Genomic DNA, 57,671 nt, shown 5'->3' with positions numbered 1-57,671 from the left:
CATCATCGGCATGTTCGCCACGCCCGAGGTCACAAAGAGGTTGAGCCCCACCGGCGGTGTGATCATCCCGATCTCCATGTTCACCACCATGATGATGCCAAGGTGGATCGGATCCACGCCCAGCTCGATCGCGATCGGGAACACCAGCGGCGCCACGATGACCAACAGGCCAGAGGGTTCCATAAACTGGCCACCGATCAGCAAGATCACGTTGACAATGACCAGGAACATGATCGGCCCAAAGCCAGCATCCAGCATCGCCGCCGAAATTTGCTGTGGGATCTGCTCGTCCGTCAGAACATGTTTGAGGATCAACGCATTGGCGATGATGAACATCAATGTGACCGTCAGTTTGCCCGCTTCAAACAGCGTGTGGCGGGTGTCGCGGTGAAAGAAGGCCGTGAACAGCGCCATCGGCTTTTCGATCAGCGACAGGTTGCGCGGCATTTCGGCCTGATGCAGCGGCCCCATGTCACGATAGACAAAGGAGGCGATGAAAAAAGCATAGACCGCTGCCACCGCCGCCGCTTCGGTCGGGGTGAAGATGCCGCCATAGATACCGCCAAGGATGATCACGATCAGGAACAGGCCCCAACCGGCCTCGCGGCCCGAAGACCAGACCTCGCCCCAGCCCAGCCATTCGCCTTTGGGCAGGTTCTTGATCTTGGCCATGGCGTAGATCGTCACCATCAGCATGGTGCCCGCCATCAGCCCCGGAATGACGCCCGCAAGAAACATCCGGCCTACGGACACATCTGTGGCGGATGCATAGACAACCATCACGATGGAAGGCGGGATCAGGATGCCAAGCGTCCCCGCGTTGGCGATGACGCCTGCGGCAAATTCCTTGGAATAGCCAACCTGCCGCATGCCCGCGATCACGATGGACCCGATGGCAACCACGGTGGCCGGGGATGAACCGCTGAGCGCGGCAAACAGCATACAGGCAAAGACGCCCGCAATTGCCAGACCGCCGGGCAAATGCCCGACCAGCGCGATGGAAAACCGGATGATCCGGCGCGCCACACCGCCTGTGGACATGAACGAAGAGGCAAGGATGAAGAACGGGATCGCCAGCAGGGTGTAATGCCCCGCCATCGCCTGAAAGAACGTCTGGGCGATCGACGCCATCGAAGTATCAGAAAGCGCCAGCAGGAAAATGATCGAGGACAGGCCCAAGGATACGGCAATAGGCACGCCGATCAACATCAGACCGACAACCATTGTAAATAGGATCACAACTTCCATGATCTTATCCTTCCGCGTTCATATGTTTGACGTCTTCGACCGCATCCTCAGCCTCGTGGCTGACAATCAGGCTGGTTTGACGTCCGGTGATGACTTTCAATGTCGCCTGCACAAAGCGCAGCAACAGCAGCGCCGCGCCGAAAGGCAGCATGAAATACGGGATGAAACGGGGCAGCTTTTCATAGGCTTCGCCCTCGTTCATGATCGGCTCGATAAAGCGGAGCCATTCAGGCACGGGGATGTCGATCACCTCGTACCAGGCCTGATCGCGGCTGTTCTCAAACCCTGTCGGGAACCAGCGCCCCGATGTGGCATCCAGCCCGGCAAATGGCGCCCAGTAATCCCATGCGCCTTTCATCAGCAGGCCCGCATAGATCACACAGATCAGCCCGGCAATCACCGCCAGAACCTTGCGCGGCCCTTCGTTAAAGAGGTTGATCACCGCATCTACCCCGAGGTGCGCCGTAACCTTGACCGCATAGCTCATGCCAAACAGCACCAGCCAGGCAAACAGGAATGTCACCGCTTCAAGACCCCAGATGATCCCTGTGTTAAAGCCGTATCGCAGCACCACGTTGATAAAGGTGATGATGGTCATCAATCCCAAGATCAGCGCAATTGCGGTCTCTTCGATTTCACTCACAATGCGGCCTAGGCCGCTTTGGGCTTGCCCGTGCGTTGCCATGTGGTTCCCCCCACTTGCCTTGAATTTCGGTGAAAATGGTAACGTGCAGCCAGCCCTTTGACAAAGGCTGGCTGCGTTTGACGCTTAGTGCTTGGCGTTGATCGCCTGCGCCGCGTCGATGTTTTCCTGACCGACGTCGTCCTTGAACTGCTCCCAAACAGGTTTCATCACGCTCACCCATTCGGCACGCTGTTCATCGCTCAGCTGGCGCACCACACCGCCGGCTTCGATGATCGCGTTTTTCGCGTCTTCGTTCACCTTGGTGGATTCCGCGTTCCGTGCTTCGGTCACTTCCTTGATGATGGTGGCGAGCTGGTCACGGACGTCCGCATCCAGGCTGTCCCACCAGTCAGAAGAAGTCACCAGCATATAGTCGATGATGCCGTGGTTGGTTTCGGTCACACCGTCCTGCACCTCAAAGAACTTCTTGCCGTAGATGTTGGACCATGTGTTTTCCTGACCATCCACAACGCCGGTTTGCAGGGCGCCGTAAACCTCGGAGAACGCCATCGGTTGTGGAGATCCACCAATTGCAGCCATCTGGGCCTTCAGAACGTCAGAGTTCTGCACGCGGAACTTCAGGCCATTGGCATCCGATGGGCTTTCCAGCGGCTTGTTGGCCGACATCTGTTTCATGCCGTTGTGCCAGAACGCGAGGCCCAGCAGACCGCGGCGGGTCATGCTTTCCTTCATTGCCTGACCGGTTTCGGAGTTCTGGAACTCATCCACCGCGTTGATGTTCTTGAACATGAAGGGCAGATCGAAAATGCGGAACTGCTTGGTGAACTGCTCGAACTTGGACAGCGATGGTGCGGCCAGTTGAACGTCACCCTGAAGCAGCGCTTCGAGCACCTGATCATCGTTATAAAGTGTCGAGTTCGGGAACACTTCGATGCAGGCCTTGCCGTTCATCTCTTCGTTCACACGGGTTTCCAGCAGCGACGCGGCGATCCCTTTTGGGTGCTTGTCGGTGTTGGTGACGTGGCTGAACTTGATGACGATTTCGCCATCATCACATGCGGCAGAGACTGCGCCTGCGCTGACAGACATGGTCAGGGCGACGGCGGCGGCGGTGAAAAACTTCATTGGTTTCCTCCCAGAAAACTAGAATCACAGATCGGGCACCCGGGTTGGATGCACTGGGGGCTATCAAACAGATCGCAATGCGGTCTCACAAGATTGTGTTAACCCTGATGGTCTTGAGGTCGTTTTTCCGATGATATTCAAACATCTAGCGGCCAAAGCTACTCATGGCCAACCAAGCCCACAGGGCGGTTTGTGCGAAATCCCGCACAAGCGATCCGGCACTTGTGCGAGAATCCGCACAGATCATTGGCGGAAATCTTCGGGCCGGATGCCATAGCGGGCCAGTTTGTCATAAAAGGTCTTGCGCGGCAGCTTCAGTGCCTCTGCTGCTGCCGAGGCCTGCCCAGCCGCACGGCGCAACGCGGCCTCAAGCAATGACTTTTCCACCAGCGACATTTGCTCATTCAGCCCAAGCGCGGCATCGGGGGCCACATCATCGGGCAATCCCATCACAAAGCGCATCGCCACTGACATGAGCGAACGTGCATTCCCCGGCCAGTCACGCCGCATCAGCCCCGCCACCACCTCTGGCGTGACGTCCGGTTTTTGAAGGCCCGCCTGCTCAGCCGCCTGATCGACATAGCGGCGGAACATCACGGGGATGTCCTCTGGCCGCTCGGCCAAAGACGGAATGCGCACGCTCAGACCTTCCATCCGGTAATAGAGATCGGCGTTGAACCGGCCCGCGTTGACCTCGGCCTTGAGGTCGCGGGTGTTGCCCACCATCAGGCGCACCCCTTCGGACGGGCTGCCGGTTTCGCTGAGTGTGAGTTGCAGTTGCGGGGACAAATGGGTGATTTCGTCCACAAACAGACTGCCGCCATCGGCCTCCTGCACGGCCTGGGCCAGTGTTTCCGCCGTCAGCCCTGCCGCCGCGCGTTTGACAAAGGGCGCTTTGGACCGGGCCGAGCTGAGGTGAATGACCTCGGCCACCTTCGACGTGCCCGACCCCGGCGCACCGTTGACCAGCACATCCTCTTCGGTCTGCGCCACCAGACGCACCCGCTTGCGCAGAGCCTCCGCCATCGCCGAGGTGCCAAACAGCATCCGTGCCGCCGGATCGCCGGTTTCAACCAGCTTCAACAACCGGCGATTTTCCAGCACCAGCGCACGGGTCTTGAGCGCCCGTTCCAGTACGCCCAGCAGATCGGCAGGCGCACAAGGTTTCTCCAGAAATCCGAAGGCACCCTGCCCCATCGCCGCCACGGCCATGGGAATATCGCCCTCGCCGGTCAGCAAGATCACCGGCAGATCGGCGTCCTGCTTCTGCGCGTATTGCAACAGATGAAACCCGTCCCGCCCAGGCATCCGAATGTCCGACAGGATCACTCCGTCAAAATCCGCCGTGATCCGGTCCTTGGCCGCCACAAAGGATCCGGCGGTGATCGCGGTGATCTCAGCCAGCTCAAGCGTTTGGGCCAATGCCTCGCGCACGGCGGCATCGTCATCCACCAAAAGTACCTGCCCTGTCATGCCACCTCTGCCTGCTTCACCTGATCTGCGGCGCGTTCCAGCGTCACGGAGAAAAGCGCCCCGCTGCCCTCACAATTGCTGCCTTTGATTTGTCCGCCAAAGCTTTGCACAATGCCATAGCTGATCGACAGACCCAGCCCCATACCGCCCGTGTCACCCGCCGGTTTGGTTGTGTAGAACGGATCAAACACCTTGTCGGGCATTTCGATCCCCGGCCCGGTGTCGCGGAAATTCACCGTCAGCGCATCGCCATCTGTTACCGAAATGCGCAGCACTTTCAGATCACTGTCACTCATGGCATCCACGGCATTGGTGATCAGATTGACAAACACCTGCCCCAGACGGACCTCGCCGCCGCGCACCCACAATGGGCCATCCCCTGCTGGATCATAGATCAACTCAACCCCCGCATCGGCGATATGATTGGCCGTCAGATCCAGCGCCGATTGCAGCACCGCCCGCAGTTCAACCCGTTCATCGGGGCGGTTTTCCTGCCGGGCAAAGGCCCGCAGGTTCTGGATGATCCGCCCCATGCGCCGTGCCATGTCCGAAATGCGGGTGAGGTTTTCGGTGGCGCGGTCCGGCGCGCCGCGGTCCATGAACTGCACCGCGTTTTCGGCAAAGGACCGGATCGCCATCAAGGGTTGGTTCAATTCATGGCTGATGCCCGCAGACATCTGGCCCAAGGCACTTAATTTGCCCGCTTGCACCAGATCATCCTGCGCCCGCCGCAAGGCCGCCTGCGCCTCCTCGCGCTCTGCCGCCTCGCGGCGCAATTGGGCGTTGGTGTCGCGCAAGGCGGCGGTGCGTTCCGCCACCCGCGCCTCAAGCTGCACATTGGCCTGTGTGAGGGCCCGCCGCCGCTCCGCTGCGAGAAACAGCAACGATCCAAAGGCAAGGCAAAGCGCCGCCACGGCCGCTGCCTGCGCCAGCGCGAACTGCCGGGTCTGCGCCACATCAAGCAAAACCTCGCCGGTGAGCCCGATGACCGGCAGAGCCTGGGTCAGATGCAGACCTTCTTGCGGCAGATACGGACCCCAGCCCAGCTGCCAGATTTCGTGCCCGCCAATGTACCGCGCCGAAAAGTCGGGCGCATCGCCCTGGGGCGGGAGCAATCCGGGGCTGTCTTCGGGCCGCTGCCAGAACAGGATCTCGGATCGGTTGGAGATATAGACCTCCCCCGCCGCATCGGTGAAAAACGCCGGCGGATTGGTGCCGCGCCAATTGTAATCAATGCCATTGAGATCGGTCATGACCACGACCGCGCCCTGCACACGGCCTGAGGGATCAAACACCGGCGCGGCATGGAAAAACGCACGGCGGGTCAAGGGCTCTCCCGGTCCATGACCCCAGCCCAACGCCCCGCGCAGCGCCCGTTTGATATAGCGCTGCTGCGCCAGATCGGCAGGTTCCGCGCCAATGGCAGAGGCCGCAACGCGGCCCTGCGCATCCACGATCAAAACATCCAGTGCCGCCGATTTATCCGCCACCTCCAGCAGCAAATCTGTGCTGCGGGTGACACCAATGCCCGACAATTCCGCCGCGACAGTGGGGTGATCGGCCAGCATCACCGCCAGATCGCGATAGCGCTGCAATTGCCCGACCAAACGGTCCCCGGCCAAGGCCAGATCCGCCTGCCCCCGCGCGGCCAGTTGATCCAGACCTTTGACAAAGGCATAGCGCCAGACCCCGCCCGAAAGCGCGGCCACCACCAGCAGAAAGGCCAGCACATACCCGGCCCGTTGTCGCAGATTGCCACTCATACGCCCATGATTGCACCTTCCCCCTTGCAAAGGCCAGTCCTGCGCGGCTTATCTGCCGCCATGAAAACGCTTTCCCTGTCTCCGCTTGATCCCGACTTTGTGCAAAACCCCTATGCCGCCTATGCCGCGGCGCGGGCAGATGGGCCGGTGATGTATTGGCGGGACTACGCCATGCCCGCCGCCTTTGATGCCGCCACCGTGCAGGCGCTGCTGCGCGACCGGCGGCTGGGCCGCGAGGTGCCGGAGGGCGCACGCCCGCCCTATCCTGTCCATCTGGTCGATTGGGCCGCGATGGAGGGCCACTCCATGCTGGAGCTGGAGCCGCCGCGCCACACTCGTCTGCGCGGCCTGGTTCTGCGTGCCTTTACCTCACGCCGGATCACGGCGCTGTTGCCCGATATCGAGGAGGTTACAGCGGAACTGCTGCAAGGTCTGCCGAAAGATCCCTTTGATCTGATCCCCGCCTATTGCACCGAATTGCCCGTGCGTATCATCGCAAGGCTTCTGGGCGTGCCCGAAACGATGTCAGCGGATTTGCTGCGCTGGTCCAATGCGATGGTGGCGATGTATCAAGCGGGCCGCAGCCGCGCCATCGAAGACGCGGCCAACTCCGCCACCGCCGAATTCGTGGATTTCCTGCGCGGCTATGTCGAAAAGCGCCGCAATGAGCCGCGTGATGATCTGATCACCAGCCTGATCGCGGCCGAGGAAGACGGCGAAAAGCTGACCCCGGATGAACTGATCGGCACCTGCATCCTGCTGCTGAATGCGGGCCATGAGGCGACGGTGCATTCCATGGGCAATGCGGTGAAATGCCTGCTGGAGCATCAAACCGGCCCGGCCGCACTTGCACCGGATCAGATCGGTGCCACGGTGGAAGAACTGCTGCGCTATGACCCGCCGCTGCATATGTTTACGCGTTTTGCCTATGAAGATATTGAATTGGACGGAGTGACCCTGAAATCAGGCGACGAAATCGCCCTGATGCTGGGGGCCGCAGCCCGTGACCCGGCAGTCTTTGAAAATCCTGATGTGTTTGATCCCTACCGGCTCGCAAAGCCCCATGCCGCCTTCGGCGGCGGCCTGCATTTTTGTGTCGGCGCCCCGCTGGCACGAATGGAACTGCAGGTGGCCCTGCCCGCGCTGTTTGAGCACCTGCCGCAGATGTCACTGGCCGAGGTGCCGCGCTATGCCATGAGCTATCATTTCCACAAACTGGACCGGCTGATGATCGCGCCATAGCAGGCGGCACTGCATGACGCAGACACCCGGGGCTTTGCCCCGGACCCCAGAGGTTTAAGGCCAAATGAAGAAAAAGGCGCCCTTCTCTTCATTTGGCCAAAAAACCTCCGGGGGAAGCGCCGCGCAGCGGCGGTGGGGGCTGGCCCCCTATCCGCCGGCGTCAGGCACCACGGCTTGCGTCAGTCATCAAACCCCAGAAATCTTGTGACATTTTCCACCGGGCGGCGGCGTGACACAACATCATTGGCAACAAACCCATCATCCGGCCAGCCCAGTGCGACACAGGTCAGGATAACTTGATCTTCCGGGATCTGCGCCACCTCATGCACCACGGGACTTTGCATGATGCCCTGCCCGTTGATCACCGCGCCAAGCCCGCGGGACCAGGCGGCAAGGACCAATCCATAGGTCATTGCACCCGTGTCAAAATGTGCAATCGTGTTGTTCAGCAAGCTGCGGTCGAAGCACACGACGATGGACACCGGCGCATCAAACTGGCGAAAGCCGCGCATGACCCAATCCTGCCGGCGCTCTGCATCGTGCCGCTCGATCCCCATCGCCTCGAAAAGCTGAATCGCGATCTCGATCTGGCGTTGGCGGTGTTCCCCCTCATAGGCGGCATAATCTTCGATATCGCGGGTCGGGGTCACGCCGCCCAGCATCCGTTCGGTGTTGCCTTTACGGACCTGCTCAAGCGGTTCTCCGGTCAGCACGTGCAAATGCCAGGGCTGGGTGTTCATCGAGGAGGGCGCGCGATTGGCCAGTGCGATCACTTCTTCCAGCAACTCTTGTGAGACCGGTTTGTCCAGAAACCCCCGAATGGAGCGGCGCTCTTGAATCGCCTGATCGATATTCATCATCTTGCCCTGCCTTGCTGTGCGTTTGGCCTCACGCTACGGCGCGGCGGGGCGCGTCCCAACCCCTTATGGCCGCGACGCTGCGTCAGCTGGGGCGCAGTATCCGATCAAAGCGGCAGCATCACCGTTGATTTGATCTCTTCCATCGACAAAAGCGCAGTCACGTTGTGCACACGCACCTCTGAAATCAGCGCCTGATAGAAGGCGTCATAGGCGCGGGCGTTCTTTACACGCACCTTGAGGATATAGTCGATGTCACCGGCCAGGCGGTGCGCCTCTTGCACTTCGGGCCGGTCTTGCAATGCTTTGAGGAAGGCTTTTTGCCAGTCTGCTTCATGTTCCGACGTGCGGATCAGCACAAAGAAACAGGCCTCGAACCCAAGCGCCTCGGCATCCAGCATCACGGTCTGCTGGCCGATCACCCCGCCCTCGCGCAATTTGCGAATCCGGTTCCACACCGGGGTCTTGGAAGAGCCGACATTGCGGGCAATATCATCAAGCGATTGGCTGGCGTCGCGCTGTAGCTCGGCCAGGATTTTCCGGTCAGTCTCATCAATTCGGACAGTCATTCTGTATTTTCCATTTCAGGCGGTTATCTGTTCTTTCTGCGCTGCGGTATGGAACAAATGTCCTTATCTACCGCCGCATCTAGCGGAATATCGGGAATATTTCCTATATTGAGGGTCAAGTCAAACGAAGTCAGGGCCTGTTATGGATCATTTCCCAATCTTTCTTGCCACCAGCGGCCAGCGCATTGTGCTGTCCGGCGGCGGCGATGCGGCATTGGCCAAACTGCGGCTCCTGCTCAAGACCACTGCTGAGATCCACGTTTACTCCCCTGCCCCCGCCGCCGAGATCGACCTTTGGGCCGCGCGGGGCAAACTTCAGTTGCATCGGCGATCGCTCCGTTCCGGAGATGTCGCCGGTGCAGCGCTTTTCTATGCTGCGGATGAGGATGACGCGCTGGACGCCGAAACCGCCGAAATCGCCCGCGCCGAAGGCGCGCTGGTCAATGTGGTGGACAATCTGGAGGCCAGCGCCTTTATCACGCCCGCCATTGTGGACCGTGATCCGGTAACCATCGCAATCGGCACCGAAGGCGCCGCGCCGGTTCTGGCCCGTGCCATCAAGGCCGATCTCGAAGAACGCCTGCCCAGTACGCTTGGCACCCTGGCGCGGATCGGCAAAGGGTTTCGCAAGATGGCCGAGGCGTTGCCCTTTGGCCGTGCCCGCCGCGATTTCTGGCGTGACTATTATTTCAACACCGGCCCCAAGGCGATGACAGCCGGCGAAGCCGAGGTACGTCCGGCGCTGGATGCCCTTTTGGACGATCATCTGACCCGCACCGCGCGCGCGGGGCACATTGCCTTTGTCGGTGGCGGTCCGGGCGATCCTGAATTGCTGACACTCAAGGCCCGCCGCGCCTTGGACGAGGCGGATGTGGTGATCTATGACCGCTTGATCAGCGCCGAAATCCTGGAACTGGCCCGCCGCGAGGCGCTGATGATTGACGTAGGCAAAGAGGGGTTTGGCCCCTCCACATCGCAAGAAACCATCAATGATCTGCTGGTCCAGCACGGATTGGCCGGGGCGCAGGTTGTGCGCCTGAAGTCAGGCGATGCCACTGTCTTTGGCCGTTTGGACGAAGAGATCGAGGCGATTGATGCCCATGGCATCGGCTGGCACATCGTGCCGGGGATCACATCGGCTTCTGCCGCTGTGGCCGCCATTGGTCAAAGCCTGACGCGGCGCGGGCGCAATGCCTCTGTGCGGTTCCTGACGGGCCATGACATGAAAGGCTTTGCCGATCATGACTGGGCCGCGCTGGCCCGGCCGAATGAAGTCGCTGCGATCTACATGGGCAAGAAATCCGCACGCTTTGTGCAAGGCCGCTTGATCATGCACGGCGCAGATCGTGCCACGCCTGTGACCGTGATCGAAAATGCCTCCCGCCCCGAACAATGCATTCTGGAGACCACTCTGAATGCCCTGCCCGATGATCTGATTAAGGCCAATATGACCGGCCCCGCCCTGACCTTTTATGGCCTGGCGCCGCGTGCCGCCGCCATTGCCGCCACTGAAATTCCGTTTGAGGAGATGGCCTGATGCCAAAACCCTTCACCCCCAAAGTTGTCACCGCCAATGCCTTGCTTGAAGGCGATGTGATCTACCAAACCGCCGCTGGCTGGAGCCGCGATCTGAAAGACGCGGAGATCCTCACCGATGAGGCCCACGCCGATCTGCGTATGATCGAAGCCAGCGCCCAGGTGGATCTGGTGGTTGGTGTTTATCTGGCCGATGTCTCGCTGGATGGCGACACCCCGCGCCCCACCCATTTCCGTGAGGATTTCCGTGCCACGGGCCCCTCGAACTATGTCCATGGCAAGCAGGAGCATATCTGATGTACAGCTATACCGAATTTGATCACGCCTTTCTGGCCGAGCGCAACGCGCAGTTCCGGGGACAGGTCGAACGCCGCATTGACGGGTCTCTGACCGAGGATGAATTCAAGCCCCTGCGCCTGATGAACGGTCTTTATCTGCAACTGCATGCCTATATGCTGCGCGTGGCGATCCCTTACGGCACGCTGAACAGCCGCCAGATGGAGAAACTGGCCGAGATTTCAGAGCGTTGGGACAAGGGATATGGCCATTTCACCACCCGCCAGAACATCCAGTATAACTGGCCGCAACTGCGCGATGTGCCTGATATGCTGGATGCATTGGCCGAGGTGAACCTGCATGCGATCCAGACCTCCGGCAACACGATCCGCAACGTGACCGCAGACCATTTCGCCGGTGCCGCGGCAGATGAGGTGGCCGATCCCCGCCCGGTGGCCGAATTGATCCGCCAATGGTCCACCGACCATCCGGAGTTTCAGTTTCTGCCGCGCAAGTTCAAGGTGGCTGTCACTGGAGACACCGCTGACCGTGCGGTGATCAAGGCCCATGACATCGGGCTGCGCATCGTCAAACGCGGCGAAGAGATCGGCTATGAAGTGATTGTTGGTGGTGGCCTTGGCCGGACCCCGATGATTGGCAAGGTTCTGTATGAGTTTGTATCTCAGGAAGACCTGCTGCCGACACTGGAAGCCATTGTCAGCGTCTACAACCTGCTGGGCCGCCGCGATAACAAATACAAGGCGCGGATCAAGATCACCGTGCATGAAAACGGCATCGAGGACATCCGTCAGCGGGTGAACGAGCGCTATGCGCTGATCCGTCCGCAGTTCACCGGCGTTGATCAACAGATGCTGGCGCGGATCGAGGCGGATTTTGGGGCGCCTGAGTTCAAGTCGGCGGATCAGACGCCTTACCTGAACGCCTATGATCAGGATCCCCTGTTCCGCAGCTGGGCCGACACCAACCTGACAGCGCACCGCAATCCGGAATATGCCATCGTGTCTATCTCGTTGAAAGCACACGGCAAAACACCCGGCGACGCGACGGGCCGGCAGATGCGTCTGATGGCGGCATTGGCCAAACGTTATGGCCATGATGAGCTGCGCATCAGCCACGAACAGAACGTGATCCTTCCGCATGTGCATCGCGGTGATCTGCCGTCGGTCTACTATGCGCTCAAGGCCGAAGGTCTGGGCACGGCCAACATCGGTCTGATCTCTGATATCATCGCCTGCCCCGGCATGGACTATTGCGCGCTTGCCACCGCGCGGTCGATCCCGATCGCACAGGAGATTGCCACCCGTTTTGACGAGTTGAAGCTGGAACATGACGTTGGCCCGCTCAAGATCAAGATTTCGGGCTGCATCAACGCCTGCGGGCATCACCATGTCGGCCATATCGGCATTCTGGGTCTCGACCGTGCTGGTGTAGAAAACTACCAGATCACGCTGGGCGGCGATGGCACCGAGGATGCGACCATTGGCGAACGGGCTGGCCCCGGATTTTCTGCAGATGAGATCATCCCGGCGGTGGAACGTGTGGTGCTGGCTTATCTGGATCTGCGCAATGATCCCGCAGAGACATTCTTGCAGACCTATCGCCGCCTCGGTCTCGCGCCGTTCAAGGCCGCGCTTTATCCGCAGGTTGCGGGCAAGGAAAGTCGGGCCAATGCCGCTTGATGACATCGGGACTGTGAGTCCTCACGCGAACCGGCTGCCGCCGGAGGATGCACTGCAGGTGGAGGTGGCCCATCTGAATGCCGCCCTGCGCCATCACAGCGCCACGGACGTGCTGCGCCGCGCGGTCGAGGTGCTGCCGAACCTTGCGCTGGTGTCCAGCTTTGGCGCGGAATCGGTCGCACTGCTGCATCTGGCGTCTATGGTGAAACGGGATTTGCCGGTGCTGTTTATCGACACCCAGATGCTGTTCACCGAAACACTGGTGTACCAGCAGGAACTCAGCGAACGGCTGGGCCTGCACAATGTGCGGATCATCAAGGCGGCGGATCTGGAGACCCATGATCCGGATGGCACCTTGCATCAGCGCGACACCGATGCCTGCTGTGACCTGCGCAAAACGCGACCGCTGGCAGCGGCGCTGGAGGGCTATGACGGCTGGATTTCAGGACGAAAACGGTTTCAATCCGGCACCCGCGCGGCGCTTGAGTTCTTTGAGGTCGAGGCAGGAACAGACAACAACCCGGCCCGCATCAAGGTCAATCCTCTGGCCTATTGGTCCTCGCAGGATGTGGCTGATTACATTGACGAAAACCGCCTGCCCCGGCATCCGCTGGTGGCCAAGGGCTTTCCCTCTATCGGCTGCGCGCCTTGCACATCCAAGGTGGCACCGGGTGAGGATGCCCGCGCGGGGCGCTGGCGCGACCAGGACAAAGAAGAATGCGGCATTCATTTTGTGAACGGCAAAATGGTGCGCACAGGAGATATGACATGACACAGTTGATCAACGACACCGGTTTCGTGGCGGATGACTGGACCAAGGGTTTCTGTGGCGCAGGTGCCGCAAATGATTGCGTGGCGCTGGATCTGGCATCGGACAGTGATCCCAACAGCGTCGAACTGGCCCCCTCGATCGAGATGATCCGCATTGATTTCCCGTCCTCGGCCGATGGGCGCGGCTTTACGATTGCGCGGGCCTTGCGTCTGCGCGGGTATCAGGGCCGCTTGCGGGCCAAGGGGCATCTGCTGGCCGATCAATATGCGATGGCGCGGCGCTCCGGATTTGACGAAGTGGAGGTCAACGACGAGATCGCCGCCCGCCAACCTGCGGATCAATGGTTGTTCCGTGCCGATTGGCAGGCCCATGATTATCAGTCCCGTCTGCGCGGCGCCCCTGCGACCTGACGTGCAATTGCCCTTTGGGGCTTCATCTTCTAAGACAAGGCCGCAAGCGCCGCTTGCGTGATTTTATAATGACAGAGCAGACCCCCGTGAACCAAACCGCCGCCAAACCCGTGCCGACCCTGCCCGATGCGCAGACCGTGACATCCGTCAAACACTGGACCGACCGGTTGTTTTCCTTTCGGGTGACGCGCCCGGCCTCGCTGCGGTTCCGCTCGGGCGAATTTGTGATGATCGGGCTGATGGGCGATCCGCATCCCGAAACCGGCAAACAAAAGCCGCTACTGCGCGCCTATTCCATCGCCTCTCCGGCGTGGGACGAAGAATTGGAGTTCTACTCGATCAAAGTGCAAGACGGCCCGTTGACCTCCAAGTTGCAGCACATCCAGCCCGGTGATGAAATCATTCTGCGCCCCAAACCTGTTGGAACGCTGGTGCATGACGCCCTGTTGCCCGGCAAGCGCATCTGGTTTTTTGCCACCGGCACCGGCTTTGCCCCCTTTGCCTCGCTCCTGCGGGAACCGGAGACCTATGAGAAATTCGAAGAGGTGGTGATCACCCATACCTGCCGCGATGTGGCAGAGCTGGAGTATGGCCGCCGGTTGATCGAAGAGCTGAAGTCAGACGAGCTGATGCAGGAACTGATCGGCGCCGAGAACCTGAACAAGATCCGCTATTACCCCACAACCACGCGGGAGCAGAGCCCAAAGATGGGCCGGATCACAACGCTGTTGCAGGATGGTACGGTCTTTGCCGATCTCGGGATCGACGGGATCAATGCCGAAACCGACCGTGCGATGGTCTGCGGCAGCCTTGATTTCAACAAGGACATCCTTGCGATCCTCGAAGGTTTCGGCCTTGAGGAAGGGGCAAATTCAGATCCCAAACACTTTGTGATCGAAAAGGCGTTTGTGGGGTAAGCCACTAATATAAAGACAAAAAGAAACCGCGCCCTGTTGCCAAGGCGCGGTTTTTTGTTTCCGGTGAAGGGGCTGATTACAGACCCATCGCCTCGCGAACCTTTTCCAATGCAGCTTTGAGCAGTTCAGGATTGTCCTGCGCCTTGCGCACTGTTTCGGTCAGCAGTTTTTTCTGCACCGCGCCCAGTTCGGAGTCCTCGATCATGGTGCTGACCTTCTCGAAGTCAAAGCCATCCACGCTCAACAACTGATCCAACATAGACGTTTCAGCCGCCTCGGCGGTTTCGCTGATAGCCTCAGCAGTGTCAGTGGCAGAATCTGTTGCCGCTTCGGTGGTTTCGGTCACCGCATCGGTCGCTGCCTCTGTGGCCTCGGAGGCCGCCTCTGTTGTTGCTTCCGCCGCCTCGGTTGCGGTCTCTGTTGCGTCTGTCGCAGCGTCGGTTGCCGCGTCGGCCGCTGTATCTGCGGCCTCGCTGGCTGTGTCAGTGGCTGCATCAACAGTGTCCGTTGCAGCCTCGGTGGCGGTGTCGGCTGCATCGCTGACCGCTTCGGCTGTGGCATCCGTCGCTTCACTTACGGTCTCTGTCGCCGCTTCTGCGGCATCGCTGGCCGCTTCGGTAGCGGTTTCAGCGGCTTCTGTCGCGGCATCCACGGCGTCACTTGCCGCTTCGGCTGCGGTATCGACGGCATTGACTGCCGCGTCTGTCGCTGCTTCGGCAGCTTCACTTGCGGCCTCTGCTGCGTCACTTGCAGCGGCGGCGGCATCATCCACTGCGTCGCTGGCAGCGTCCGTCACGGCAGTTGCTGCCTCGGTGGCCGCTTCGATCGCGGCAGGTGCGTTTACGGCATCAGCCGCCTCCGTCGCCACTTCGGTCGGCGACTTGCCGGAGAACAACATATAGCCCCCCAGGCCGATCACGGCTGCAACGATAATCCAAATAGCATTTCTCATGTATGATCCCCATAATTCCTGCGCCTTTCGGGGGCTGATCCCCTTTTGCGGCTGCTGCTTGGTCAATTGCGCCTGTTGCGGCATCTGTTCAAGGGGAATTTCCGGCCGGAAGCGGCCCTCCGCCGCAATTACACGCTTGAAGTAGTGCCGTAGCGGGTTTACTTTACATCCTCGCTAATAGTGAACAATCAAAGGACAATCACCATCGCTCGCAGACCCCATAACGCGCCGCCCCAACGTGACACCGGCCCGCGCGTCAATGACAACATCCGCTCCCCTGAAATTCGCCTGATTGGCGCTGACGGTGAAAACGTCGGCGTTGTGACGCCGGCCCGCGCCATGGAAATGGCAGATGAGGCCGGGCTCGATCTGGTAGAAATCTCGCCCAATGCCAACCCGCCCGTGTGCAAGATCATGGACTTTGGCAAATTCAAGTACGAGACTCAGAAGCGCGAAGCCGAAGCACGCAAAAAGCAAAAGATCATCGAGATCAAAGAGGTCAAGTTCCGCCCGAACACCGACACCAATGATTACGATGTGAAAATGCGCAATGTGTTCAAGTTTTTGGACAATGGCGACAAGGTGAAAATCACCCTGCGTTTCCGGGGCCGCGAGATGGCGCACCAGAACCTGGGCCGCGAGTTGCTTGAGCGGGTCGCGGAGGACACCAAAGAGGTGGGCCGCGTGGAGAACTTCCCCAAGATGGAAGGCCGCCAGATGGTCATGCTGATCGGACCTTTGCCTTCAAAATAGACCAACATGGTCTTCTCATCGCTCCCTCAAGGGGGAGCGACTGCCAGACCTCGGCATCCGCTTCGCGCACGCCTTGGAAGGCCGCCAGATGGTCATGCTGATCGGACCTTTGCCTTCAAAATAGACCAACATGGTCTTCTCATCGCTCCCTCAAGGGGGAGCGACTGCCAGACCTCGGCATCCGCTTCGCGCACGCCTTGGAAGGCCGCCAGATGGTCATGCTGATCGGACCTTTGCCCGCAAAATAGACCAAGACGGTCCTCTCATCGCTCCCTCAAGGGGGAGCATTTCTCAGTAGCGCGACAATCACGTTGCCACTGAACTTCATGAATGCACTCTTCGCAGTAGTGTCTTGAATTCGGCCCAAACATTCGACCTGATGCGCGCCCTTAGGACAATACAACCCAAAGGAGTGCTTCTCATCACATGGCGCTTTCGGTAAGGGTATCTGGGAGGAAATTGATGCCTCGCATGAATGAAGTGAATTGAACTGTTGATCAGTATAGCACAAAAATGGGTGGTCCTGCTTTTCTGCTTGGCCTTTCTCGCATTTACAGTACGCGGTTTCTTTGCGCTTCGTAATCTCGTCCATGGTGACGTCACCGCGTTCCTCGCTTTTCCGCTTTCGGTTATCTTGCCAGGATTGGCTTTCGTCTTTGTGGGGCGGCTGAGAAACATGCGCTCCGAAGAAGGGGCGCTGATGCAGATCGGCGTGATGATCCAACTGATACTTATCCTGTCATTGCCGTCCCTTGCGCTTTTTCTTGCTCTTGGATTTCCCGTTGTCTTCCTGGCCGTCGAACTCTTTGAAACACAGGCGCCGGCAGAGCTACGGAAAAGTATCAAAAGGCAGTTGCTGAAATGATCGGCTTGACCCTTCCTGAGTCATTGATGCTGGCGTTGCGGTGGGCGTTGTTGCTTGGGCCGGTCGGCCTTGTGTTAGCGATGGTTAAGATAAGAGGCACCTCAGAACGCAGGCAAATCGGTGGGCTTTTCGCGTTTCTCTATGGTGTTCCGATGATCTTTGTGACGCATTCTTTTGCCCTGCATTTTGGATGGTGGCGCTATGGGTGGGACACGTTGATGATCAATAACATTCCGGCTGATATCGTAATTGGTGGAGCAATACTTTTTGGTCCGGGGCTCTATTTTTCCTTCCCGAACACGCGCCCCTATATGATCTGTTTGCCGATCGTCCTGGGACTTCATGGCACCGTTTTCAACTCGCTTGAGCCGTTGGTATTCGCTGGACCGTATTGGTACTGGGGTGTAATTCTTGTCTTCATCGTGGCACATTTGCCCGCACTCTATCTCGCCAAATGGACGGAGGAAGATCGATATCTGCCGCTTCGTTGTGCCCTTTTGGCGATCATGACCGGCGGCATGATTTTTGCCATCGTACCCGCACTGATCATGCAGGCTATGGGGGGCAATTGGGATCTGCTAAACCGACCGGATTGGGGCACCGCCACCGCCTGTGTTGCTTTGGTTTTTGTCTCGGTTATTGGTCTAAGCGCCAATCAGTCTCTTTGCCTTCATGGGAATGGCACTCCGATCCCCCTTGATCCGACCAAGCGATTGGTCACAACCGGTATCTACCCCTATGTGTCCAACCCAATGCAACTTTCAGCGGCATTGGCGTTTCTGATTCTTGGACTGTTCTTATGGAACATCTGGATAATGGCTGCGGCGCTCATGGCTTGGATCTTTGTTCAAGGTATGGTCCGGTGGCACCACCGACACGATCTGTTGAAACGATTTCCACAGGAGTGGATAATCTACAAAGAAAACGTGCCTGAATGGGTGCCCCGGTGGAAGCCGTGGATCAAGGTCGAGGCCACCGTTTTTCTGAGGTCTGATCGCCAGTTTTTGCGCTGGCTTCTTTCCTATGCCACGGGCTTGCAGGTCAGGGATGGACCCGGAAAAGCCATTTACAACAATCCGGCCGACCGGCGCGGTTTTCGTGGTGCGCCTGCCGTCATTGCAGCAGTGTCACATATCAATTTTCTCTGGATGGTGATCGCCGCGGCCCTGATGCTTCCAGTGCTTGCGGTTCCGTATCTGGCCGATCTGCGGCGCACGACGGGGGATCTGACCTGATGGAAGGTTCTATTGCCCATTGGGTACAACCATCGTCGGCTCTGCTTGGCCTGAACCACCTTTTGCACATCCGGAGCAATCAACTCCGTTTCTATGAACGCTTGCGCGACACCCACGGAGACGTCGTGCGATTAAGGTTGGGACCGTATCGCAGTCATTTGTTGTTCCATCCGGACCATATCGAGGAATTGCTAACCCGGAAGTGGTCCAATTTCGTCAGATTCAAAAAGTTGATGCAAGTCGTGCGCCAATGGAATGGCGATAGCCTTATCTTAGCCGAAGGTGACGATTGGCGGGAGCGCCGCAGGAAGGTGATGCCCGCCTTTCAGACCAAACGGTTGCCGGGGTACGGAGCGATGGCCGTGAACGAAACCACACGTCTTTGCAATCAGCTTAGTGATTTGGCCGTGGCCGGAAAACTGAGCATCAACACAGATTCCACGATGGCGCGGCTGACCCTGGACATTGCAACCCGCACCCTGTTTGGTGCCGATCCCCGGACCAATGGTGCGGACATCGAACGCGCCATCCAAATCCTTTCCGATACAGCATTTCGAGAATCCACTGCCCCAGTGAACATGCCTGACTGGCTGCCTTTACAGGGCAAATACCGCAAAAAATGGGCGGTGAAAGTCCTGGATGATCTCGTGAGGGGGCTGGTTCGAGAACGGATGGAACGCGGGGACCGGGGCGCTCAGGCCGATTTGCTCATATCGTTGATCCAGCAACACAAGGGTGACTTTGAAAAAATCAGAGACGATGTGATGAGCCTACTGATTGCGGGTCACGAAACATCGGGGGCATTGCTCAGCTGGGTATTTGCCTGCCTTGCGCAAAACCCGGATTGGCTTGCCAAGCTTAGGCAGGAACTTGAGGTGAATTTGAGGGGCAGACCCCCGGTGGCCGCCGACCTCAAGGCGCTCTCGGTATTGGGGGCCGTTATCAATGAGACCCTGCGTCTTTATCCTCCAGCCTATTCGTTGTTCCTGCGTCAAGCGGAGCAAGACACCGATTTGCTTGGACTGAGATTGCGAAAGGGCGATCTGGTTCAAATTGTTCCGTTTATCACGCAGCGTGATCCCCGTTTCTTCGCCAACCCGCGAATTTTTGACCCTAAGCGGTTTTTGAGTGACCCCACTTGGCCGCAATATGCATATCTACCTTTCGGCGCTGGCCCACGCGTATGTATTGGACAAAAATTTGGGTTGATGGAAAGCTGCCTGGTGGTCGCCACGGTGCTGCAACGGATGGTGCCTGAACGGTTGGCGCAATTCCCCACGCTGTCAGCCAAATTCTCGCTGCGGCCCCTGGAAGGTTTGCCAATGACTTGGAGTATGATCTAGCCATCGACAAAAAGCATGTGGACGAGATATCAAAAAGCCCCCGCTCTCGCGGGGGCTTCTCTGTCTCTTCAATACAAAATCTCTTACCGCAGCAAGCCGGTGATGTTGCGGACAACGGCGCGGCGGTTGGCAGGCTCGTCGTCCAGGGACGGCACCTTGAGGTCCGACTCGCCGTAGCCTTGGGTGATCATGTTCTGCGGCGGCACGTCGAAATATTCGGTCATGGCCAGCGCTACAGTTTCCGCCCGCCGATCCGACAACGCCAGATTGTAGGTGGCATTGCCCACAGCATCGGTGTGGCCCTCCACAAGAATCACCGTGCGCGGATCTTTGGCAATCAGATCACTCAGCGTCCGGCCAATCCGGGCAAGGCTGCGTGCCTGTTCAGGGCGGATCGCGGCAGAGCCAGTGGCGAATTGGACCGCATCCAGTTCAAGCTGCGGCGCGAGGGCGCGAACCTGCGGGATCTCACGCACCTGGCGCAGCGAGAAACGCCGCCCCTGGTCCGCCATCATCTCGGCCTGAAGTGCCGCCCGCAAGTCGGCCTCTTCACGTTTGCCAACCTGATTGTCGCTCTGAACCACCTGCGGCAGCTCGTTCACGATCACTTCCTGTTCTTCGACCAGATCATCAACAAGGACAAATTCCCGGCCCTGCGGATCAACCGAGATCCGGCGCAGCACGGTCCCATCGCGGCCTCGTATCGTTACGATCTTGGAATTGTCCGGTTTGGTCACGATTGTGCGGGTGGAACCGTCATCAAAGGTCTCGGTGCGCACTTCGTCACCTGGGCGGCGGATCAGGGCGTCATCGTCCTTGAGCACACGCAGATCGCCATTGGGATCTTCGACCACAACGCGGTCGCCCGAGCGGCTGACCACTTTGTCGCCGTTTTTCAGAACGGATCCCACAACCACAGCGCCAAGGCCAAGCAGAAGGGCTTTTTCAAATTTGCTCAACCCGCCATCGTCTTTGGCTACAGGCTGGTCACTGCCGGTCACGGCGGTGTCAAACTCCTCGTCTGATGAGCGGACCTCATCCTGCTGAACCTCTTGCGTGGTCACTTCCGCCTCGGCATTGCCTTCGGCAGCGGCCTCTGCTGCGGCACGGGCGGCGGCGCGCTCCGCCTCACGTTCTGCGCGGCGCTGTGCACGGCGCTCTTCGCGGCGAGCCTCCTTGGCGGCCTGTTTTTCAGCGTCTTTGGCAGCTTTTGCTTCAGCTTGAGCCTCCTCTTCGGCTGCGGCTTCCGCTGCCGCTTCCGCTTCGGCGGCAGCTTGTGCCGCGGCTTCCGCGTCCGCAGCCGCTTGCGCCTCTGCTTCAGCTTGCGCAGCTGCCGCAGCTTCTGCCGCGGCCTGTGCTTCGGCTGTTGCCTCGGCCTCGGCCTGCGTTTCAGCCGCCGCCTCTGCGGCCGCTTCTGCATCCAGCTTGGCCTGCGCGTCCGCCGCGATCTGCGCCTCGACCTTCGCGGCCTCCGACAGCGCGGATTGTTCGGCGATCAGCTTTTCAAGAGCGGTGCGATCCAGCCCCAGAACCCGGCCGGCGTCATAAGCATCGGCAATCCGGTTGCCGTCGATCTGGCAAGGAATCTCCAGCAGCCCGTCAACGTCACACTGCGGCAAGTCACCCGCAGATTGGGCCAAGGCGGGGGCCGGCATGGCCATCGCCAGACACAGGCCGAGAGTTGTGGTGGATTTCAGAATCTGTTGCATGTGGTGGTCCTCATTACGCTTGGCACCGTGAAACGGCGCTTTCTACTCAACGCAAAGTGAGGGCTCAGGGTTCCGCTATGCAATATCAACGGCAAAAGGCCGCGCATCCAGATCGGGATACGCGGCCTTTTCCTTGCGTCACAGTCTGGCGCGGATCAGCCGATCGCGGCAACGGCCCGTTTGGTCATCACGCCAATCAAATGAGCGCGGTATTCGGCTGTGCCATGCAGGTCACTGATCATGTCGGTGCTGTCCACCGACAATCCGTCCAGTGCGCCGGCAGAGAAATTCGACGACAACGCCGCCTCCGCCTCAGCCCAGCGGAAAACACCGTTGTTGGATGCACCTGTGATCGCCACGCGCACACCATCGCTGAATTTGGCCACGAAGGCTGCAACAAGCGGAAAGCGCGAGGCCGGTTGCAGGAACTTTTCGTAGTGCGCCGCCTGCGGGATCGGGAATTTCACTTCGGTGACGATTTCCCCTTCTTCCAGCGCCGTGGTGAACATGCCTTGGAAGTAATCATCCGCCGCAATTTCGCGGGCATTCGTCACAACTGTCGCGCCGCTGCCCAGCACCCCTGCGGGGTAACAGGCAGAGGGGTCGTTGTTGGCAACAGAGCCACCGATGGTGCCGCGGTTGCGCACCGCCGGATCACCGATCCGCGCGGCGAGCGAGGCCAGCGCAGGATAATGCGCTGCCGCTTCGGCTGCGACAGTGGCGTGGGTGGTGGCCCCGCCAATGCAAAGCTGCCCGTCATCGGACATGCACACGCCTTTCATTTCATCCACAGCGCTCAGCGACACCAAGACCGAGGGCGCCGCAAGCCGCGCCTTTAGGGTCGGGATCAAGGTTTGCCCGCCGCTGAGCGGCTGCGCATCTTCCCGGCTCAGTGCCTGCACCGCATCTGCGATGGACTGAGGACGTTCCACATCAAAATTATACATTGTCTTTCCTTCCGATCAGGAGGCACGGACCATCTTGTCACTGCGCCCCTTCTTCACTTGCCAGATAAACTCCGGGGGGTGCGGGGGGCTGGCCCCCCGTCCGCCCGAAGCTGCATCCTCATCCGTTCATGGCCGCCCAGACTCGCGCCGGTGTCACCGGCATGTCGATATGGCCCACGTCCTTACCACCAGAGCGCATCGCGTCCAGCACCGCATTGACCACCGCGGGCGGCGATCCGATTGCCCCCGCCTCGCCGCAGCCTTTTACGCCCAATGGGTTGTGCGTGCAGGGCGTCTGGCAGGAATGATCCACCTCGTAGAACGGCAGATCGCTGGCCCTTGGCATTGCGTAATCCATGTAAGACCCGCTGAGCAATTGGCCATCGCTGTCATAGGAACAGTTTTCCAACAGCGCCTGACCAATGCCCTGTGCCAGACCGCCATGGACCTGTCCGGTCACGATCATCGGGTTCACCACATTGCCAAAGTCATCGGCCGCGAGGAACCGTTCGATCTTGACCTCGCCGGTGTCGGGGTCCAGCTCCACCTCGCAAGCATAAGCGCCCGACGGATAGGTAAAGTTGGACGGATCATAGAACGCGGTCTCTTCAAGGCCCGGCTCCACGTCTTCCAGCGGGTAGTTGTGCGGCACATAGGCGGCGAGGGTCACGTCGCCCCAGGCGACGGATTTATCCGTACCTGCCACGCTGAATGCACCGTCCTTCAATTCGATATCCGCCTCGGAGGCTTCCATCAGGTGCGCCGCGATCTTTTTCGCCTTGGCGATGATCTTTTCGGTGGCCCGCACCATGGCAGAGCCGCCAACGGCCAGCGAGCGCGAGCCATAGGTGCCCATACCCATCGGCACTTTGGAGGTGTCACCGTGGACAATCTCGACCATGCCTTCGTCGATGCCGATCATATCCGCGACAACCTGCGCAAAGGAGGTTTCGTGCCCCTGCCCGTGGCTGTGCGATCCGGTCATCACCACCAGACCACCCGTGGCGTTGACCCGCACCGTGGCGCTTTCGTATAGGCCGGCACGCGCGCCCAGTTGCCCAACAAGGTTGGACGGCGCGATGCCGCAGGCTTCGATATAGCAGTTCACACCAAAGCCGCGCAGCTTGCCCTTGGCCTCGCTGGCCTTGCGCCGCGCCTCGAACCCGGACAGATCCGCCATCTCTTCCAGCTTGTCCATTGTGGCGTTGTAATCACCGGTGTCATATTCAACCGCCACCGGCGTGGCATAGGGGAACTCGGTGATAAAGTTCTGCCGCCGGAGGGCAATCGGATCGACCTTCAGCTCATGTGCCGCCTTGTCAATCAGGCGTTCCAACTGAAAACTCGCCTCTGGCCGGCCCGCGCCGCGATAGGCGTCCACGGGCACGGTATTTGTAAAGACCGCCTTGACGTTTACATAGATCAGCGGCGTTTTGTAGTTGCCCGCCATCAAGGTGCCATGCAGCCATGTGGGCACCGAAGGCGCAAAGGTGCTCAGGTAGGCGCCCATGTTGGCATAGGTGTCGGTGCGCAGCGCGGTAAAGTTGTTGTCTGCGTCCAGTGCCAATTCGATCTTGGTCACATGGTCTCGGCCATGGGCATCCGACATGAACGCCTCGGTCCGGCTGGAGGTCCATTTGACCGGGCGGTTGCATGCCTTGGCGGCAAAGGTACAAAACGCCTCTTCCTGATAGTGAAAAATCTTGGTGCCAAAGCCGCCGCCCACATCGGGTGAAACAACGCGCAGCTTGTGCTCTGGAATGCCCAGCACGAAGGCGCCCATCAACAGGCGGATCACATGCGGGTTCTGCGAGGTGGTATAAAGGGTGTGCTCATCGCCAGCACGGGAATAGTCACCGATGGCCACGCGCGGCTCCATCGGGTTGGCAACCAGTCGGTTGTTGACCAGCTCAAGCGTGGTGACATGTGCGGCCTCGTCAAAGGCCTTGTTCACCGCGTCCTTGTTTTCTTCGACAAAGCCCCAATCGTAACACAGGTTCGAGGTGAGATCGTCATGAACCTTGGGCGCACCATCCTGCACCGCCTCTTTCATGTTCACAACGGCGGGCAGCTCATCAATATCGACCGAGATCGCCTCGGCCGCGTCGCGGGCCTGTTCCAGCGTTTCGGCCACCACGGCGGCAATCGGTTCGCCGACATGGCGGACCTTGCCATGGGCCAGAACCGGATGCCGGGGCTCCTGCATCACCTCGCCATGCCTGTCTGTGACCTGCCAACCGCAGGGAATGCTGCCGACCTCTTCGAAGTCCGCACCGGTAAAGATCTGCACCACGCCGGGCATATCCGCCGCGGCGGATGTGTCCACATTGGTCAATGTGCCATGGGCCACGTCAGAGCGCAGGAAGAAGACATGCGCCTGCCCCCGTATGTTCATGTCGTCCGTGTAATTGCCCGCGCCGGTCAAAAACCGGACGTCCTCGCGCCGCTTGCTGCTGGCGCCGATACCACCGTCCTTTGGCATAGTCATTCCTCCCTATGGGGTTGATGTGCAGGCACATCCACCGTGTCATCTGAGCCGCGCGCTGGCCTCCCCGCCGCGCATGGCTGTTTGATTTGACGCGCTTTGCACCGCGTTCCGCTTTGGGGTCGGGCTGCTTGCAACCGATCCCGCAGCGGGCTTGTGCACCGTTATTCCGCCGCGATGGCGCTGACGTCCTGGCCCGAAGCCGCCATGATCGCCTTGACGATGTTGTGATAGCCGGTGCAGCGGCAGATATTGCCGTCAAGGTAGTGGCGCACATCTGCCTCTGTCGGCTTTGGGTTCTCTTTCAGCAGCGCCGCTGCCGACATCACCATGCCGGGCGTGCAAAAGCCGCATTGCAGACCGTGGTGATCCTGAAAAGCCTGTTGAATGACGTTGAGCGATCCGTCTGCGTTGGCTTGCCCTTCGATCGTGGCCACCTCTGCGCCTTCGGCCTCGACCGCCAGCATCGTGCAGGATTTCACCGCCTCGCCATTCACATGGACCACGCAGGCCCCGCATTGGCTGGTGTCACAGCCGACGTGGGTGCCGGTCAGCCCCAGATCGTCGCGTAGAAATTGCGAAAGCAGTGTGCGGCCTTCCACGTCGCCGGACGCGGATTTGCCGTTCACGGTCATCTTGACCTGTGTCATGTCTTCCTCCCTTTTGGTTCTTGTTTGGGGGGAGTTAAGCACGGCAAAGCGCTTATGAGAATAGAAAACCTCAGCATCTTTGGGGAGTGGCGGAATAGTGTAGGCCTGCCCTGTGACACTTAACGCAAGGTCAACTTCCCCGTCGCGGCATTGGCCGTGTCGGGATTTCTTTCAGCAATCCGCCCACACCCATCCCGGCAATATCAGCCGAGGACACCGCGATCCCGCATGCCACACGTGACAAAACCCAATCAGCCCCGTTCAGTGCCGGCGCACGGGCACAGCCCGGCAGGCCGATCACGGGACGGCCCGCGAGATCGCCCAGAAACAACAGATTGCCCGGATCAACCGGCATGCCGAAACGGGTGATCTGCCCCCCGGCGCGGCGAAGGGCCGCAGGGGCAACATCATCAATATCCGAGGTGGCAGATCCGGTGAGGACCAGCACCAGATCGCTTCTGGCCTGCGCCACCGCTTCGGCCAATGGGGCGGTTTGATGCGGGATCATCACCGTTTCCGTCAGATCCACCTGCAAGGCCTCCAGCCGCCCGGCAATGGCGGTGCGCCCCTTGTCGCCGACCCCGCCGGGGATCTCCGTGATGATCAGGCTGGCGGTTTTGACCTGCGGCTGCGCCAGATGGATCGCCCCTGCCCCCGCCGCATTTACAGCCGCGTTCAGCGCCTCTTGTGGTACTGCGTAGGAGATCATCTTGATCGTGGCGACCATGCCGCCTTTGGCCATCTGCTGCCATGGCGGGACAGTGGCGATGGTGATCATCGGATGCACAGCGTTGATCGCCTCAAGCGCGGCCACATCCAGCACTGCCACCCCCGGCCCGTCTGAAATCAGGTTAACCCGCCCTGTGAACGGCCGCGTTGCTGTCAATCCGCCTGTTTGGCCCAATATCGCAGACGCAAGGGTCGCGGCTGCGGCGTCTTCGGCGACGTCATCGGCGTCCAGCGTTGCGACGACAACCTCCGTGAGGCCAGCCGCCTGCATCGCCGCCACATCCGCTTGCGAAATCACCCGCCCCTTGCGCAAACGGCCCCTGCCGACAGCCACCGAATGGGCCAACACCGCGCCTTGAGCCGCGTTTAAGGGAACCGGCCCGAACTTCATGATTTCCGCAAGCTCTGGATCACTTCGGCCATGATCGAGACCGCAATTTCCGCCGGACCCGAGGCGCCGATATCTAGGCCAACGGGGCCGTGGATCTGGTCAATCTGATCCGGCTTGAAACCCGCCTCTTCCAGCCGTGCCCGCCGCGCGGCATGGGTGCGGCCGCTGCCCAGAGCGCCGATGTAGAATGGGCCTGCCTCCAAGGCCAAGTGGATCGCCGGATCGTCCAACTTGGGATCATGGGTCAGCAGAACCAGCGCGGTACGGGCATCCACCCCCAAATCGCGCAGCGCATCGTCGGGCCAGTCGTTGATCACCTGTGCGCCGGGAAACCGCGCCGCGGATCCGAAGGCCTCACGCGGGTCAATGATAAAAGTGTCAAACCCCACCGCCCGCGCCATACCCTCCAGATGCTGCGCGATATGCACGCCGCCCACGATGGCCATCCGCAGCGGCGGATTGTGGATCGCGATAAACGTCTGGCCGTCCTCAGACAGGCCGGATCGGTCCGTGCGAAAGCGTTCTGTATGGCCTTCCGTCACAAGACTGCGGGTGCTTCCGTCCAAAGCGACCTCATAGGCCACTGGCCTGCGGGCCGCGCGGGCCGCGACCAGATCGGCCAGCATATCTTCCGGCATTCCGCCTGCACCAATGGGTTCGACCAACACCCGAATGGTGCCGCCGCAGGCCAGCCCAACCGCAAAGGCATCGCCATCACTGACCCCGTATTCCAACAGGCGGCTTTCACCGGTCTCGAGTGCCTCCAGCGCCTCGATCACCACCGCGCCCTCGACACAGCCGCCGGAGACTGAGCCCTCCATCGCGCCGCTGCCCGACACAACCAGTTGCGCGCCAACCCGGCGCGGGGCCGACCCCCATGTTTCGATCACAGTGGCCAGCGCGGCCCCCTCGCCCGCCTGCACCCAGCGGAGCGCCTGTTCCGGTGCTGTCTCACGGTTTTGCATGGGGTCTCCTTTGTGTTGCCTTTACGCTAGCGGCTAACGCGGCGGTGGGAAACCGCATCTTGGCGCATGCGCCAAGATCACCGATCAATTCCGCGCGGATCGCTTGCGCCGGGGCCGCGGCGCGACTACATCTGTCTCAAGCCAAAACCCAAGACCGGAGCCACCCTATGCCCATGCAAGCCAGCGAAATCGAAGACCTGATCCGCGCCGCCTTTCCCGACGCGCAGATCACCGTCGAAGGCAACGACGGCGTGCATATGGCCGCGATGGTGGTGGATGCCTCGTTCAAGGGGATGAACCGGGTGCAACAGCAACGCGCGGTCTATGCCGCCCTCAAAGGCAAGATGGACGGACCAAACGGCGATCTGCATGCGCTGGCCCTGACCACCAAAGCGCCGGACTGATCTGATGTGGTGGTGGATCATAGGTGCAATCGTGGCCGTCGTGGCCGTGATCAGCTATGGTCAATACCGTGCGCAAAAGGGCATTTACCGCCCCCTGTCCAGCCGCCAACCGGCCCGCCGCGCCAATGAAAAGACCCCACTGGGGATGGAGGCGCTGGATATGGGTATCGTGTCCAGCGCCACGCGCCGCAACGAAAGCCTTGAGCGGGGGCAAACCAACTGGACCCGCAAGGGCTTTGGATTTTTTACGACAAGTGCCGATACCGACATCGATCCGCTTGCCGACGATGAAACCTATGCCGCGCGGTTCCATGCCGCGTTTCAAAAAGACAAAACAAAGGATTAATCTGATGAGCGATGCTGCAACACAGATCAAAGAAACCATCACTGCCAACGATGTTGTGCTCTTTATGAAAGGCACCAAGGAAATGCCGCAGTGCGGATTTTCCTCGCGGGTGGCCGGCGTGCTGAACTACATGGGCGTCAATTATTCGGACGTGAATGTGCTGGCCGATGAAGGCGTGCGTCAGGGGATCAAGGATTTCTCTGATTGGCCAACCATACCGCAGCTTTACGTCAAAGGTGAATTTGTGGGTGGCTGCGACATCATCACCGAGATGACCCTGTCGGGCGAGCTGGACACGCTGTTTGACGACAAAGGCGTGACTTACGACAAAGAGGCCGCCGACAAAATTCGCGAAGCGAACGGCTGATCCTTTGGCGGGGCTGTCTGCGACGGGCCACCCCGCCCTTTCCTTTCCGATCTTATCGATCTCTTGCGTTTTGCCGCGGCGAATGTAGGCTCCGGCCAGATTTTAAGATTGGTTTTTGCCTTGGATATATTTGCCTATCTCGCCTCCCCGGCGAGCTTCGTCCATCTTGCCACTTTATGCTATGTTCTGGGGCTCTTGACCCGTAACGAGCTGATCCTCAGGACATTTTTGCTGTCCGGCAGCCTTCTTTATATCCTGTATTACTACAACGTCGGCGACCGTCCCCTGTGGGAAGCCATCGTGGCAAGTGGTCTGATCGCGCTGTCCAATGTGCCGGTGATCTTTCGGATTTTCAAAGAACGGTCCACCTTGGGGATGAGCGAGGAGATGCTGACGCTCTACCGCAGTTTTCCCAACTTCAACCCCGGCCAATTTCGGAAATTGATGCGCAAGGCGCAGTTTGTGGCGGTGGAGCAAAGCACTACGCTGCTGCAACAGGGTGAGCAGCCAACCCATTTATATCTCACAACATCCTACGGGTTTGGCCTGATCCGCGATGACCGCAAAACCGAGCTGGGGCCGGACAATCTGCTGGGCGAAATCTCGTTCCTGTTGGGCGGTCCGGCCACCGCCACCGTAATCGCGGAACCTGGCTGCAGCTATGTCGCGTGGGAGGTGTCGGACCTGCGCGATCTGATGCAAAAGTTCCAGACTATCGAAAACGCCGTCACCGTCTTGCTGAGCCAGGACATCGCCCGCAAGCTGGCGGTCAGCTTTCCTCAGAAATCGGCGCGTCCGCCCTTGATCGTCGATCTGCCAAGGGCGGCGACACCGCCGCTTTAACCTTTTGAAGCGGCAGCTTTTTCTTCGACCGATGCGGCCAGTGCCTCGGCCTGAGCGGCCAGATCGGCCAGCGTTTCAGTGACCTGTTGCGGCACCACGGGCACCTCGATGCGTTCAGGTTCAACCGTGGCGTTGCGCAACCCGGCCAGTTCGGCCTCGCGTTCTGCCAGTTCGGCGCGCACCTCGGCGATGCGGTCCTCAACCGATGCGGTCTTGTCGGCCAGCATCAGGCCCGCCATCAACAACATCCGCGCCTCCGGCATCCGGCCCACCTGATCGCTCAGCACCTGCGCTTCGTCGTCCAGCATTTTGGCGGCAGAATGCAGATAGCTTTCCTCGCCCTCCTGACAGGCCACCTCGAATTGACGTCCACCGATTGTAATCCGCACTTCAGGCATCGGCGTTCTCCTCGTTGTTTGTGCCAGCCGCGCCATTCACCAGCGGGGTCAGTGCCGCCAAGATGGCAGAGGATTCCGCCACATCCGCCGCACGCGCCGCACGCAGCGCCTCAAGCTCTGCCAGCATCGCTTTGTTGATCAGATGGGCATCGCCCACCCCTTCAGAATTGGCCGCACGCAAGGCCGCGCAGGCATTGGTCAATTCCTGATTGGCGCGGCGCACCCGCTGTAGTTCTATGTCCAGCAATGCGATCCGCGAACGGCTTTCCTCGACCTGACTGTGCAGCGCGGCGGCCTCGGTTTCGGATTTGGTCTTGAGCGTGCGAATGCGTTCACTCAGCTGGGCATTGGCCGTGCGTTCCTCTTCAAGCGCCTGTGCGATCGCGGGATCGGGGGCCGGTGCGGCATTGCCTATCTGTTCGACGCCCTGCGCTACGCGATCCATCGCTGTGGCAATCCGGCGCTGTAGTTCCTCAATATTGCTCATAGCCGTTTTTCATCCCCTCATCTGCCGCCCACCGGGGCAGGCCCGCAATTGGCCGCCGATCCACGCGCGAATCGCCCGGTGTGACATATTTTCTCAATCCTACCCAAACTGCCGGGCAATTGCGCCCCCCTTTCAGATCAGCAGCTTGAACGGCGAAGTTCAACCACCTTGCGCCCCGAACGCGCCAATGCGCTTGGCTTTGGCTTGAACTTTGCCATATCGCTGGTATGCACGGGCGCAACACATCCATTGCCTGATAAGGAAGCCCCGTTTTGGATCTCAACGCCCTGCGCACCGCCAACCCCGACCATTGGTCAAAAGCCACCGCCATTCGCGCCCTGACGCTGGATGCCGTGGCCGAAGCAAACTCCGGCCATTCCGGCATGCCAATGGGCATGGCCGATGTGGCCACCGTGTTGTTTGAAAAGCATCTGAAGTTTGACGCGGCCAACCCCACATGGCCTGACCGCGACCGGTTCATCTTGTCTGCGGGTCACGGCTCCATGTTGATCTATTCGCTGCTGCATCTTGTGGGCGACGTGCAGTTCCCGATCGAAGAGATCAAGAACTTCCGACAGATGGGCGCCCGCACCGCAGGCCACCCGGAAAACTTCCTCGCGGATGCGATTGAAACCACCACCGGCCCATTGGGTCAGGGTATTGCCAATTCCGTCGGCTTTGCCATGGCGGAGGAAATCCAGCGCGCCCGCTATGGCAAGAAGGTCGTGGATCACTTCACCTATGTCATCGCCGGTGACGGTTGCCTGATGGAAGGTGTGAGCCAGGAGGCGATCACCCTTGCGGGCCGTCACAAGCTGAGCAAGCTGATCGTGATGTGGGACAACAACAACATCACCATTGATGGCCCGGTGTCCCTGTCCGACAGCACTGATCAAGTTGCGCGTTTCAAGGCCGCAGGCTGGCACACCATTGAAATCGACGGTCACAACCCCGATGAGATTGACGCGGCGCTGACTGAGGCCCGCAAATCCGATCTGCCCAGCATGATCGCATGCAAGACCCACATTGCCCTTGGCCACGCGGCGCAGGACACCTCCAAAGGTCACGGCGCCCTGACCGACCCCGCGCAGATGGCCGCCGCGAAAGAGGCCTATGGCTGGACCACCGGCCCGTTCGAGGTGCCTGCAGATGTGAAATCCGCATGGGAAGAGATCGGCAAGCGCGGCGCGTCCGAGCGTGCTGCGTGGGAGGCCCGTTTTGAGGCCCTGCCCCGCGCCAAACGTGAGAACTTCACCCGTGCATTGGCCTTCGACGCCCCCAAGAAACTGAGCGCGACCGTCAAAGCATTCAAAAAGCAGATGTCAGAATCCGCACCCAAACTGGCCACCCGCGCCTCTTCGGAGAAGGTGCTGGAAGTGCTGAACCCGATCCTGCCGGAAACCGTGGGCGGCTCTGCTGATTTGACAGGCTCCAATAACACCAAAACCGCCGATCTGGGTGTGTTTGACGTGGACAACCGCGGCGGGCGCTATGTCTATTGGGGTATCCGTGAGCATGGCATGGCGGCTGCGATGAACGGGATGGCGCTGCACGGCGGCGTGCGCCCCTATGGCGGCACATTCATGTGTTTCACCGATTATGCGCGTCCTTCCATGCGTCTTGCGGCGCTGATGAAGGTGCCAACAGTGTTTGTGATGACCCATGACAGCATTGGTCTGGGCGAAGATGGGCCAACCCACCAGCCGGTCGAACATCTCGCGATCAGCCGCGCCACACCCAACACCTATGTGTTCCGCCCCGCAGACACCGTGGAAACGGCAGAGGCTTGGGAAATCGCGCTGACCTCAAAAGAAACCCCATCGGTTCTGTCCTTGACCCGTCAGGGGCTGCCGACCGTACGGACCGAGCACAAGAACAACAATCTGTCCTCCAAGGGTGCCTATGTTCTGGCCGATGCTGAAGGCAAACGTCAGGTGATCCTGATCGCGACCGGCTCCGAAGTGTCGGTGGCCATGGCAGCGCGTGACATTCTGCAAGCCGAAGGTATCGGCGTGCGGGTTGTGTCCATGCCGTGTATGGAACTGTTTGCAGAGCAGGACGAAGCCTATCGCAAGCGGATTTTGCCCGGCGGCGCGGTGCGTGTCGGTGTCGAGGCCGGTGTGCGTCAGGGCTGGGATCAATGGCTGCTGGGCGAGCGCGGCAAATTCGGCAAGGCCGATTTTGTTGGAATGGATCGTTTCGGTGCCTCCGCCCCGGCGGAAGAGCTGTTTGAGAAATTCGGCATTACGGCTGCGAATGTTGCCGAAAAGGCCAAGGCGCTGCTCTAAAGCACCCAAAGCAAACGAAAAATCAAAGCCCCGTCTGATCCTTGTCAGGCGGGGCTCTTTCTTGCCAAACCCCGCGCGTGCGACGGCAGGAAACGGCGCAATCTATTGCCGGTTCACAAATCTGTTGCAATGTGCGCCACTTAACTTAGGGTTGTGGCTGTAACGTTAACGAGTTGTTATTCCGGATCGGTTTATTCTGGCTGCAAAACGGATGGGAAAGGACAACAGTGGCGATTGCGTATCTCTTGATTGCAGTGATGTCTGGCCTTGCGTCCGGTATCTACCATTTGGCCAACGGCGGCTCTGCGGCGGGCGCGTTTGGGTTGGCCGTATTGTTCGGTCAACTGGTAATGGTAACTGTGATCTGCCTGGCCTACCTGCGCAATCAGCGCCGGGCGGTTACGCCGCCCCGCGGTGAAAAATCCCACGCCAAAGCGGTGTAATCACCTTTTCCCCGATGGGGATCAGGATCAGCCCCAGCGCCAAACCGAACACCCCGTCCATCACGGCCTTTGATGCCCATTCAACAATGCCGACAAACCGGTCAGGCATGCTGTGCCCGATGGCATAGGCCAGGTCATGCACCCAGTGGCCGAGGGTGCCAAAGCCCAATTCTTCCAGACCGTGAATGATGATGGATCCACCCACCCAGAGCATTGCCGCGGTGCCGATTATCGTAAGCGCCTTGAGAAACCCCGGCATGCCTTTGACCAAACCGCGCCCGATAGACCGGGTCAATCCGAGCCGCCCCTTGTTGGCCATCAGCAGGCCCAGATCGTCCATTTTTACGATCACCGCAACCGATCCATAGACCGCAACCGTGATCATCACCGCCACCGCCGCCAGCGTCGCGGCCTCCATCCAGAAATTGCTGGGCGGAATGGCGGCCAGTGCAATGGTCATGATCTCGGCGGAAAGAATGAAATCGGTCTTGATCGCCCCGGCGGCTTTCTGTTCTTCCAGATGTGCCGGATCATCGGGGATCACATCATGGCCGGGAAAATCCTCATGGCCGTGACTGAGACCCAGCGCATGCGCGACCTTTTCCGCCCCCTCAAAACACAGGTAGGCTCCACCCAGCATCAACAGCGGCGGAATGGCCCAGGGGGCAAAATTTGACAGGGCAAGGCCAACGGGCAGAAGGAACAACAGCTTGTTGCGCAACGATCCCTTGGTGATCCGCCAGATCACCGGCAATTCGCGGCTTGCCTCGAATCCCTGCACATATTTGGGCGTCACAGCCGCGTCATCAATCACCGCGCCTGCGGCCTTGGACCCGGCTTTGGCCGCCTGTCCGATCACATCATCCACCGATGACGCCGCCACTTTGGCAATCGCCGCCACATCGTCCAGCAATGCAATCAAACCACTCATAACCCCATCCTTCTTGTTACCTGCCCAAGCTAGCGCGGAAACCGCCCCCGGCAAAACCTCTGGGTTATCGCTAACACAAAAGTTTATCGCTAACAGTCCCTTATCAGGCCGGATTGCCCCTTTAACCTTTGGGCACGCCCCAGATATAGAGCGCCCAAAGCCCCCATAAAGGATTGCCGCCATGACCATCAAAGTTGGTATTAACGGATTTGGCCGGATTGGCCGTTGCACGCTGAGCCATATCTCCGCCTCTGCGCGTGAAGATATCGAAGTGGTCAAAATCAACGCCACCGGGCCGCTGTCCACGGCGGCGCATCTGATCAAGTATGATTCCGTGCATGGCCGCTTTCCGGGCGAGATCACAGTTGATGACGGCTATATCAATCTGGGCCGCAATGACATCGAAGTGATGTCGACCTATAACCTCGAAGAACTCGACTGGTCCGGCTGTGACGTGGTTCTGGAATGCACCGGCAAGTTCAACGACGGCAACAAGGCCGGCGTGCATCTGGAACAGGGCGCCAAGCGGGTTCTGCTGTCTGCGCCGGGCAAAAACGTTGACCGCACAGTGGTTTACGGGGTCAATCACGACACGTTGCAAAAATCGGACCGGATGATCTCAAACGGGTCTTGCACCACCAATTGCCTCGCGCCCCTGGCCAAGGTGATGCATGAGGCAATCGGCATCGAAAGCGGGCTGATGACAACGATCCACAGCTACACCGGCGACCAGCCGACGCTGGACCGTCGCCACTCTGACCTTTACCGCGCCCGCGCCGCTGCGATGGCCCTGATCCCGACCTCCACCGGTGCGGCCAAGGCATTGGGTGAAGTTCTGCCCGCCCTCAAAGGCAAGCTGGACGGCACAGCGATGCGTGTTCCGACACCAAACGTAAGTGCGGTTGACCTGACCTTCACCGCCTCGCGCGATGTGACCGTCGAAGAGGTCAACGCCGCCGCCAAGGCCGCCGCAGAGGGCCATATGAAAGGTGTGCTGGGCTATGACCCGGAACAGAAGGTCAGCATTGACTTCAACCATACCGAGGAAAGCTGCATCTTTGCCCCGGACCAGACCATCGTTGTGGCCGACCGCACCGTGCGCGTGCTGGGCTGGTATGACAACGAATGGGCGTTTTCGGTGCGCATGGCCGACGTGGCTGTCGCCATGGGCCAGTTGGGCTGATCCTTGCATCCGAGATGTGCCCCTGTCATATCGGGGGCGCATCATCTGGACGAATAAGACGTGACAAACCGCCTTGCCATTATTCTGGGGTCATTCCTGATCGCCGCTTTGGTGATTGATATGATCCTGTTTGGCACCGAACATATTATTTTCCTTGCCCAAAAGTTTCTCGAACTGATCGAATGGGTCGCCTTCTGGCGGTGATGCCCTGCTGCGATTGCTGCATCGCAGAACATTGTATCGGTACTTTTTATTCCCTCTCAGGGCGTTGACACTGCGCCGCAAGAGCGCATTTTCAGCACAGATAATTTGATCAAAAGGTGATGCCATGACTGTGAAACTGGCCATCAATGGCTTTGGGCGCATCGGACGCAATGTGCTGCGGGCGATTATGGAACGCGGCGATGATATGTTTGAAGTGGTGGCGATCAATGATCTGGCCCCCCTGGAGACCAACGCGCATCTGTTTGAATTTGATTCCGTGCATGGCCGCTATGGCCGCCCTGTGACCCTTGGCAAAGATACGCTGGATGTGGGGCGTGGCCCGATCCGGGTCACGGCGGAACGGGCACCGGATCAGCTGCCCTGGGGGGATGTGGATATCGTGCTGGAATGCACCGGTCATTTCCGTAGCCCGGAAAAGGCCGGCCTGCACCTCAAGAACGGATCAAAGCGGGTGCTGATCTCTGCCCCCGGCAAAGGCGACATAAAAACAATTGTTTACGGGGTAAACCACGGTCTTATTGATGGCTCGGAGGCGGTGATCAGCAATGCCTCCTGCACCACCAATTGTCTGGCGCCACTGGCCCATGCCCTGCATGAAGCCTTTGGCATCCAACGCGGCCATATGACCACCGTGCACAGCTACACCGGCACCCAGCCGGTGCATGATCGGGACCACAAAGATCTTTATCGTGCCCGTGCCGCGGCGCTTTCGATGATCCCGACAACCACGGGTGCGGCCGAGACATTGGGCGTGGTGCTGCCACATCTGGACGGGTTGATCACAGGCACCGCCATCCGCGTGCCGACGCCCAATGTGTCCTGCGTGGATCTGGTGGTGGAGCTGAAAAGGCACGTAACCGCCGAGGAGGTAAATGCCGCGATGCAGGCCGCCGCGGACGGTCCCCTGGCGGGTGTGATGGGCGTGACCGACCGCAAACTGGTGTCGATCGATTTCAACCACGATCCGCGCAGCACGATCTTTGCCAGCGATCAAACCTCGGTGCAGCAGGGCAATCTGCTGCGGGTCTTGGCGTGGTATGACAACGAATGGGCATTCTCAAACCGGATGCTGGACACAGCCGGCGTGATGGCCGGTTATCTGTAAGGCCTGCCCCCAAACTGCGCCGCACCGCCCCAACTTCGGGGCGGTTAGACCTTGCGCGGAAACTTCTCAAGAAGATCGTTGTTCACGCTCGGGGTGACAAATTTGCTGACGTCGCCGCCAAGGCGGGCGATCTCCTTGACCAGTTTACTGGCAATCGCCTGATGCTGCGCTTCGGCCATCAGGAACACGGTCTCAATTGAATTATCAAGCTGGCGGTTCATGCCAACCATCTGATATTCATATTCAAAATCCGCCACAGCCCGCAAGCCACGTACGATCATCTGGGCGCCCACATCGCGGGCGCAATCAATCAAAAGGTTTTCAAACGGATGGGCAACGATTTCGACCCCGGTTTGGCGGCTGAGTTCGGCACATTCGGCCTCGATCATCTCGACCCGCTTTTCCAGACTGAAGAGCGGCCCCTTGTCACGGTTGATCGCAACGCCGATCACCAGCTTGTCCACCAACGTTGTCGCGCGGCGAATAATGTCAATATGGCCCAATGTGATGGGATCGAAAGTGCCGGGATACAGGCCAACGCGCATGAGGCAATCCTCAGTTAGAATCTTTGGCGGGCAAGCAAACATGGCTTGCCCAAAGGCGCAAGCGGCTTAATGCCCCATGATCATCCCTTGCAGGGCGTCTTTTTCCATCGACAGTTCCATCAGGCGTGCCTTGACCACATCCCCAAGCGAGATCAGGCCAACCAGATTGCCATTCTCGAGCACCGGCATGTGCCGGAACCGCCCTTCGGTCATCTTTTGCAGCACCTCATCGGCGCGGTCGTCCCGCGAACATGTGACCAGTTTCGACGTCATCAATTTGTCCACCGTCAGGGTCAGACAACCACTGCCGGATTTGCCGAGCTCACGCACGATATCCCGCTCTGACAGGATGCCATCGGGGGCTTTGCCGTCTTTGGAAATCACCAAGGTCCCGATCCGTTTTTCCGACAGGATTTTGGCCGCTTCGGAGATCAATAAACTTGGGGGGGACGTCACCACCGCATCGTCAGGTTTGGTCTTGAGAATTTGTGACACCAGCATGGCAGGACCTCCAATTAATTCATCCCTAACACCAGCGTCACCAGATTGGGCAATTGAGTCAAGCTTTTGCCTCAAGCGCTGCGACCTCAGAGCGCAGGGCGGTGATCAATTGATCGGCAAAGCGGCTCAATCTCAGGTTACGTTGATCGTCGGCGTGTCGGATCAGGTAGAAGGACCGTGTCAGGCTGACGTCATGTTCCAGAATTTTTTGAACCCCCGGCGCAAAGGGCAGCGAGAAATCATGCACCACTCCAACACCGCCGCCCTGCTGGATCATATGCACCTGTACGGATACGGAATTGGAGGCCAAAGGCACGCGCGCCTCACCCAGATCGCCCAGGTAATCCAACTCACGGTCAAAGATCATGTCGGGGATATAACCAACCAGCCGGTGCGATCGCAGATCGGCCTGTTCAGTGATCTTGGGGTGGTCCTGCAAATACTGGGCAGAGGCCGCCAGATGCAGGTGGTAGTCGGTGATTTTCTGGACAACCAGCCGCCCTGCCGTCGGGGCGCTGACCCCGATGGCCATGTCCGCCTCCCGCCGCGACAGGTTGAACACGCGCGGCAGGGCCACAATTTGAATATCCAGACCGGGGTTTTCGGCCACGATCCCCGCACAGACCTGCGGCAACAGGAAATTGGCACAGCCATCGGGCGCACCGATGCGAATCTGGCCGCTCAACCGGTCGCTGGGCGCGGAAACACCTGCCGTGGCGACACGCATCGCCTGCTCTGCCGTTTCGGCCCGCTCCATCAACTGACTGCCCGCTTCGGTCAGCGCATAGCCCTGCGGAGATTTCACAAACAGAACCGCCTGAAGATCCTTTTCCAGCCGCGCCACGCGCCGCCCCAACGTTGCCGGATCAAGCCGCAGTTGTTTGCCCGCACCAGACAGACTTTGTTCCCGTGCGACGGCCAGAAACAGCCGCAGGTCATCCCAGTTTTGCATTGCAGCGATATTTCCCATCTTACGTTTTGCAAAATTGCAAAACCATTTTGAAATCTTGCCTCTTTTACATGTCTTTTTGCAAGCCTATCCTGCGGCAAATGCCAATGGAGGACATTATGCAAGAGCTTACCCACTATCTGAACGGTGAACATGTCAAAGGCACGTCGGGCCGTTTTGCCGATGTGATGAACCCAGCGACCGGCGAAGTGCAGGCAAAATGCCCGCTGGCCAGCAAGGAAGAGATGGACAAAGCGGTTGAATATGCCGCCGCCGCACAGCCCGGCTGGGCTGCGACCAACCCACAGCGCCGCGCACGGGTGCTGATGAAGCTGGTGGGCTTGCTGAACCGCGACATGGACAAACTGGCCGAGGCCCTGTCCCGTGAGCACGGCAAAACCCTCCCCGATGCCGCAGGCGACGTACAGCGCGGCCTTGAGGTTGTAGAATACTGCATCGGTGCGCCCGAGATGCTGAAAGGTGAATTCACCGACAGCGCCGGCCCCGGCATCGACATGTATTCCATGCGCCAGCCTTTGGGTGTGACGGCGGGCATCACGCCCTTCAACTTCCCTGCGATGATCCCGATGTGGATGTTTGCCCCGGCCATCGCCTGCGGCAACGCCTTTATCCTCAAACCGTCCGAGCGTGACCCCTCTGTGCCGCTGATGCTGGCGGAACTGGTCGAAGAAGCGGGGCTGCCAAAGGGTATCCTGCAGGTTGTGAACGGCGACAAAGAAGCCGTCGACGCGATCCTTTATCATGATGTTATTCAATCGGTTGGCTTTGTCGGCTCTACCCCGATTGCCGAATATATCTATGGCACAGGCTGCGCACAGGGCAAACGGGTCCAGTGTTTCGGCGGCGCCAAGAACCACATGATCATCATGCCGGACGCCGACATGGATCAAGCCGCCGATGCGCTGGTCGGTGCCGGTTACGGCGCGGCAGGCGAACGCTGCATGGCGATCTCGGTTGCGGTGCCTGTGGGCGACGAAACAGCCGACCGCCTGATCGAAAAGCTGGTTCCGCGCATCGAAAAGCTGAAGGTTGGCCCTTACACCGCTGGCAATGATGTGGATTACGGCCCCGTCGTGACCGCCGCCGCGAAAGCCAATATCGAACGTCTGGTACAAACCGGTATCGACCAAGGCGCGGAACTGGTTGTCGATGGCCGTGATTTCAAACTGCAAGGCTATGAGGACGGCTTCTTTGTCGGGCCGCATCTGTTTGATAAAGCGACCAAAGACATGGATATCTACAAGCAGGAGATCTTTGGACCTGTGCTGACCTGTGTGCGTGCGAAATCCTACGAAGAGGCAATTGGCCTGGCGATGGATCACGAATACGGCAACGGCACCGCGATCTATACCCGCGATGGCGATGCAGCGCGGGATTTTGCCAACCGGATCAACATCGGCATGGTCGGCATCAACGTGCCGATCCCTGTGCCGCTGGCCTATCACACCTTTGGCGGTTGGAAAAAATCCGTCTTTGGCGATCTGAACCAGCACGGGCCGGATGCGTTCAAATTCTACACACGCACCAAAACCGTGACCGCGCGCTGGCCCTCGGGCATCAAAGAAGGCGGCGAATTCTCTATCCCTGTGATGGAATAACCATCTGGGGTGCGCCGGTTGCGGCGCACCCTGCCCCTTGGGCCACGCGGCGCCCGAAACTGCCCGTGATCCCGATCTTACGATGAGGCCTTGCAATACTCTCGCAAAGATTGGAATTTAACATCCGTTCAATAACGCGCACCTCGGGAGATACGTGATGGATTTTGCACTCAGCGAAGAACAAACCGCCATTTTCGACATGGCCTATGCCTTTGGGCAGGAACACATCGCCCCCTACGCCCAACAATGGGAAAAGGACGAAACCATCCCCAAGGATCTGTGGCCGCGCATCGCCGAGCTTGGCTTTGGCGGGCTTTATGTATCTGAAGAGGCTGGCGGTTCTGGTCTGACCCGTCTGGATGCGACGTTGGTGTTCGAGGCACTGTCGATGGCTTGCCCCTCCGTTGCGGCTTTCCTGTCGATCCACAACATGTGCGCCAAAATGCTGGACACTTTCGCAAGTGACGAACTCAAAGGTCGGATCATGGAAGATGTGCTCTCCATGAATACCGTGCTGTCCTATTGTTTGACCGAACCGGGATCTGGATCTGACGCTGCTGCCCTCAAGACCCGCGCCGAGCGCACAAATGAAGGGTACACCCTCAATGGCACCAAGGCGTTCATCTCCGGTGGAGGTTATTCCGACGCTTATGTTTGCATGGTGCGCACCTCCGATGATGGCGCGGCGGGCGTGTCCACCGTATACGTCGAGGACGGCACCGAGGGACTTTCCTTTGGTGGTTTGGAAGACAAAATGGGTTGGCGCAGCCAGCCAACTGCGCAAGTGCAGTTTGACAATTGCAACATTTCTGCGGGAAATCTGGTAGGTGAAGAAGGAAAAGGTTTCAAATATGCGATGATGGGGCTGGATGGCGGCCGTCTGAACATCGCGGCCTGTTCCTTGGGCGCGGCCCAGACCGCATTGACCGCAACACTGAACTACATGGGCGAGCGTCAGGCCTTTGGCAAACCCATCGACCAGTTTCAGGGGCTTCAATTCCGTCTCGCGGATATGGAAATCGAATTGCAGGCCGCCCGCACCTTCTTGCGGCAGGCTGCATGGAAGCTGGACAACGGCGCGCCCGACGCAACCAAGTTCTGCGCGATGGCCAAAAAGTTTGTTACTGAGACCGGCAGCAAGGTTGTGGATCAATGTCTGCAGCTGCACGGCGGATACGGTTATCTGGCCGATTATGGCATTGAAAAGCTGGTGCGTGATCTGCGTGTGCATCAAATTCTGGAAGGCACAAACGAGATTATGCGTGTCATTGTCGCCCGCGAGATGCTGAAAAACCGATGAAAGACATAAGCTTACGGATAGTTGGGCGGGCGGGACGCATCACCCTGCAACGCCCGCAGGCGCTCAATGCGATGACTTATGAGATGTGTCTGGCGATCGAAAAAGCCATGGACGCATGGGCCGCAGATGAAAACGTGTTGCTGGTTGTGTTCGATGCGGAAGGCGACCGCGCCTTCTGCTCGGGCGGTGACATCGCCGAGCTTTATGCCACCGGATCCAAGGGCGATTATGCCTATGGTCGTCAGTTCTGGACGGATGAGTACCGTCTGAACAACAAGATTTTCAACTACCCCAAACCAGTGGTGTCCTTCCTGCAAGGTTTTACCATGGGCGGCGGCGTTGGCATTGGCTGCCATGGATCGCACCGGATTGTCGGTGAAACCAGCCAGATCGCAATGCCCGAATGCAACATTGGGCTTGTGCCTGACGTGGGCGGCTCATTGATGCTTGCTCTGGCCCCGGGCCGTCTTGGGGAATACCTGGGGATAACTGCCAGCCGAATGAACGCGGATGATGCCATTCTGTGCGGCTTTGCAGATACTTACGTTTCACAGTTCAAGTGGATAACTTTGATAGAAGCTTTGGAGGAAACCGGCGATCCTTCTGTGATCGATACGGTATCCGAAGCCCCCGAACCGGGCCCGCTTCGGGCCGCACAGCCACAAATTGATGCGCTTCTGGGCGGTGAGACCCTTGGCGATATCCTTACCGACCTGCGCCGCGACGAAAGCGAATTTGCGCAGGACACGCTCAAAAAAATGGGACGTTCCTCGCCGCTTTCGATGGCCTGCACTGTCGAGATGATGCACCGGTTGCGTGGCCCTTCCCTAACCTTGGAAAAAGCCCTTGATCTGGAATACCGCTTTACCTTCCGCGCGATGGAGCATGGTGATTTCCTCGAAGGTGTCCGCGCCGCGATCATCGACAAGGACCGCAACCCATCCTGGCAATATGCCGATATGAATGTGCCGCTTGCCGCGGTGTCCCAAATGCTGCGCCCGTTGGGGGCGGATGCGTTAAAACTCTAGGAGGCCCTATGACAGCCCTGAACATCGGATTTATCGGACTTGGCAACATGGGCGCGCCCATGGCCGCAAATCTGGCCAAAGCGGGTCATCGGATCCGCGGCTTTGACGTGGCCGGAACCACCGCCGAGGGTGTCACCCCCGCCGCCAGCATCGCAGAGGTGGCGCAGGGCGCGGATGTGGTCATCACCATGTTGCCGAACGGTGCCATCCTGCGCCAGGTGGCAGATGAATTGATCCCGCATATGCGCAGTGGCGCGGTGTTTATTGATTGCTCGACCGTTGACGTGGAAAGCGCGAGGTACGCCGCGCAAGCTGCTGAAAATGCTGGCGTTATGGCTGTTGACGCTCCGGTATCGGGCGGCATCGGCGGGGCCGCGGGCGGCACCTTGACCTTTATGGCGGGCGGGTCTGACAAGGCCTTTGATACCGCGAAACCGCTGTTTGACATCATGGGCCAAAAGGCCGTGCATTGCGGCGATGCAGGCGCGGGGCAAGCCGCGAAAATCTGCAACAACATGATCCTGGGCGCAACCATGATCGCCACCTGCGAGGCCTTTGCCCTGGCCGACAAACTGGGCCTCGACCGGCAGAAGATGTTTGACGTGGTCAGCACTTCGTCGGGCTACAGCTGGTCGATGAACGCCTATTGCCCCGCGCCGGGCGTCGGGCCGACCTCACCGTCGGATAACGACTATAAACCTGGATTTGCAGCTGAACTGATGCTCAAGGATCTGGGCCTGAGCCAGCAAGCCGCCGAAATGGTCGATGCCGACACGCCGATGGGCGCGTTGGCACGGCAGCTTTATGCGCAATTCGTTGAGAACGAAGATGGCAAAGGCAAGGATTTCTCCGCGATGTTGCCACGGTTTGCTTCACGCGGGCGCGACTCCTGAGGTCGCAAACAGGCATTTCTGCCACATTTGGAGGGATAGGCTGACAGGATACCACAGCGCTGGAGCCTGATATGCCTGTCCCTTTTCACGAATTTTCCGCCAGTTTGACCTATGCCGACCTGCCTGCAGACCTGCTGGCGGTGTTGCGGCGATCCTTCACCGACACTTTGGGCGTGGCGGCCGTGGCGTCTACCACGGATATGGCAAAATATGCGGTGCGCGGGGCGCGGGCAACCTTCGGCCCCGGCACGGCGGGCGGCGCACGGGCATTGATGGACGGCAGTCTGCTCTCCCCTGCGGGCGCGGCGATGGCGGGCGGGTTTACCGTGGATGCGATCGACGCCCATGACACCACCTCACCTTGCAAAGGCCACGTCGGATCCGCCGCGTTTCCGGCGCTTTTGGCGATGGCAGAAGTGGTGGATAACCCCCTGACCGGGCGGGATTTTGCGGTGTATCTTGCGGTCTGCTACGAGATCAGCTGCCGTGCCGGCCTTGCCCAGCACGCGACCTGTCCTGATTATCACACCTCCGGTTCCTGGACCGCCGTTGGCGTGGCTGTGGCTGCCGCGCGGATGCTGGGATGCGATGCGGAAGCCTTGCGACAGGCGGCAGGTATCGCCGAATACCACGGCCCGCGCAGCCAGATGATGCGCTGCATCGATTATCCCACCATGGTGCGTGACGGCGTCGGCTGGGGTGCGCCCTCCGGCGTTGTGGCGGCCTATCTGGCGCGTGAAGGGTTCACCGGCGCCCCTGCCCTGACGTGCGAGCAAGCGCCCGAGTTCTGGGAGGATCTGGGCAGCAAATGGCGCACGGTCGAAGACACGTCCTACAAGGCCTATCCTTGCTGCCGCTGGGCCCATCCGAGCATCGATGCCGTGGCGCATTTGATGGCAGAATACGGCCTGACACCACAGGACATCGCGGGCATCGATATCGCCACATTCCACAACGCCACGCGCCTTGCCGGGCACAATCCGGCCACCCCGGACGAGTTTGCTTATGGCATTGCATTTCCTGTCGCCACGATGATCGTGCGCGGCCAGATCGGGGTGCCTGAATTGGCGGCAAGCACCCTGCAAGACCCCGAAATCAAAAGAATTAGCAATCTGGTGAACTTGATCGACGACGACCATTTCACCAAAATCTCTCATGGCAAACGTTGGGCGCAGGTGACGATCCACACCACCGATGGGCGCAGCCTTCAGGACCAGCCGCGCACCCCCAAGGGTGACAATGACCTGCCACTGTCAGATGCGGAGATTTCAGAGAAATTCCATCTCTTTGCCGACCCGGTCATCGGCAGCAATCGCGCAAAAGAGCTGGAACAGCTGAGCGATAATTTCGACAGCCTGAACGCGTCCGATTTCACCCGCCTGCTGGATTTGAGCCTTACTGCCCCTTAGCCCAAGCGCGGCGGACGGGTCACTCCGCCGCGACTTTGGTGCGTTTTTCGAGCATCGGCTTGAGGTATCTGCCGGTGTAGCTCTCCGCGACTTCGGCGACCTTTTCTGGTGTGCCAGTCGCCACCACACGGCCACCGCCATCGCCGCCTTCAGGACCGATGTCGATGATATGGTCGGCGGTTTTCACCACGTCGAGATTATGCTCAATCACCACAACGGAATTGCCCTGATCCACCAGTTCATGCAGCACTTCCAACAACTTACGCACATCTTCGAAGTGCAGGCCCGTCGTCGGTTCATCCAGAATATAGAGCGTGCGTCCGGTCGACCGTTTTGACAACTCCTTGGACAGCTTCACCCGCTGCGCCTCACCGCCGGACAGCGTTGTCGCCTGCTGACCGACCTTGATATAACCAAGGCCAACACGCATCAGCGCGTCCATTTTCTCGCGGATCGACGGCACCGCCTGAAAGAAGCTCTGCGCGTCTTCCACGGTCATATCCAACACATCGGCGATGCTTTTGCCCTTGAATTTGATCTCCAGGGTTTCGCGGTTGTAACGGGCACCCTTGCAGGTCTCGCACTCCACGTAAACGTCCGGCAAAAAGTGCATCTCGATCTTGATCACACCATCGCCCTGACAGGCCTCACAGCGGCCGCCCTTGACGTTGAACGAGAACCGCCCTGGCTTGTAACCCCTTGCCTTGGCTTCGGGAAGTCCGGCAAACCAATCGCGGATCGGGGTGAAGGCGCCAGTGTATGTGGCAGGGTTGGATCGCGGCGTGCGCCCGATGGGCCGCTGGTCAATGTCGATCACCTTGTCCAGATGTTCCAGCCCCTTGATGGTCTCGCAAGGGGCCGGTGTTTGCCGTGCGCCATTGAGGTTCATGGATGCGGTTTTGAACAGGGTTTCGATGGTCAGCGTGGATTTGCCGCCCCCCGATACCCCCGTCACGCAGACAAATTTGCCCAAGGGGAAATCGACAGTAACGTTTTGCAGATTGTTGCCCGTGGCCTTGACCACCTGCACCTTTTTCTTGTTGCCCTTGCGCCGCGTGGCGGGCACGGCAATCTCGCGCTTGCCGGTCAGATACTGCCCGGTGATGGAATTTTCATCCGCTGCAACAACGTCCGGCGTGCCATGAGACACAACCTGTCCGCCATGCACGCCGGCACCCGGCCCGATGTCAAAAACATAGTCGGCCTCACGGATCGCTTCCTCGTCATGTTCAACGACGATCACGGTATTGCCCTGATCACGCAGATTCTTGAGGGTCAGGAGCAGACGATCATTGTCACGCTGGTGCAGGCCGATCGATGGCTCATCCAGCACATAGAGAACACCCGTCAAGCCAGAGCCGATCTGGCTGGCCAGACGGATACGCTGACTTTCCCCGCCACTTAATGTACCACTTGAACGTGCAAGCGTAAGGTATTCTAATCCCACGTTATTTAGGAATCCAAGACGCTCTCGGATCTCTTTCAAAATCGCCTTGGCGATCTCGTTCTTCTGAACCTTCAGATGTCCCGGCACTGTGTTACACCAGTCAAAAGCCTCGCGGATGGACATCTGAACAACCTGACCTGCGTGCAGCAATTGATCCGCCGGACCGTCGCTGGGGCCGATCTTCACGGCCAAGGCTTCGGCCCGCAGACGATAGCCCCCGCAGGTGCCGCAGTGCCTGTTGTTCTGGTAGCGCTCAAACTCTTCGCGGATCCAGTTGCTGTCGGTCTCGCGGTAGCGGCGTTCCATGTTGGGGATTACCCCCTCAAAAACGCGGGTGACCTCATAGACCCGCCCGCCTTCGTCGTAGCGGAATTTGATCTCTTCCTTGCCGGAGCCATAGAGGAAAACCTGCTGCACCTTGGGGTCCAGATCTTTCCACTTGGTGTTTTGGTTAAATTCGTAATGTTTGGCAATGGCCTCAATGGTCTGCTTGAAATAGGGGCTCTTGCCCTTGCGCCACGGGGCCAATGCGCCGTCATAGATCTTCAGGTTCTGGTCGGGTACCACCAACCGTTCGTCAAAAAACAGCTCGACCCCCAGCCCGTCACAAGAGGGACAAGCGCCAAAGGGCGCGTTGAAAGAGAACAACCGCGGCTCGATCTCGGGAATGGTGAAACCACTGACCGGGCAGGCAAATTTCTCTGAAAAGGTATAGCGTTCCGGATCGCCTTCGCTGGGCGCGGTTTCCAGAACGGCAATGCCATCTGCCAGATCCAGCGCCGTGCGCAAACTGTCCGCCAGCCGTGTCTCAAGCCCCTCGCGGACCACGATCCGGTCCACCACCACGTCAATGTCGTGGCGGAATTTCTTGTCCAGCGTCGGCGGTTCGTCCAACTCATAGAACGCACCGTCGACCTTGACCCGCTGGAAGCCTTGCTTGCGCAACTCGATGAATTCCTTTCGGTATTCGCCTTTTCGGTCGCGAATGATCGGGGCCAGAAGATAGGCGCGCGTGCCCTCCTCCATCGCCATGATCCGGTCGACCATATCTTGCACCTGCTGCGCCTCAATGGGTTTGCCGGTTTCAGGGCTGTAGGGCGTGCCGACACGGGCGAACAGCAGACGCATGTAGTCGTAAATTTCGGTCACCGTCCCAACCGTAGAGCGCGGGTTTTTTGACGTTGTCTTTTGCTCAATCGAGATTGCCGGGCTGAGACCTGCGATGTGATCAACATCAGGTTTCTGCATCATATCAAGGAATTGCCGGGCATAGGCCGACAGCGATTCCACATAGCGGCGCTGCCCTTCGGCATAGATCGTGTCAAACGCGAGCGAGGATTTGCCCGAGCCCGACAGGCCGGTGATCACCACCAGCTTATCGCGCGGAATGTCCACGTCGATGCTTTTGAGATTATGCTCGCGCGCGCCGCGGACCTCGATATGTTTCAGCTCTGCCATGCAGCACCCCCATTAACGGTTTGTACATAGTTGTCCTCCAGGGATTCTCCAACGAAAAAATGAGAACTAAAGGCGAACATTTTAGTTTGCGCGCAGATGCGCCAACCACAAATGCGTCGCAAGACCCAGCGCAAAGGCGCCACCTGCCAGCAGCGGCAGCGCGGTGTAGCCCGCAATCGAAAGGCCTGCTGCCATGATCGGGGTGCCGATGGTGTTGCCGATATTGCCCATTTGCGCCATCGCGCCGTTGGCGCGGGCCTGCCCTGCGGCGGTATCGTTGAGTTGCGGCACTGCGGCAAAGCTGGCCCCTTGGATCAGCCCCATCGCCCCGGCAAGCGCCAGACAGGCCAAAGGCGCACCCGGCTCCGCCCAAAGCCAGAGCACCGCCAATGCGGACAGGGCAAAGCCCAGTTCGACCACCTGCACCGCCGTGAGGCGCCGCAAAAGAGCCACGCCAAGCGTCATGGACACCGCGATACTGGTCAGTGGCATCGCACCCATGATCACATTGCGCAGATCGGGGTCCAGATAGGGCGGCAGAACCGTCAGAACGGAGACAAAGCTGAAGGTATAGAAAAGCCAACCTGCTGCTGGCGCGGCCAAACGGGCGGAGCGGTAGATCACACCATGATCGCGCAACAGGCCTGTCAGGGAAATTGCGGGCTGGGCGGCTTCGGCGGGCAAGGCCCGCAACCGCGCGGACAGGTACAGGGCAAAACCCGCCATGTAGAGGCCATGCGCGGCAAAGAGCGCGGGCAGCCCCCATGAGATCGCCAAGGGTCGCCCGGCAAAGGCCAGCACCGCAAAGGCGACGCCAAAGAAGGTGCCCCAGAGGGTCAGCGTGAAACCGCGATGTCTGGGGGCGCTGATCTGGGCGATCAAGGTGGGTGCGGCCACAACGATGGCCAGGTGCGACAGCCCCTCGGCCACCCGGCTGAGCAACATCCACGGCAAGGGCGGCAATAACGCTTGGACTAAAGAAACCGCCGCGCCCAGCCACAGGGCCGACAGCAACGCCCGCCGATAGCGGATTCGCGCCACCAACAGGCCAGCCGCCACACCAAAAAGGATGCCAATGAAACCGACCAGTGATACGACAAAGCCAAGGGCGGCACCCGCATTGGGATAAACCTCTGGCAACAGGTCAAAAATCACGCTGACCTTGCCATATTGCGCCGCCGCGCCGAGGCCCGCGCCCCAGAGGGCGAACACAAGAGGAAAAGAAGTTCTGTCGGTCACGCTTGCACTGCCTTGGGAACCGGCACGCAATAGATGGGCCGTTGAATGGCCCACCTTGCCCGAAACGCGAGGGGCCTTCCAGCCCCCCGGCTTGGTTTACATGTGGATCACGCGCCCATAGGCATCCAGCACCGCCTCATGCATCATCTCGCTGAGTGTTGGATGCGGGAAGACGGTGTTCATCAGGTCTTCTTCGGTGGTCTCAAGCTGGCGGCCCACAACATAGCCCTGGATCAGCTCGGTCACTTCGGCCCCGACCATATGTGCGCCCAGAAGTTCGCCGGTTTTGGCGTCAAAGACGGTCTTGATCATGCCTTCGGGTTCCCCCAATGCAATCGCCTTGCCGTTGCCGATGAAGGGGAAGCGACCCACCTTGATGTCATAGCCCAGTTCCTTGGCTTTGGCCTCGGTATAGCCGACCGAGGCAACCTGCGGATGGCAATAGGTGCAGCCCGCGATGGATTCCGGCTTGATCGCATGGACCTTCTGACCCGCCATATGTTCGGCAACCATAACCCCTTCGTGGCTGGCCTTGTGCGCCAGCCATGGCGCGCCAGCGATGTCGCCGATGGCATAGAGACCGTCCACACCGGTGCGGCAATATTCGTCAGTCACCACATGGGTGCGGTCGATCTTGACGCCCAGCTCTTCCAGGCCCAGCCCTTCGACGTTGCCGACAATCCCAACGGCGGAAATGACGGTGTCAAACTCGTGTTTCTCAGTCTTGCCGCCCACCTCGATATGCGCGGTCACCTTGTCTTTGGCACGATCAAGCTGTTTGACCATCGCCTTTTGCATGATCTTCATGCCCTGCTTTTCAAACGCCTTTTTGGCGAAAGCCGAAATCTCGGCATCTTCAACCGGAAGGACACGATCCATCACTTCAACCACGGTCGTATCTGCACCCAAGGTGTTGTAGAAGCTGGCAAATTCAATCCCGATGGCCCCTGATCCGATGACCAGCAGCTTTTTCGGCATATGCGCTGGCTGCAGCGCGTGTTTGTAGGTCCAGACCAGTTTGCCGTCGGCCTCTAGCCCCGGCAGTTCGCGGGCGCGGGCGCCGGTGGCGACAACGATGTTCTTGGCTGTCAGGTCTTCTTCGCCCTTGTCGGTTTTGACGTGTACCTTGCCCTTGCCGGCCAGTTTCGCGGCCCCCATAAAGACGGTGATCTTGTTCTTTTTCATCAGGTGGCCGATGCCGCCCGACAATTGCCCCGCCACTTTGCGCGAGCGTTTGACAACCGCATCCAGATCATAGCCGATGCCGTCTGCCTTGAGGCCAAATTCCTTGGCACGGTGCATCAGGTGGAACACTTCGGAAGAGCGCAGCAAGGCCTTGGTCGGGATACATCCCCAGTTGAGGCAAATGCCGCCCAGATGTTCACGCTCAACAATCGCGACATTCATGCCCAGTTGGGCACCGCGAATCGCGGCAACATAGCCACCGGGGCCAGCCCCGATAACAATCAAATCAAAGGATTTCGCGGCCATAGAACTTCCTCACTGTGTGACGATTGCAGAATATAGTTTACCATTAAACTATATTCCCACCCGCCACAACCGCGAGATTGCCGCAGGGTCAGGCCGCCTGCATGTCGGCCTGTAGTTCCCGCACTGTAGCACCGTAGCCGCCATTTGCCACATAGGCCGTTTCAAGCTGGGTCGGCGTGCGAGACAGCGCATCGTTGCGATATGGGAAGCGACCAAACTTGCGGATCACTTCGCGATGCGCACGGGCATGCAGCAGATTGCCTTCGCGGTTCTGGGGCATGCGTTCACACATCAGCCGCACACAACGCTCCTGATCACAAAGGTTCTCCGAATGCATCAGCGGCAGGTAAAAGAACTGCCGCGCGGGTTCATCAATGCGCAGATCCCAGCCCTTGTTGATCGCCGCCTTGGCCGCCGTCAGCGCGATCCGATCACTTGCAAAGGCCTCGCCACTGCCGCGGAACATGTTGCGGGGAAACTGATCCATCAAAATGATGTACGCCAATGCGCCCGACGGATAGGTCAGCCATAGTGAAAATTTGCCCTCACAGGCGGCTTGCCAGGTTTCGTGAAACCGGTCCCGGATCTGACTGTCCAAAGCATCGCTTGCTTCATACCAGCCCTTGGGTCCGATTTCATCCAACCAGAACTCAAGGATCTCTTCAGGCCCTACCATGGTGCGCTCCCTTTATCGTGCTGCACGGTTAAGACATTCCATGCTAAGAGGAATTTAACCACGGTGCCTACTCACGAATTGTATCAAATGCGACATAGTTATCGCTATCACGTATCATTTTCGTCATCCTGGTCTGCTTCGATGGCAACTTCCTGCGCGACTTCGACTGCGACGGTGGTTGCTGAGGGGTAGATTGCGACGTAGTTGCCGGTCTCATCCACAGGCACGCCCGCACGGCGGGTGGAGCGGTAGGCGGCATAGCTGGCAAGCGCAATAAAGAGCCCGGCAGTGAACAGGTAAAATCCGCCAGGGCCAAGCGCGGTGCCCATCATCCAGCCGGTGATCACAGGCCCAAGGATGGCTCCTAAGCCGTTGATAAAGACCAAAACACCGGAAGCTGCGGCCATATCCTCGTGCTCAAGAAAGTCATTGGTGTGGGCGATCAGCAGTGAATACAGCGGGTTCGACATCCCCCCCACCACAAAGGCCGAGACCAGAAGCACCGGGAAAACATGGCCCAGCATCATACCAAGCACCGATCCCCCCGCTCCGATAAGCGAGACAACCACGATCAATCCGCGCCGGTCCATCCGGTCGGAAATCCAGCCAATCGGATATTGCAGGATCACAGAGCCAACAAAGAACATCGCCACGAAAAGTGAGATTTGTGCAACAGTTAGCCCGGCTTCGGCGCCATAGACCGAGGCCATGCCGAACTGCGCAGAGAAGACGCCACCCAAGAGGAACATGCCCACACAGCCGAGCGGAGAGTAGCTGACCAGCTCGCGGATGCGCATGGGTTTGGTGGTGTCAAAGGCCGGCGTCGGGCTGATCGACAGCAAGATCGGCGTCACGGCGATGCTCACCAGAACCGACGGGATCACAAACAGCACAAAGCCGGACGGATCGGCAGTCAGCAGCAGGGCTTGGGCAATCACGATGCCCAATGTTTGCACGATCATGTAAAGTGACAGCGCCTGCCCCCGGTTGTCGTTGGTGGCCGCGTTGTTCAGCCAGCTTTCGGCGGTGACATATACGGCAGAAAAACAGAATCCGATCAACACCCGGCCCAAAGACCAGACGATGACATTGGGGAACGTCGGGTAAAGGATCATCACTGCCGAGATGAGCGAGGCCAGCGCGGCAAAGACCCGCACGTGGCCGACACGCCGGATCATGCCCGGTGCCATGCGGGAGCCCCCCAGAAACCCGACAAAATAGCTCGACATGACAATCGACATCTCGAAGGTCGAGAAGTTTTCGATTCCGCCCCTGATGCCCAGCAGCGTGCCTTGCATGCCGTTGCCAACCATCAGCAAACACATACCCAGCAAAAGCGCCCAAGCGCTGGAAAGAACCTGAAGCATGGCGCGAATCCTTTTTGTTTCTTGCCCCTGCCTGCCTGCGGATCGCCGTGAGGTCACGCCCTTCTGCGACAAGATGGCGTGATTTTCCGGCTAGGGCAGCAGCAGTGACGCATCCCCGTAAGAAAAGAAGCGATAACGTTCGGCAATCGCATGGGCGTAGATGGATTTGATCCGGTCCTGCCCCATCAAGGCAGAGACCAGCATCATCAGCGTGGATTTGGGCAGGTGAAAGTTGGTCATCAAGGCATCGGCGATCTGGAATTCAAACCCCGGCGTGATGAAAATATCGGTGTCGCCTTCCCACGCGCGGATCGTGCCGCCTTTTGCGGCGGTCTCGATCAGGCGCAATGCGGTGGTGCCCACGGGGATCACCCGCCCGCCCGCCGCCTTGGTCGCGGCCATTTCGGCGGCAGCATCGGCGCTGACCTGTCCCCATTCGGAATGCATCTTGTGTTGGGATATATCGTCCACTTTGACCGGCAGGAAGGTGCCCGCGCCCACATGCAAGGTCACATGGGTGAAAGTCACGCCCTTGTCGCGCAGGGCCGCCAGCAACGGCTCATCAAAATGCAGCGACGCAGTGGGTGCAGCCACGGCACCGGTGTTGCGGGCCCAGACGGTTTGATAGTCGGTTTTGTCTTGCGCATCGGCGGCGCGTTTGGCGGCGATATAGGGCGGCAGCGGCATTGCGCCCGCCGCATTCAGCGCCGCGTCAAAATCATCGCCCGTGCAATTGAATGCCAGATGCCCCTGCCCGTCTTCAACCCCTTTTAAGGTGGCCCGCAGGTCGTCAGAGAAAACCACCTCCTCGCCGATCTTCAGCTTGCGCAGCGGTTTGATCAACGCGCCCCATGTGCCGTTGCCACGCGGCTCAAGCAGGGTCACTTCGATCTTGGCTTGTACGCGGCCTTGCGCACTGTCGCGAAAGCGCAGACCGTTCAGGCGTGCCGGGATCACCCGCGTGTCGTTCAGCACCAGCCGGTCACCGGGCCGCAGCCATTTGGTCAGGTCCGTGACCTGTTGATCATGGATCACATCGCCTTCGGCCACCAGCAACCGCGCTGCCGATCGCGGCACCGCCGGACGGGTGGCAATCAGGTCGTCGGGCAGGTCAAAATCAAAGTCAGAAAGTTTCATGCCCGCGCCCTAACGCCCATCATAATCAGGAACAACCGGTTTTTCCGCCACTGGCGGTTTGGCGGGCAGAATGGATTGGGTGTTGCCCTCTACCGCTGGCAATTCGGGTTTGGGCGCGCGGAAAATCTCGCGGAACATGCCGGGGGTCAAAGCCGACAGCGGGTTCACCGACACAGAGGGGTCTTTCGCCTGCCCCTTGAGTGTGTAGTGAAACCCAAACAACCCCTCACCCTTGCGGGTCAGCACCGATCCGATCCCATTGAGCAGGTACACCGGCGTGATCGTACCCTGCATATTGAGCAGCCCGGAGTTGAGCGCATAGACCCCGTCCATCGACAGCCCCATGGACGCCCCCACCGCCGATCCTTCCGTCAAGGTCAGGCTGTCGGGCGTCAGGCGGAATCGTCCCTCGACCTTGTCGAAATAGATGCCGTCACCGTTGAGTTCGTTGATCAGGCCCACCACCGACACCGCATTCAGCAAGGCCGCGATGCCCGGTGCCTGTTTGATACGGATCCCATCCATGGTCAGCTCTCCGTCGAAGGCCCCGCCGGTGCCAACGGGCAAAAGCGTCAGGCCCAGCGTTCCGCCCGTCACCTGTTTGAGCAAACCGGCCGAACGCAACACGCCGCCCGCATCTTCGGAGGTCATTCGCACCGCGCTGCGCCCGTTCTGCGGCACCACCCGGCCTGCGACCGGCGTCTGCCCGTTAAGACGCGCCTGAAACGCGCCATCAAGGCCTCGGCGGGTGTCAAAAGTCCCCGTCAGCCCGGTCAACGCGATGGTGTCGGTGATCTGCAACCGGTCCAGCGTGATCTGCATCGGCGGTCCGGCGCTGCCCCCCTGCGAGGGGCCAAATTCGGCGCGGCGCAGATCGAGCGAGCCGCCGCGCACCGCCACCTTGACCGGCCTGCCCGCGCCCTGCCCGATCAGATCCACCGGCGCGTTCAGCCATTGCCCCGCTGACAGGCTGGTGAACCGGACGCGGTCCAGTGATCCTCCCGCGTTCAGGTCAACCGTGCCCTTGGCCGACAATCCCGGACCGCCCACCGATAGGCTGTCAATCTGCGCCGGATCGCCCAACCGGCCAGAGATATTCAGCTGACCACGGGTTGAAGCGGCTTTGGTCCATGACAATTGAGGCACCCGCAGACGTACCCCTTGCAGTGCCGAGGTCAGCGCAAATCTGGGCGTTTCACCGCGGGCAAAATCCAGTGCGATATCGGCCTGCGCCTGCCCCGAGACCGTCCCCTCCGGCAAGGCCACGCCAAAGGCATCCAGCGCAGCCTGATCCAATGTCACCTGCCCGCGCAAGGCCGATTGCGCCGCGCCCTTGCCGATGGGTTGCTCCCACGCGCCGTTGAAGGCGACACCGTCAATGCGCCCCGGCCCGCTGATCCGCAGGCCGGTGTTGTCCACGGTCACGTCCAGCTCTGTCGCCTCCAGTCGCCGGCCTTTGACCAACACGTCACTGCGGACCGCCCTCAAGGCACCGGTGAAGTGATAATTCACATCCTGCACCTTGCCGCCCTTTTTGAGAGGCACCGCAATGGTGCCCTGAACATCCGCCAGGCCCTCGGCCAGCCGCACGGGCATCTTGACCTTGTCCATCACCGACAGCGGCGCAAAATTGATCAGCGACAGCGCCGCCGTGATACTGGACCGGGTCTGCAACCGGATCACCGCCGGTGCGCCGTCTTTGACCCGCACATCCGGTATGATGAAGGATGATCCGTCCACCCGAATGCTGCCCCCCAAAGGCGGCGCGACTTCGCCTTGATCCACGGTGACGACCAACCGGTCGTCCGCAAGGCTGAAATGTCCCTGCCCACCGGTGATTGGCGGCATGGTTTTCAAGAACCGCACTGTCGATTTCTCAAAATCGAATGCGAGAAAGCTGTGCCTGGCTTTATCCGGCGCGGACCGGAACGCCAGATCAATATTATGCACCCGCCCGTCAATCAGGTTGTCGCCCAACCATTTGCGGGTCTTGGGTTTCACACCTGCGGGCCAGAGCTCAAGCAAGCGATCCGGGTCGAGCCCGTCCATCCGGCCATCCAGCGCCAAACGCCAGCCGCCCGGATCGGCCGCCAATTCCCCATCCACCAGCAGGGTCTTGCCCCGGTCCGAGATCTGCAGCCGCCCCAGCGTGATGCGGAACGGGTTCAGCTCCAGCCGGAAATCCATATCCGCTTCGGACAGATCAACCGCTTCGGGATAAAGCTCAAAGGGATTGGCAACCAGATCCGACAGGGTGATCTGGCCGATCAGTTCGGTCAGCGGCCCCTGTGCGCCATCGGTGGTGAGAGAGGCCGTGCCCGTAGCCTGTCCGGTGATCCACGGGCTGCGCACGGACAATTCGTCAAACCGCAGCAACCGCTTGGCCGGATCATAGCTGAAATAACTGCGTGCGCCGTCAAAGGGCACCGGTTTGGTCAGGGCATTGGGCTGCACCGCGCCCTTGCCGATCTGCAATGTGGCATTCAACGGGGCAAAGCGGCCATCGCTGTTCAGGCCGCTGCGCACCGACCCCGCAATCGGCGCCCGCAGCACGTCGAGCCAGGCAAAAGCCGGACCCTGCGCCGCGATATCGCGGGCGGCGACCCCGTCAAAGCTGACACCAAAATCGGCGGCGGTTTCGCCAATGCGGCTGTTGTAGTTGGCCGCAAGGGTCGCCACGCCCGCGCCGCCGCTGAGCACCGCCAGATCCGCCGAAAGCGCCAGATCGCGCCCGTCCCGTTGCAGGATCAGCCGCCCGCCATCCACCGTCCAGCCGCGCCCGACACGTTCATCGTCATAGCGCAGGGTCAGCGCCCGCACTTCGACCGTGCGCAGCGCGTTGAGCGACGGGCTTTGCAGTATCTCGTCCATCTGGCCGATCAGTTGCGGCAGGGTTGCCGCCTCGCGCGCCGGGGCTTCGGCGGCCTGCCCGCCGCGGATCGACACCCGGCCTTCGCCATCCCGCTTAAGCCGCGCCACAACGCCTGACAGCGACAAAACCTTGGGCTGGATCTTCCCCTTGAGCAACGGCCGCGTGGCAAAGGTCGCCTTGAATTCATTGAAACTGACGATCTCCCGCCCTGCCGGGGTGCTGATCACCACATCGCGCAGCCGCACCTTGGGCCGCCAGCCCTCGCCCACCACAAAGACCATCTCGCCAAAGCGCACCCGCGCAGTTGGCACCATTTCCGCGATCCGTCCTTCGATCCGGGCCTGCAACCACGGCGGCGCGGCAATCGGCAGCCCTTTGATCACCGCCGCACCCACCAGCGCCAATGACGTCAGGATCACAACCAAAGACACGCTTCGCAAAACAAAGCGATGCCACCGGCGGCGGCGTTTGGGGGCTGTTCCCCCAGTGTGTGAGGCGGGCGCGGCGTCGCTCATCGCTATCCGGTTTTGGTGTTGCAGGCTTGGCCGTTGCCAATTTCGGCCTACTATGACAGTCCATAATCCCGCTTCCAAGTGAATAGAAAGTGAGCCATGCCCGAATTGTCCCAGCCTGCCCCCGATTTCAGCCTCCCCGTGACTGGCGGCGGCAATGTTTCGCTGTCTGATCTGCGCGGCGCACCCGTGGTTCTGTTCTTTTACCCACGCGACGACACGCCGGGCTGCACCAAGGAAAGCATCGGTTTTTCCGAGCATCTTGAAGATTTCAAAGCCGCAGGCGCCAAGGTGTTTGGCATCTCCCGCGACACCATGGCGAAACATGACAAATTCACGGCCAAACATGATCTGACCGTGCCGCTTTTGTCTGATGAGAATGGCGAGATGACCGAGGCCTATGGCGTTTGGGTTGAAAAGAACATGTATGGCAAAAAGTCGATGGGGATCGAGCGGGCCACCTATCTGATCGACGCACAAGGCAACATCGCCCGGATCTGGCGCAAGGTCAAAGTGCCAGGCCATGTCGAAGAGGTTCTGGACGCGGTGAAAGCCCTGTGAAACCCCTTGCCCAGATGGCCGAGGCTGTTCTGCGCTGCGCAGATGGCCGCGAGAAAACCGCCATGTCGCGCAGCTTTGCCGCGCAGTGG

53 protein-coding genes (2 of these 53 only partly in view) are annotated in these 57,671 nt (G+C 59.6%); 26 read left to right on the top strand and 27 right to left on the bottom strand.

What is annotated here, in order from left to right:
- The 5 genes from JNX03_RS03275 to JNX03_RS03255 form a co-directional block, all read right to left on the bottom strand.
- Window positions 1-1,248, bottom strand: the 5' portion of a protein-coding gene (locus JNX03_RS03275; protein ID WP_203211024.1) for a TRAP transporter large permease. It extends 129 nt beyond the left edge of the window; the window shows 1,248 of its 1,377 coding nt (coding positions 1-1,248); the start codon lies at window positions 1,246-1,248; its stop codon lies beyond the left edge, outside the window.
- Between the two features lie 4 nt (window positions 1,249-1,252).
- Entirely contained in the window at window positions 1,253-1,933 is a 681-nt protein-coding gene (locus JNX03_RS03270; RefSeq protein ID WP_203211023.1) for a TRAP transporter small permease, read from the bottom strand.
- An 84-nt stretch (window positions 1,934-2,017) separates the two neighbouring features.
- The gene (locus JNX03_RS03265; protein ID WP_203211022.1) at window positions 2,018-3,019 is read right to left on the bottom strand and encodes a DctP family TRAP transporter solute-binding subunit; all 1,002 of its coding nucleotides are present in this window, start codon (window positions 3,017-3,019) and stop codon (window positions 2,018-2,020) included.
- 243 nt (window positions 3,020-3,262) lie between these two features.
- Window positions 3,263-4,492, bottom strand: a complete 1,230-nt coding sequence (locus JNX03_RS03260) for a sigma-54-dependent transcriptional regulator (protein ID WP_203211021.1) — start codon at window positions 4,490-4,492, stop codon at window positions 3,263-3,265.
- Window positions 4,489-6,255, bottom strand: coding sequence for an ATP-binding protein (locus tag JNX03_RS03255; RefSeq protein WP_203211020.1), 1,767 nt, complete (start codon window positions 6,253-6,255; stop codon window positions 4,489-4,491). The genes JNX03_RS03260 and JNX03_RS03255 overlap by 4 nt, the downstream gene beginning before the upstream one ends.
- Before the next feature lie 60 nt (window positions 6,256-6,315).
- Here JNX03_RS03255 and JNX03_RS03250 point away from each other — a divergent pair, with 60 nt between their 5' ends.
- On the top strand, window positions 6,316-7,497 hold the full coding sequence (locus tag JNX03_RS03250) for a cytochrome P450 (protein WP_203211019.1): 1,182 nt from the start codon (window positions 6,316-6,318) through the stop codon (window positions 7,495-7,497).
- Between the two features lie 179 nt (window positions 7,498-7,676).
- Here JNX03_RS03250 and JNX03_RS03245 read toward each other — a convergent pair whose 3' ends face one another.
- Both JNX03_RS03245 and JNX03_RS03240 read right to left on the bottom strand, forming a co-directional pair.
- Window positions 7,677-8,354: a nitroreductase gene (locus tag JNX03_RS03245; protein WP_203212115.1), complete on the bottom strand. Its 678-nt coding sequence runs from the start codon at window positions 8,352-8,354 to the stop codon at window positions 7,677-7,679.
- Window positions 8,355-8,461: 107 nt separating this feature from the next.
- Window positions 8,462-8,923 carry an Lrp/AsnC family transcriptional regulator gene (locus JNX03_RS03240; RefSeq protein ID WP_025048271.1) on the bottom strand — a complete coding sequence of 154 codons (462 nt, stop codon included), beginning with the start codon at window positions 8,921-8,923 and terminating at the stop codon, window positions 8,462-8,464.
- A 142-nt stretch (window positions 8,924-9,065) separates the two neighbouring features.
- Between JNX03_RS03240 and cysG the strand changes: the two genes are divergently transcribed.
- The 6 genes from cysG (at window position 9,066) to JNX03_RS03210 (ending at window position 14,534) form a co-directional block, all read left to right on the top strand.
- Window positions 9,066-10,460 (top strand): siroheme synthase CysG, encoded by a 1,395-nt coding sequence (gene cysG, locus JNX03_RS03235; protein WP_203211018.1) that lies wholly within the window; start codon window positions 9,066-9,068, stop codon window positions 10,458-10,460.
- Entirely contained in the window at window positions 10,460-10,756 is a 297-nt protein-coding gene (locus JNX03_RS03230) for a DUF2849 domain-containing protein (protein WP_203211017.1), read from the top strand. The genes cysG and JNX03_RS03230 overlap by 1 nt, the downstream gene beginning before the upstream one ends.
- Window positions 10,756-12,435, top strand: coding sequence for a nitrite/sulfite reductase (locus JNX03_RS03225; protein WP_203211016.1), 1,680 nt, complete (start codon window positions 10,756-10,758; stop codon window positions 12,433-12,435). The genes JNX03_RS03230 and JNX03_RS03225 overlap by 1 nt, the downstream gene beginning before the upstream one ends.
- On the top strand, window positions 12,425-13,207 hold the full coding sequence (locus JNX03_RS03220) for a phosphoadenylyl-sulfate reductase (RefSeq protein WP_203211015.1): 783 nt from the start codon (window positions 12,425-12,427) through the stop codon (window positions 13,205-13,207). The genes JNX03_RS03225 and JNX03_RS03220 overlap by 11 nt, the downstream gene beginning before the upstream one ends.
- Window positions 13,204-13,617 carry a DUF934 domain-containing protein gene (locus JNX03_RS03215; protein WP_203211014.1) on the top strand — a complete coding sequence of 138 codons (414 nt, stop codon included), beginning with the start codon at window positions 13,204-13,206 and terminating at the stop codon, window positions 13,615-13,617. Before JNX03_RS03220 ends, JNX03_RS03215 begins: the two co-directional genes overlap by 4 nt.
- Window positions 13,618-13,685: 68 nt before the next feature.
- Complete coding sequence (locus JNX03_RS03210; RefSeq protein ID WP_203211013.1) at window positions 13,686-14,534, top strand: ferredoxin--NADP reductase; 849 nt, start codon at window positions 13,686-13,688, stop codon at window positions 14,532-14,534.
- Window positions 14,535-14,610: 76 nt separating this feature from the next.
- On the opposite strand, the gene JNX03_RS03205 is transcribed toward JNX03_RS03210, so the two are convergent.
- Entirely contained in the window at window positions 14,611-15,486 is an 876-nt protein-coding gene (locus JNX03_RS03205) for a translation initiation factor 3 (RefSeq protein WP_203211012.1), read from the bottom strand.
- Window positions 15,487-15,666: 180 nt separating this feature from the next.
- On the opposite strand from JNX03_RS03205, the gene infC reads away from it, so the two are divergent.
- The 4 genes from infC (at window position 15,667) to JNX03_RS03185 (ending at window position 19,682) form a co-directional block, all read left to right on the top strand.
- Window positions 15,667-16,239, top strand: a complete 573-nt coding sequence (gene infC / locus JNX03_RS03200) for a translation initiation factor IF-3 (RefSeq protein WP_231024131.1) — start codon at window positions 15,667-15,669, stop codon at window positions 16,237-16,239.
- A 493-nt stretch (window positions 16,240-16,732) separates the two neighbouring features.
- On the top strand, window positions 16,733-17,104 hold the full coding sequence (locus JNX03_RS03195; RefSeq protein WP_203211011.1) for a hypothetical protein: 372 nt from the start codon (window positions 16,733-16,735) through the stop codon (window positions 17,102-17,104).
- Window positions 17,101-18,339, top strand: a complete 1,239-nt coding sequence (locus tag JNX03_RS03190; RefSeq protein WP_203211010.1) for a methyltransferase family protein — start codon at window positions 17,101-17,103, stop codon at window positions 18,337-18,339. Before JNX03_RS03195 ends, JNX03_RS03190 begins: the two co-directional genes overlap by 4 nt.
- A complete protein-coding gene (locus JNX03_RS03185) occupies window positions 18,339-19,682 on the top strand; it encodes a cytochrome P450 (RefSeq protein WP_203211009.1) in 1,344 nt (447 codons plus the stop codon). The genes JNX03_RS03190 and JNX03_RS03185 overlap by 1 nt, the downstream gene beginning before the upstream one ends.
- An 83-nt stretch (window positions 19,683-19,765) precedes the next feature.
- Here JNX03_RS03185 and JNX03_RS03180 read toward each other — a convergent pair whose 3' ends face one another.
- From JNX03_RS03180 to JNX03_RS03155, 6 genes are all read right to left on the bottom strand, one after another.
- Window positions 19,766-21,391, bottom strand: coding sequence for an OmpA family protein (locus JNX03_RS03180; protein WP_203211008.1), 1,626 nt, complete (start codon window positions 21,389-21,391; stop codon window positions 19,766-19,768).
- A 155-nt stretch (window positions 21,392-21,546) separates the two neighbouring features.
- Entirely contained in the window at window positions 21,547-22,338 is a 792-nt protein-coding gene (locus JNX03_RS03175; RefSeq protein ID WP_203211007.1) for an FAD binding domain-containing protein, read from the bottom strand.
- Between the two features lie 118 nt (window positions 22,339-22,456).
- A complete protein-coding gene (locus tag JNX03_RS03170; RefSeq protein WP_203211006.1) occupies window positions 22,457-24,820 on the bottom strand; it encodes a xanthine dehydrogenase family protein molybdopterin-binding subunit in 2,364 nt (787 codons plus the stop codon).
- A 167-nt stretch (window positions 24,821-24,987) separates the two neighbouring features.
- Window positions 24,988-25,473 carry a (2Fe-2S)-binding protein gene (locus tag JNX03_RS03165; RefSeq protein WP_203211005.1) on the bottom strand — a complete coding sequence of 162 codons (486 nt, stop codon included), beginning with the start codon at window positions 25,471-25,473 and terminating at the stop codon, window positions 24,988-24,990.
- A 130-nt stretch (window positions 25,474-25,603) separates the two neighbouring features.
- Window positions 25,604-26,593 (bottom strand): molybdopterin-binding protein, encoded by a 990-nt coding sequence (locus tag JNX03_RS03160; RefSeq protein ID WP_203211004.1) that lies wholly within the window; start codon window positions 26,591-26,593, stop codon window positions 25,604-25,606.
- Window positions 26,590-27,558, bottom strand: coding sequence for an XdhC family protein (locus JNX03_RS03155; protein ID WP_203211003.1), 969 nt, complete (start codon window positions 27,556-27,558; stop codon window positions 26,590-26,592). The genes JNX03_RS03160 and JNX03_RS03155 overlap by 4 nt, the downstream gene beginning before the upstream one ends.
- Window positions 27,559-27,725: 167 nt before the next feature.
- On the opposite strand from JNX03_RS03155, the gene JNX03_RS03150 reads away from it, so the two are divergent.
- From JNX03_RS03150 to JNX03_RS03135, 4 genes are all read left to right on the top strand, one after another.
- Complete coding sequence (locus JNX03_RS03150) at window positions 27,726-27,962, top strand: BolA family protein (protein ID WP_025048287.1); 237 nt, start codon at window positions 27,726-27,728, stop codon at window positions 27,960-27,962.
- A gap of 4 nt (window positions 27,963-27,966) precedes the next feature.
- Window positions 27,967-28,308: a hypothetical protein gene (locus JNX03_RS03145; RefSeq protein WP_231024130.1), complete on the top strand. Its 342-nt coding sequence runs from the start codon at window positions 27,967-27,969 to the stop codon at window positions 28,306-28,308.
- A gap of 4 nt (window positions 28,309-28,312) precedes the next feature.
- On the top strand, window positions 28,313-28,675 hold the full coding sequence (grxD, locus tag JNX03_RS03140; protein WP_203211002.1) for a Grx4 family monothiol glutaredoxin: 363 nt from the start codon (window positions 28,313-28,315) through the stop codon (window positions 28,673-28,675).
- A 120-nt stretch (window positions 28,676-28,795) separates the two neighbouring features.
- On the top strand, window positions 28,796-29,518 hold the full coding sequence (locus JNX03_RS03135; protein WP_203240780.1) for a Crp/Fnr family transcriptional regulator: 723 nt from the start codon (window positions 28,796-28,798) through the stop codon (window positions 29,516-29,518).
- Here the strand turns inward: JNX03_RS03135 and JNX03_RS03130 are convergent.
- Both JNX03_RS03130 and JNX03_RS03125 read right to left on the bottom strand, forming a co-directional pair.
- A complete protein-coding gene (locus tag JNX03_RS03130; protein ID WP_025048291.1) occupies window positions 29,515-29,916 on the bottom strand; it encodes a cell division protein ZapA in 402 nt (133 codons plus the stop codon). The genes JNX03_RS03135 and JNX03_RS03130 overlap by 4 nt on opposite strands.
- The gene (locus tag JNX03_RS03125) at window positions 29,909-30,403 is read right to left on the bottom strand and encodes a hypothetical protein (RefSeq protein WP_203211000.1); all 495 of its coding nucleotides are present in this window, start codon (window positions 30,401-30,403) and stop codon (window positions 29,909-29,911) included. The genes JNX03_RS03130 and JNX03_RS03125 overlap by 8 nt, the downstream gene beginning before the upstream one ends.
- 272 nt (window positions 30,404-30,675) lie before the next feature.
- Between JNX03_RS03125 and tkt the strand changes: the two genes are divergently transcribed.
- Complete coding sequence (gene tkt / locus JNX03_RS03120; protein WP_203210999.1) at window positions 30,676-32,691, top strand: transketolase; 2,016 nt, start codon at window positions 30,676-30,678, stop codon at window positions 32,689-32,691.
- A 399-nt stretch (window positions 32,692-33,090) separates the two neighbouring features.
- Here the strand turns inward: tkt and JNX03_RS03115 are convergent, their stop codons facing one another.
- Complete coding sequence (locus JNX03_RS03115; RefSeq protein ID WP_203210998.1) at window positions 33,091-34,065, bottom strand: DUF808 domain-containing protein; 975 nt, start codon at window positions 34,063-34,065, stop codon at window positions 33,091-33,093.
- A 181-nt stretch (window positions 34,066-34,246) separates the two neighbouring features.
- Here JNX03_RS03115 and gap (JNX03_RS03110) point away from each other — a divergent pair, with 181 nt between their 5' ends.
- The 3 genes from gap (JNX03_RS03110) to gap (JNX03_RS03100) all read left to right on the top strand — a co-directional run bounded on the left by gap (JNX03_RS03110) (window position 34,247) and on the right by gap (JNX03_RS03100) (window position 36,578).
- Complete coding sequence (gap, locus tag JNX03_RS03110) at window positions 34,247-35,248, top strand: type I glyceraldehyde-3-phosphate dehydrogenase (RefSeq protein WP_203210997.1); 1,002 nt, start codon at window positions 34,247-34,249, stop codon at window positions 35,246-35,248.
- A gap of 60 nt (window positions 35,249-35,308) precedes the next feature.
- On the top strand, window positions 35,309-35,452 hold the full coding sequence (locus tag JNX03_RS03105) for a hypothetical protein (protein ID WP_203210996.1): 144 nt from the start codon (window positions 35,309-35,311) through the stop codon (window positions 35,450-35,452).
- A 124-nt stretch (window positions 35,453-35,576) separates the two neighbouring features.
- Window positions 35,577-36,578, top strand: a complete 1,002-nt coding sequence (gene gap, locus JNX03_RS03100; RefSeq protein ID WP_203210995.1) for a type I glyceraldehyde-3-phosphate dehydrogenase — start codon at window positions 35,577-35,579, stop codon at window positions 36,576-36,578.
- A 44-nt stretch (window positions 36,579-36,622) separates the two neighbouring features.
- On the opposite strand, the gene coaD is transcribed toward gap (JNX03_RS03100), so the two are convergent.
- From coaD to JNX03_RS03085, 3 genes are all read right to left on the bottom strand, one after another.
- Entirely contained in the window at window positions 36,623-37,123 is a 501-nt protein-coding gene (gene coaD / locus JNX03_RS03095) for a pantetheine-phosphate adenylyltransferase (protein WP_203210994.1), read from the bottom strand.
- 66 nt (window positions 37,124-37,189) lie between these two features.
- Window positions 37,190-37,624, bottom strand: coding sequence for a CBS domain-containing protein (locus JNX03_RS03090; protein ID WP_203210993.1), 435 nt, complete (start codon window positions 37,622-37,624; stop codon window positions 37,190-37,192).
- A 58-nt stretch (window positions 37,625-37,682) separates the two neighbouring features.
- On the bottom strand, window positions 37,683-38,594 hold the full coding sequence (locus JNX03_RS03085) for a LysR family transcriptional regulator (RefSeq protein ID WP_419584922.1): 912 nt from the start codon (window positions 38,592-38,594) through the stop codon (window positions 37,683-37,685).
- A gap of 98 nt (window positions 38,595-38,692) precedes the next feature.
- Between JNX03_RS03085 and JNX03_RS03080 the strand changes: the two genes are divergently transcribed.
- The 5 genes from JNX03_RS03080 (at window position 38,693) to JNX03_RS03060 (ending at window position 44,822) form a co-directional block, all read left to right on the top strand.
- Complete coding sequence (locus JNX03_RS03080) at window positions 38,693-40,192, top strand: CoA-acylating methylmalonate-semialdehyde dehydrogenase (protein WP_203210992.1); 1,500 nt, start codon at window positions 38,693-38,695, stop codon at window positions 40,190-40,192.
- Between the two features lie 157 nt (window positions 40,193-40,349).
- On the top strand, window positions 40,350-41,492 hold the full coding sequence (locus JNX03_RS03075) for an acyl-CoA dehydrogenase family protein (protein WP_203210991.1): 1,143 nt from the start codon (window positions 40,350-40,352) through the stop codon (window positions 41,490-41,492).
- Window positions 41,489-42,520 (top strand): enoyl-CoA hydratase/isomerase family protein, encoded by a 1,032-nt coding sequence (locus tag JNX03_RS03070; protein ID WP_203210990.1) that lies wholly within the window; start codon window positions 41,489-41,491, stop codon window positions 42,518-42,520. The genes JNX03_RS03075 and JNX03_RS03070 overlap by 4 nt, the downstream gene beginning before the upstream one ends.
- Before the next feature lie 17 nt (window positions 42,521-42,537).
- Window positions 42,538-43,413 (top strand): 3-hydroxyisobutyrate dehydrogenase, encoded by an 876-nt coding sequence (gene mmsB / locus JNX03_RS03065; RefSeq protein WP_203212111.1) that lies wholly within the window; start codon window positions 42,538-42,540, stop codon window positions 43,411-43,413.
- A gap of 71 nt (window positions 43,414-43,484) precedes the next feature.
- Window positions 43,485-44,822, top strand: coding sequence for an MmgE/PrpD family protein (locus JNX03_RS03060; protein WP_203210989.1), 1,338 nt, complete (start codon window positions 43,485-43,487; stop codon window positions 44,820-44,822).
- A 19-nt stretch (window positions 44,823-44,841) separates the two neighbouring features.
- Here the strand turns inward: JNX03_RS03060 and uvrA are convergent, their stop codons facing one another.
- From uvrA to JNX03_RS03025, 7 genes are all read right to left on the bottom strand, one after another.
- Window positions 44,842-47,727, bottom strand: a complete 2,886-nt coding sequence (gene uvrA, locus JNX03_RS03055) for an excinuclease ABC subunit UvrA (protein WP_203210988.1) — start codon at window positions 47,725-47,727, stop codon at window positions 44,842-44,844.
- A gap of 81 nt (window positions 47,728-47,808) precedes the next feature.
- Window positions 47,809-48,966, bottom strand: a complete 1,158-nt coding sequence (locus JNX03_RS03050) for an MFS transporter (RefSeq protein ID WP_203210987.1) — start codon at window positions 48,964-48,966, stop codon at window positions 47,809-47,811.
- 96 nt (window positions 48,967-49,062) lie between these two features.
- On the bottom strand, window positions 49,063-50,457 hold the full coding sequence (gene lpdA / locus JNX03_RS03045; RefSeq protein ID WP_203210986.1) for a dihydrolipoyl dehydrogenase: 1,395 nt from the start codon (window positions 50,455-50,457) through the stop codon (window positions 49,063-49,065).
- 88 nt (window positions 50,458-50,545) lie between these two features.
- Window positions 50,546-51,133: a DUF924 family protein gene (locus JNX03_RS03040; protein ID WP_203210985.1), complete on the bottom strand. Its 588-nt coding sequence runs from the start codon at window positions 51,131-51,133 to the stop codon at window positions 50,546-50,548.
- A gap of 107 nt (window positions 51,134-51,240) precedes the next feature.
- Window positions 51,241-52,500, bottom strand: coding sequence for an MFS transporter (locus JNX03_RS03035; RefSeq protein ID WP_203210984.1), 1,260 nt, complete (start codon window positions 52,498-52,500; stop codon window positions 51,241-51,243).
- A 90-nt stretch (window positions 52,501-52,590) separates the two neighbouring features.
- On the bottom strand, window positions 52,591-53,637 hold the full coding sequence (gene queA, locus JNX03_RS03030) for a tRNA preQ1(34) S-adenosylmethionine ribosyltransferase-isomerase QueA (RefSeq protein WP_203210983.1): 1,047 nt from the start codon (window positions 53,635-53,637) through the stop codon (window positions 52,591-52,593).
- Window positions 53,638-53,646: 9 nt separating this feature from the next.
- Entirely contained in the window at window positions 53,647-57,024 is a 3,378-nt protein-coding gene (locus JNX03_RS03025) for a DUF3971 domain-containing protein (protein WP_203210982.1), read from the bottom strand.
- Window positions 57,025-57,120: 96 nt separating this feature from the next.
- Here JNX03_RS03025 and JNX03_RS03020 point away from each other — a divergent pair, with 96 nt between their 5' ends.
- Window positions 57,121-57,582, top strand: a complete 462-nt coding sequence (locus JNX03_RS03020; RefSeq protein WP_203210981.1) for a peroxiredoxin — start codon at window positions 57,121-57,123, stop codon at window positions 57,580-57,582.
- Window positions 57,583-57,596: 14 nt separating this feature from the next.
- A protein-coding gene (locus JNX03_RS03015) for a ferritin-like domain-containing protein (RefSeq protein WP_238936667.1) crosses the window boundary here: on the top strand, window positions 57,597-57,671 show its start. 723 nt of this gene lie beyond the right edge of the window; only the first 75 of its 798 coding nucleotides appear in the window; it begins with the start codon at window positions 57,597-57,599; its stop codon lies off the right edge, out of view.

The organism is Sulfitobacter mediterraneus (assembly GCF_016801775.1).
In the GTDB taxonomy this organism is placed as follows: Bacteria; Pseudomonadota; Alphaproteobacteria; order Rhodobacterales; family Rhodobacteraceae; genus Sulfitobacter; species Sulfitobacter mediterraneus_A.
Note: the sequence above shows the minus strand (reverse complement) of the source record. Positions and strands in the feature narration are given on the sequence as shown.

Coding starts and splice junctions, on each gene's coding strand:
- JNX03_RS03270 (WP_203211023.1), bottom strand. CDS start 1,933: ATGGCAACGCACGGGCAAGCCCAAAGCGGCCTAGGCCGCATTGTGAGT.
- JNX03_RS03265 (WP_203211022.1), bottom strand. CDS start 3,019: ATGAAGTTTTTCACCGCCGCCGCCGTCGCCCTGACCATGTCTGTCAGC.
- JNX03_RS03260 (WP_203211021.1), bottom strand. CDS start 4,492: ATGACAGGGCAGGTACTTTTGGTGGATGACGATGCCGCCGTGCGCGAG.
- JNX03_RS03255 (WP_203211020.1), bottom strand. CDS start 6,255: ATGAGTGGCAATCTGCGACAACGGGCCGGGTATGTGCTGGCCTTTCTG.
- JNX03_RS03250 (WP_203211019.1), top strand. CDS start 6,316: ATGAAAACGCTTTCCCTGTCTCCGCTTGATCCCGACTTTGTGCAAAAC.
- JNX03_RS03245 (WP_203212115.1), bottom strand. CDS start 8,354: ATGAATATCGATCAGGCGATTCAAGAGCGCCGCTCCATTCGGGGGTTT.
- JNX03_RS03240 (WP_025048271.1), bottom strand. CDS start 8,923: ATGACTGTCCGAATTGATGAGACTGACCGGAAAATCCTGGCCGAGCTA.
- cysG (WP_203211018.1), top strand. CDS start 9,066: ATGGATCATTTCCCAATCTTTCTTGCCACCAGCGGCCAGCGCATTGTG.
- JNX03_RS03230 (WP_203211017.1), top strand. CDS start 10,460: ATGCCAAAACCCTTCACCCCCAAAGTTGTCACCGCCAATGCCTTGCTT.
- JNX03_RS03225 (WP_203211016.1), top strand. CDS start 10,756: ATGTACAGCTATACCGAATTTGATCACGCCTTTCTGGCCGAGCGCAAC.
- JNX03_RS03220 (WP_203211015.1), top strand. CDS start 12,425: ATGCCGCTTGATGACATCGGGACTGTGAGTCCTCACGCGAACCGGCTG.
- JNX03_RS03215 (WP_203211014.1), top strand. CDS start 13,204: ATGACACAGTTGATCAACGACACCGGTTTCGTGGCGGATGACTGGACC.
- JNX03_RS03210 (WP_203211013.1), top strand. CDS start 13,686: ATGACAGAGCAGACCCCCGTGAACCAAACCGCCGCCAAACCCGTGCCG.
- JNX03_RS03205 (WP_203211012.1), bottom strand. CDS start 15,486: ATGAGAAATGCTATTTGGATTATCGTTGCAGCCGTGATCGGCCTGGGG.
- JNX03_RS03190 (WP_203211010.1), top strand. CDS start 17,101: ATGATCGGCTTGACCCTTCCTGAGTCATTGATGCTGGCGTTGCGGTGG.
- JNX03_RS03185 (WP_203211009.1), top strand. CDS start 18,339: ATGGAAGGTTCTATTGCCCATTGGGTACAACCATCGTCGGCTCTGCTT.
- JNX03_RS03180 (WP_203211008.1), bottom strand. CDS start 21,391: ATGCAACAGATTCTGAAATCCACCACAACTCTCGGCCTGTGTCTGGCG.
- JNX03_RS03175 (WP_203211007.1), bottom strand. CDS start 22,338: ATGTATAATTTTGATGTGGAACGTCCTCAGTCCATCGCAGATGCGGTG.
- JNX03_RS03170 (WP_203211006.1), bottom strand. CDS start 24,820: ATGCCAAAGGACGGTGGTATCGGCGCCAGCAGCAAGCGGCGCGAGGAC.
- JNX03_RS03165 (WP_203211005.1), bottom strand. CDS start 25,473: ATGACACAGGTCAAGATGACCGTGAACGGCAAATCCGCGTCCGGCGAC.
- JNX03_RS03160 (WP_203211004.1), bottom strand. CDS start 26,593: ATGAAGTTCGGGCCGGTTCCCTTAAACGCGGCTCAAGGCGCGGTGTTG.
- JNX03_RS03155 (WP_203211003.1), bottom strand. CDS start 27,558: ATGCAAAACCGTGAGACAGCACCGGAACAGGCGCTCCGCTGGGTGCAG.
- JNX03_RS03150 (WP_025048287.1), top strand. CDS start 27,726: ATGCCCATGCAAGCCAGCGAAATCGAAGACCTGATCCGCGCCGCCTTT.
- JNX03_RS03145 (WP_231024130.1), top strand. CDS start 27,967: ATGTGGTGGTGGATCATAGGTGCAATCGTGGCCGTCGTGGCCGTGATC.
- grxD (WP_203211002.1), top strand. CDS start 28,313: ATGAGCGATGCTGCAACACAGATCAAAGAAACCATCACTGCCAACGAT.
- JNX03_RS03130 (WP_025048291.1), bottom strand. CDS start 29,916: ATGCCTGAAGTGCGGATTACAATCGGTGGACGTCAATTCGAGGTGGCC.
- JNX03_RS03125 (WP_203211000.1), bottom strand. CDS start 30,403: ATGAGCAATATTGAGGAACTACAGCGCCGGATTGCCACAGCGATGGAT.
- JNX03_RS03115 (WP_203210998.1), bottom strand. CDS start 34,065: ATGAGTGGTTTGATTGCATTGCTGGACGATGTGGCGGCGATTGCCAAA.
- gap (WP_203210997.1), top strand. CDS start 34,247: ATGACCATCAAAGTTGGTATTAACGGATTTGGCCGGATTGGCCGTTGC.
- gap (WP_203210995.1), top strand. CDS start 35,577: ATGACTGTGAAACTGGCCATCAATGGCTTTGGGCGCATCGGACGCAAT.
- coaD (WP_203210994.1), bottom strand. CDS start 37,123: ATGCGCGTTGGCCTGTATCCCGGCACTTTCGATCCCATCACATTGGGC.
- JNX03_RS03090 (WP_203210993.1), bottom strand. CDS start 37,624: ATGCTGGTGTCACAAATTCTCAAGACCAAACCTGACGATGCGGTGGTG.
- JNX03_RS03085 (WP_419584922.1), bottom strand. CDS start 38,594: ATGGGAAATATCGCTGCAATGCAAAACTGGGATGACCTGCGGCTGTTT.
- JNX03_RS03080 (WP_203210992.1), top strand. CDS start 38,693: ATGCAAGAGCTTACCCACTATCTGAACGGTGAACATGTCAAAGGCACG.
- JNX03_RS03075 (WP_203210991.1), top strand. CDS start 40,350: ATGGATTTTGCACTCAGCGAAGAACAAACCGCCATTTTCGACATGGCC.
- JNX03_RS03070 (WP_203210990.1), top strand. CDS start 41,489: ATGAAAGACATAAGCTTACGGATAGTTGGGCGGGCGGGACGCATCACC.
- JNX03_RS03060 (WP_203210989.1), top strand. CDS start 43,485: ATGCCTGTCCCTTTTCACGAATTTTCCGCCAGTTTGACCTATGCCGAC.
- uvrA (WP_203210988.1), bottom strand. CDS start 47,727: ATGGCAGAGCTGAAACATATCGAGGTCCGCGGCGCGCGCGAGCATAAT.
- lpdA (WP_203210986.1), bottom strand. CDS start 50,457: ATGGCCGCGAAATCCTTTGATTTGATTGTTATCGGGGCTGGCCCCGGT.
- JNX03_RS03040 (WP_203210985.1), bottom strand. CDS start 51,133: ATGGTAGGGCCTGAAGAGATCCTTGAGTTCTGGTTGGATGAAATCGGA.
- JNX03_RS03035 (WP_203210984.1), bottom strand. CDS start 52,500: ATGCTTCAGGTTCTTTCCAGCGCTTGGGCGCTTTTGCTGGGTATGTGT.
- queA (WP_203210983.1), bottom strand. CDS start 53,637: ATGAAACTTTCTGACTTTGATTTTGACCTGCCCGACGACCTGATTGCC.
- JNX03_RS03025 (WP_203210982.1), bottom strand. CDS start 57,024: ATGAGCGACGCCGCGCCCGCCTCACACACTGGGGGAACAGCCCCCAAA.
- JNX03_RS03020 (WP_203210981.1), top strand. CDS start 57,121: ATGCCCGAATTGTCCCAGCCTGCCCCCGATTTCAGCCTCCCCGTGACT.